The following is a 56,512-nucleotide window of genomic DNA, read 5'->3' as shown; positions in this document are numbered from 1 at the left end:
AAAGTCGCGGTTGGCCATGTAGTAGGACGAGGAGGCCAGGCTCGGCTGGGTGATGGTGTCCACCAGCGCCCGTGCGCCATAGCGCTGCTGGGCAATCGCAAAGTACGGATCCCAGACCACCCAGGCATCGACATTGCCGCCAGCCTGATGGCCGACCACGCGGCCAATCTGCTGCAAAAAGCCTGGCTCAAGGGTGAGGCACTCACCGCCGAAGACCGTGCCGAAGTGGCGATTGCCGTGTTTGAGGCCAAAGTCATCGCCCACCGCACCAGCCTGTTCACGACCCAGGAAATCTTTGACGTGGTCGGCGCACGCGGCACCCATGCCGATCTGGGCTTTGACCGTTTCTGGCGCAATGCACGCACGCACACGCTGCACGATCCGCTGGACTACAAGCTGCAGGTGCTGGGCCAGTGGGCCGTGTATGGACAGGTACCTTCCGGCGCGAACTACAACTGATGGCCGCAGAGTTTCTGGCCTGATTCATATCAGAAATGAATAACAAATAGAAAAACAAGCATTGGACTGCATGCATCAAAACCGTGAAGATCCGGGCAGTGATTCACCATAACTGCTGCCAGCGCTTGTCCATCCTGCGCTGGCAGCTATGAGATTTGTAAAGCCATGTCCTGCTCCTTCTCCCCTGAACAACTGTGGAACCTGGCCGACGAGTTCGGCACCCCGCTGTGGGTCTATGACGCTGCTGTCATCCGCGAGCGCATCGCCCAGCTCAAGGCTTTTGACACCATCCGCTTTGCACAGAAGGCCTGCTCCAACATCCACATCCTCAAGCTCATGCGTGAGCAGGGCGTGAAAGTGGACGCGGTCTCGCGCGGTGAAATCCTGCGTGCCGTGGCAGCAGGCTATGTGGCCGGTGGCGAGCCTTCGGACATCGTCTTCACCGCCGATGTGATGGACGAAGCCACCCTGGCTACCGTGGTGGAGCACAAGGTGCCCGTGAACGCTGGTTCCATCGACATGCTGCACCAGCTGGGTGCTGTGTCCAAGGGCCACAGCGTGTGGCTGCGTATCAACCCCGGATTCGGTCACGGCCATAGCAACAAGACCAACACCGGCGGCGAGCACAGCAAGCACGGCATCTGGCACACCGACCTGAACGCCGCACTGGACGCCATTGCCCAGCACGGCCTGCACCTGGCGGGCCTGCACATGCACATTGGCTCTGGCGTGGACTACGCCCACCTGCAGGAGGTGTGCGGTGCCATGGTGTCTTTGGTCAAGCGCACCAAGGACCATGGCCACGATCTGCTGGCTATCTCTGCGGGTGGCGGTCTGTCCATTCCTTATAAGGAAGGTGACGCCCGCATCGACACCGAGCACTACTTCGGCCTGTGGAACGAGGCACGCAAGCAGGCCGAGGCCATTGTGGGCCACAAGCTGGGCCTGGAGCTGGAGCCCGGCCGTTTCCTGGTGGCAGAGTCCGGCGTGCTGCTGGGCACCGTGCGCGCCACCAAGAGCGCGGGCAGCAACCACTTCATCCTGGTCGACACGGGCTTTAACGAACTGATGCGCCCCAGCATGTACGGCAGCTACCACGGCATGCACATCCAGCGCCGTGGCGTGGGCGTGCTGCCAGCCGCCAAGGACAGCGTGGTCGCTGGCCCGCTGTGCGAATCCGGCGACGTGTTCACGCAGGGTGACGGCGGCGTGGTACTGCCCCGCGCGCTGGGCGATGCACAGGTGGGTGACCTGCTGGTGATCCACAACACCGGCGCCTATGGCTCGTCCATGTCCAGCAACTACAACACACGCCCACTGGCCGCGGAAGTGCTGGTCGATGGCGACAAGGTGCAGCTGATCCGCCGCCGCCAGACCGTGGAAGAGCTGCTGGCACTGGAGCTGAGCCTGTAAAGCCCATCCGTGCTGTGCATGCAACAAGGGAGCCGAAAGGCTCCCTTTTGTTTTGATAGCTGCTAGCGCTTGCTTCATAAGGACTTCAGAATGATTTTTATCTGAAACCCTTGTTTATCCAGCGCTGGCAGCTTTGCTTTTTATAGCTTTTCGTTTTTGGGGTCGCGCCCCATCAGGCGCTGCACCGCGTCCTGGGGTGTGAGTTTGCCGTCCAGCAGATCGACCACGGTCGCGGCAATCGGCATCTCCACGCCCACGGCCTGCGCGCGCTGCACCACGGTGCGGGCGCTGTAGACGCCTTCAGCCACATGGCCCAGCGAATCTACGGCCTGCGCCAGCGTCATGCCCTGCGCCAGCAGCAGGCCCACTTTGCGGTTGCGCGAGAGATCGCCCGTGGCAGTGAGCATCAAGTCGCCCAGTCCGGACAGGCCCATAAAGGTTTCCGCCTTGGCCCCCAGTGCCACACCCAGCCGCGTCATCTCCGCCAGACCGCGCGTGAGCAGCGCGGCACGGGCGTTCAGGCCCAGCTCCAGACCATCGCACAGACCTGCGGCAATTGCCATCACGTTCTTGACCGCGCCGCCCACTTCCACGCCCACGATGTCCTCATTGGCATAGACGCGCAATGCGCCGTGATGAAAACCATCCAGCAAGGCCTGGCGCACCACCGCATGTGCGCTCGCTGCGACCAGACAGGTGGGCTGCGCACGCGCCACTTCCTGCGCAAAGCTGGGGCCACTCAAGGCACCGGCCAGCAAACCAGGCGCTACCTGGGCACAGACTTCATGCGGCATCAGGCCCACGCCGCTGCTGCCTGCTGCCACCGCTTCAAAGCCCTTGCACAGCCAGGCCACGGGTGCGCTGACCTGTGCCTCGGCCAGCGTCTGCAGCGTGCTGCGCAGCGCAGACATGGGCGTGGCAACAATGATGAGATCCATGCCCTGCACCGCCTCGGCCAGCGGTGCGGCGCTGACCTGCAGCCGCTCGGGAAAGGGCATGTGCGGCAGATAGCGGGCATTGTTGCGCGCTGCCTGCATCTCCTGCACCTGCTGCGCATTGCGTGCCCATAGGCTCACTTGATGGCCTGCAGCATGGCGTGCCGCCGCAATGGCCAGGGCCGTGCCCCAGGCACCGGCACCAATCACAATCAAATTCATAGCTACTAGCGCTTATCTATCAAGCCTTAGAGGCTAAAAAGGCATAAAAAAAGGCCCCTGCAAAGGGACCTCTTTTGTAGCATGCACCGGGCACCGCCAGATAACAGCTTACTGCACCGAACCTTCAGCCTGTGCAGCGGCAGCGGCGTTCTGCTGCTCGTACATGGCCTGGAAGTTGATTTCGGCCAAGTGCACAGGAGGAAAACCAGCGCGGGTCACGATGTCAGCCACGTTGCCACGCAGGTAGGGATAGATGATCTGGGGGCAAGCCACGCCAATCACGCCACCCATCTGCTCTTCGGGGATGTTGCGGATTTCGAAGATGCCAGCCTGCTTGGCTTCCACCAGGAACAGGGTCTTGTCCTGAATCTTGGTCTGCACGGTGGCAGTCACAGCCACTTCAAAAATGCCTTCGGCCACGGGAGTGGCTTCCACGCCCAGTTGAATGTCCACATTGGGCTGCTCCTGCTGCAGCAGGATGGCGGGCGAATTGGGCTGCTCCAGCGATACGTCCTTCAGGTACACACGTTGGATTTGGAAAACAGGGGTTGCTTGTTCGGACATGGTCTCGGTCTTTCTTTCGCTTGGATGCAAAGCGTGCATTCATAAAAAGGCCCACTGTGCAAAGCTGCAGCAGCGGGCACTTCAGCAAACATTATGCAGGCTAAAGACCTGCACCAACAGATCAGGCGTTGAGCAGGGGCAGCAGCTCGCCCTTGGCATCCAGTGCGATCAGATCATCGCAGCCACCCACGTGGGTGTCGCCAATAAAGATCTGGGGCACGGTGCGGCGGCCTGTGATCTCCATCATGTGTGCACGTGCTGCGGGATCGCTGTCGATGCGGATTTCTTCAATCTGCTCCACACCCTTGGACTTGAGCACCTGCTTGGCGCGCACGCAGTAGGGGCAGACGGCGGTGGTGTACATCTTCACGGCTTGCATGGAAGTCATCCTTTTCTTTTGCAAAAACAGCGCCCACAAAAAAGGGGCCTCTTAGACCCCTTAATGGTAGGACAGTTGGAGCAACCCAGCTGTCTTAAGCCTTTGTCACAGGCAGGCTGGCTGCGCGCCAGGCCTTCATGCCACCGGCCAGTGCTTCGGCCTTTTCATAGCCCAGCTTGCGCACCTGCTGCTGCGCACGCACGGCACGCGCACCGCTTTCGCACACCAGAATCACAGGCAGTGCCTTGTTCTTGGCCACCTGCGGCAGACGCTCATCGAGCTGCGACAGCGGAATGTTCTTGGCATTGGTGATGTGGCCCTTGACGTACTCTTCAGGCTCGCGTACGTCCACCACCACGGCTTTTTCACGATTGATCTTGATGACCGCATCGTTGGGTTGCAAAGAGCCACTGGCAGCGCCCTTCAGCGCAGGCACCAGCAACAGGCCGCCCGACACCACGGCCAGCAAAATCAGATACCAGTTTTGAACAATGAAACTCACGACAGTCCTTGGGTAAGCAAAGCATGCAATTCTAGAGGCACAGGCATCGCCCCTTGCAATACCCTTAACAGCACGAAAAGCCACAGCCTAAAATAGCGAGCTTTAGCCTTTTCCCATTTGTGTTTTTGCTCAGAAAGAAGCCATGTACAAGCTCGTGCTGATCCGCCACGGTGAGTCCACCTGGAACCTTGAAAACCGCTTTACCGGCTGGACCGATGTGGACCTGACCGACACCGGCATCGCCCAGGCCAAGAAGGCAGGCCAGCTGCTCAAGGCCGAAGGTTACGAGTTTGACGTAGCCTACACCTCGGTGCTCAAGCGCGCCATCCGTACCCTGTGGCTGGCACTGGACGAGATGGACAGCACCTGGCTGCCCGTCAACAAGAGCTGGCGCCTGAATGAGCGCCACTACGGCGGCCTGCAGGGCCTGAACAAGGCCGACATGGCCAAGCAGTACGGTGACGAGCAGGTGCTGGTCTGGCGCCGCAGCTATGACGTTCCTCCTCCAGCACTGGAAGCCACCGACCCACGCAGCGAACGCGGTGACCGCCGCTACGCCGATCTGCAGCCCGAGCAGATTCCACTGACCGAATGCCTGAAGGACACCGTGGCCCGCGTCGTGCCTTTCTGGACCGAAACCCTGGCCCCCCAGATCCAGTCCGGCAAGCGCATTGTGATCGCCGCCCACGGCAATTCCATCCGTGCGCTGGTCAAGTATCTGGACAACATCGCAGATGACGCTATCGTGGGCGTGAACATCCCCAACGGTATTCCACTGGTGTATGAGCTGGACGAAAACCTCAAGCCCATCCGCCACTACTACCTGGGTGATGCCGAAGCTGCCGCCAAGGCTGCCGCTGCCGTAGCGGCCCAGGGCAAAGCCTGATTTTGTAACACCCTACATGCCTGCGGGTGGTTGGGGCGACGTCCCATCCCCGCAGCAACTGCCACGTGTATATTTGTGACGCTGGTATAAAAGTAAAGTCTCTATGAGCCAAAAACTCAAAATCGCTGGATGGGTCTCGCTGGGCGTGCTCGCAGGGGCATTAACCACGGTGTCACTGCAAACCGTCGCACGCGGCGGCATGACGCCTCTGCCGCTGGAAGAGATTCAGCAGCTGTCCGCCGTCTTCAACATCATCAAGTCTGATTATGTGGAGCCTGTGGACGACAAGAAGCTGATCACCGATGCCATCTCCGGCATGGTGTCCAGCCTCGACCCCCACTCTCAATACTTCGACAAGAAGGCCTTCAAGGAATTCCGTGAAGGCACCACCGGCCGCTTCGTCGGCGTGGGCATTGAAATTACTCAGGAAGATGGTCTGATCAAGATCGTCTCCCCCATCGAAGGCTCGCCTGCCGACAAGGCTGGCCTCAAGAGCGGCGACCTGATCACCAAGATCGACACCACGGCCGTCAAGGGTCTGTCCCTGAACGAAGCCGTCAAGCGCATGCGTGGCGAGCCCAACACCAAGGTGGAGCTGACCATCTTCCGCAAGGACGAAAGCCGCACCTTCCCCGTCACCATCACGCGTGAAGAAATCAAGACCCAGTCCGTCAAGGGCAAGCTGGTCGAGCCTGGCTACGCCTGGGTGCGCCTGAGCCAGTTCCAGGAACGCACCGTGGATGACTTCGTGCGCAAGATCGAAGACATCTACAAGGAAGACCCCCATATCAAGGGTATTGTGCTGGACCTGCGTAATGACCCCGGTGGACTGCTGGACGCTGCCGTGGCCATCTCTGCGGCTTTCCTGCCTTCCGACGTCACTGTGGTGAGCACCGATGGCCAGCTGGAAGAAAGCAAGGCCGTATTCAAGGCTTCGCCGGAGTACTACGCACGCCGTGGCAGTGACCCGCTCAAGCGCCTGCCCACAGCCCTCAAGGATGTGCCCGTGGTCGTGCTGGTCAATGAAGGCTCGGCCTCTGCCAGCGAAATCGTGGCGGGCGCTCTGCAGGACCACAAACGCGCCACTATCATGGGCAGTCAGTCGTTTGGCAAGGGCTCGGTGCAGACCGTGCGTCCGCTGGGCCCAGATACCGGCCTGAAGCTGACCACAGCCCTGTACTACACCCCTAGCGGCAAGTCCATCCAGGCCAAAGGCATCGTGCCCGACATCATGGTGGATGAAACCGCGGAAGGCGATGTCTACGCCGCCCTGCGCATGCGCGAGTCCGATCTGGACAAGCACATCGGCAATGGCGACCCCAAGGCCGAAGCGGAAGCCGTAGCGGCCCGCGAAAAGCTGCGCGAAGAAGCACGCAAGCGTCTGGAAGAAGATGCGAAGAAGCCGGTTTCCGAGCGCCGTCTGCCCGAGTTTGGCTCGGACAAGGACTTCCAGCTGCAACAGGCACTGAACCATCTCAAGGGCCTGCCCGTGAAGGTCAGCAAGACACTGAGCGAGCGTCCTGAAGAGAAAAAGGACGAAGACTAAATATTGATAGCAGCTAGCGCTTGCATGGATTGACCTTCAAGATAAAAGCATTCTGAAATCAAGCAAATACAAGCGCTAAAAGCTATTTATCTAATAGCAGCCGGGCCCTGGATGCCCGGCTTTTTGCTTTGGAGAACACCGTGAACGACGATCAACTCCTGCGCTATTCGCGTCACATCCTGCTCGATGAAGTCGGCATCGAAGGCCAGCAGGCTATCCTCGATGCACATGTACTCATCATCGGCGCTGGCGGCCTGGGCTCGCCTGCCGCGCTGTATCTGGCGGCCTCTGGAGTGGGGCAAATCACCATCGTGGACCACGACCAGGTGGACATGACCAACCTGCAGCGCCAGATTGCCCACACCACGGATCGTGTCGGCCAGCCCAAGGTGCAGTCAGCTGCGCAGGCCATGCACGCCATCAATCCTGATGTGCAGGTGCGCTGCATCCAGGAACGCGCCACGCCCGAGCTGCTGGACCAGCTGGTCGCCCAGGCCACGGTGGTGCTGGACTGCTGCGACAACTACCAGACCCGTCAGGCGGTCAATGCTACCTGCGTCAGGCACCGCGTACCGCTGGTGGCCGGTGCGATCATTCGTTTTGATGGCCAGATTACGGTGTTTGACCCCCGTCAAACCACCTCTCCGTGCTACGCCTGTCTGTTTTCCCCGGACGAAAGCTTTGAAGAAGTGCAATGCTCCACCATGGGCGTTTTTGCACCGCTGGTCGGCATCATTGGCTGCATGCAAGCTGCTGAATCTTTAAAGATTATTGCCAACATCGGTAATTCGCTTGCAGGAAAGTTGCTTATGCTGGATGGTAAAAGCATGGAATGGTCAGTCATGAAAACCAGCCGGAATTCTGACTGTCTGGTATGCAATACCCATTCAATGCATTTACACAAGTAGGAGTAGGACTACATTACCCACCCTCTGATCTATGCACAATGACTTTCTGCCCAAAAATACTCCACTCTCTGCTGGCCTTTGCTAAACCGTGAAACTTAAAACTTTCTTTGTGGAAGACAACCCCACAATTCGCGAAAACCTCATCGACACCCTGCTTGAGCTGGCCGATATCGAACCAGTGGGTTTCGCAGAAACCGAAGCAGAGGGCACGGCCTGGCTGACCAATCCTCACAATCAATGGGATCTGGCCGTGGTTGACCTGTTTCTGCGCCAGGGCAGTGGTCTGGGTGTCGTGGCAGCCTGCCAGGGCCGTAGCACCGAGCAGAAAGTCATCGTGCTGAGCAACTATGCAACGGTTGACGTGCGCCATCGATGCCGTGAACTGGGCGTTGATGCCGTCTTTGACAAGTCGAACGAGATTGATGCCCTGCTCGATTTCTGCATGGAAATGACATAAAAAAAAGCTGACCACTGGGTCAGCTTTTTTTTATGTGGCAAGGCCGGGCGGCACATCAGTCAATCAAACGATTTTTCAAGGCGTAGTAGGTCAGATCGCTGTTGGAGGAAAGGCCCATCTTCTCCATCAGACGGGTGCGGTATGTGCTCACCGTCTTGACGCTCAGCGACAGGGACTTGGCAATCTCTCCCGCTGTCTCACCCTTGGCCAGCTTCAGGAACACCTGGAACTCACGCTCAGACAGCTGCTCGTGCGGCGGCACATCGTCCTTGCGGTTGAGCTGCTGGGCCAGCAAGTCAGCCACTGTAGGCGTCAGATAGCGGCGACCCAGTGCGATGGTGCGGATCGCTTCAGCGATTTCCTTGGGCTCGCATTCCTTGTTCAGATAGCCGCTGGCACCCTGGCGAATCAGGTTGATGGCGTAATGCTCTTCGGGATATCCACTCAGAATCAGAATGCCCATGTCCGGGGCCTTGGCCCGCAGCATGGCCAAGGCATCCAGACCACTTTGACCGGGCATGGACAGATCCATCACCAGCACGTCAATATCCTGCTGTCGAACCAGATCGATGGCTTCCCGCCCGTTACTGGCTTCACCAACCACGCGCAGATCCACGTGTTCCGACAAATACTGGCGCAGACCTGAACGCACAATAGCGTGGTCATCCACAATACCTACTTTGATCATCGATGCCTCTTTTAGTTAAAGGAGTGGATACTCGCTTGCCATATTTCACCGAAATCATTCAGTGCACCATAGAAGCAAATCCCGATTCATCTTGATTATGAGCAATATCTGGCCCACACTGGCGCGCAATTGGAGGATTTGAAGTGAACTGGAGAAAATTCCGACACCTGGCAATTGGCATGCCACTGGCCATATTAGCGGCAGGCCTCATGATTGGCACCAGTCAGTATGGGTATCAGCAGACCAGCAAATCGCTGTCGGAGTTGACGTATACATACGACACTCGCACTGAGACCAGCACGCTGCTGCGGGACATGCTGGATGCCGAGACAGGCTTGCGCGGCTATCTACTCACGCATGATGCCCAGTACCTGCAGCCTTACAGCAATGCCATCTCGCATATTCACCAGTCACTGGAAGTCATCCGTCAGCAGGTGGACAACACCCCCCAGAAGCTGGCGCTGTTCATTCCTCTGGCCCAGACCATTCAGCGCAAAACGGCCGAGATGGATCTGAGCCTCAAGCTCTTTGAAGAAGGCAATGCAGATGCACTGAAGTTCGTCATGTTCACCGATATGGGCAACAAGGACATGAACGGCATCCGCTCCCTGGCACGCCAGCTCGATGCCATGATGGCCAGCGATGTGCAGCAGTACGAGCAAAGCATCAAGACTTCCCTGCTCTGGGCGCATATTGGCGTGACAAGTATCACCCTGATCGGCTTGTTTGCCTTCTACCTGTACCTGCGCCAGAACAAGCTGGTGGCACGTCTGCACCGCCGTGAGCAGGCGCTGCAGTCCGAAGAGCGTTCACGCCTGGAGCAGCTGGTGCGTGAGCGCACAGCTACGCTGACCGAGCTGGCGACTCACTTGCAGCAGGTGCGAGAAGATGAACGCGGCCACCTCGCACGGGAGCTGCATGACGAACTGGGTGCACTGCTGACTGCTGCCAAGCTCGATGTGGCACGCCTGAAGTCCAAGATCGACATGAACAACCCGGAAGCGGCCGACCGCGTCAAGCACCTGACGGAAACGCTCAACAGCGGTATTGCACTCAAGCGCCGGATCGTGGAAGACCTGCGCCCCTCGTCCCTGGCGAATCTGGGGCTGTCCACTGCACTGGAAATTCTGACCAGCGAGTTTTCCACGCGCAGCGGTCTGACGCTGGAAGCCCATCTGGAGCCCGTGGAACTGGGCGAAGCCACAGAGCTGACCATCTACCGCCTGGTACAGGAAGCGCTGACCAATATCGGCAAATATGCCAAAGCCACAACCGTCCACGTCTCCGTACACAACTACCCCACCTATGTCGCAGTACAGATTGCAGACAATGGGCGCGGTTTCGACACCTCCAGCATCCGCCCCAATTCGCATGGACTGGCTGGCATGCGCCACCGCGTAGAGGCTGCAGGCGGCCGCCTGACCATTCAATCTACGGTTGGCGAAGGCACGACGGTCTCGGCCATCATCCCGACGGCAGCACAGCACAGCGACAACCAGCCAAGCACCCAGGACAAGGCCGTACAGCCTTCCTGACGGGCCTTAACCGCAAGAACAGCGCAATAGCGCCAAAGCCCTTTGCAGCCATTCTGCATAGGGCTTTTTTATTTTCAAACCAGCATTTGTCGACATGACACATGCATGCGCTGCGCCTGCCTGCGCCACCAGCAAAAGCGGCACATGTAGTCCTGCTAGCACATGGCCGCCCAGTCATATGCTGACACCAGCCCCTAGCCACATCTGGCATTCACAGTTTTTCTGCCGCACTACATTGAGCACATCGAACTTCGATTGCTTATGTATAAAAGCTTAAAAACAAAGTGAGTACAAACTGAAACAAATACCAAGGAGACAACATGCTGCATTACGCCCTCGTATTTCTCGTGATTGCATTGATTGCTGCCGTATTCGGGTTTGGTGGCATTGCCTCTGGTGCCATGGGTATTGCGAAGATTCTGTTTTTCGTCTTCGTGGTCATGGCGATCGTCACCTTTGTTCTGGGCCTGCTCAAGAAAAAAGGCTAGGTCCGAGCTCATAGCTCACCGCGACGCATTGTTGACACATTGAAAGATGAAAACTATGAGCAGCACCTCCAAACACAGCAAGAAAACCATTGCAGAAGCCGTCGATGACATACAGGACAGCCTGCAGGATGCTGCGCAAGACGCCGCATCCCAAGCCAAAGCGATGGCGGATGACGCCGAAGACATGGCACAGGAAGCCATCAAGAGCACACGAAAAGCGGCCAGCAGTGCACGGAACAAAGCCCAGGAAGACCTGCAGGCTGTGGAAAAAGAGCTGGCCCCTGCGATTGAACAGCTGGCAACCCGGGCACAGGACTTCTGCAGCCGCAGCATTGCCTTCTGTGCAGACAGTTCTGACAAGGCCCGCCGCCGCATGCTGGAAGCAGCCGAGACCACCACGCATTACATGGTCGAGCGGCCCGGCAAAGCGCTGATCATGGCTGCCGCCGTAGGGGCTGCCGTCACGGCAGCGGCCTTGATGATGCTTGGCCGCCGCCGCTGAACGAGCTTCTCTCCATTTTTTCAGCCCGTGGCACTCATGGTGCGCATGCCAAGGGACCCATCATTGCGCACCCAACCTTCCTCTGAATTCAAAGGACGTCTATGAAGAAAACTACACGTGCCATCGCATTTGCCACTCTGGTGGGTGCCACCATCATCGGTGCCACTGGCTGCTCCGTGTTCCGTGATCAGCAGTCCGTAGGCTCTTATGTAGACGATGCTGGCATCACTGCTGCTGTCAAGGCCAAGTTCGCCGAAGACAAGACGGTTGCGGCCACCGCCATCTCTGTAGAAACCATGAAGGGCACCGTGCAGCTGTCTGGCTTTGCCAAGAGCCAGGCTGAAAAAGACCGTGCTGGTGCCATTGCACGCAGCGTCAATGGCGTAACTTCGGTGCGCAACAATATTGTGGTTCGCCCCTGAGGTCAGGCGGATCACGGGAATGCTGTCTGGCAACAGACAGCCGTCCCGTGGTCTGGCCTTCACCGCTCCATCGCCACCCACAATTTTCCACCGCTGTGGGTGGTAATGTTCATCTGGGGATCAGGCCACTGCATCATGCCGTCAGCTTCCCCATCAAGGCCTGCAGCACCGTGGGTGACACAAACTTGCGCACTTCCTCGCCCCCCAGCGTGGCAATTTCACGCACCAGCGTACTGCTGATGAACATGGTCTCGGCACTGGGCGTCAGAAACACTGTCTCGGCCTGCGGCAGCAAATGCTTGTTCATGCCAGCAAGCTGAAATTCATAGTCAAAGTCCGTGCCTGAACGCAGACCGCGCACCATCACCTTGGCGCCCTGCTGCTTCACAAAGTCACGCACCAGACCGTCAAAGCTCTCCACGCGCACATTGGGCACATCGCTGAATACGGCGCGCGCCATGGCCATGCGCTCTTCGAGCGTGAACATGGTCTTCTTGTGGTGCGCCATGGCCACCCCGACCACCACCTCACCAAACAGCTGACTCGCCCGGCGAATCATGTCTTCATGCCCCAGCGTGATAGGGTCAAACGTGCCGGGATACACGGCAATTACGTGCTCAGCCATAGCGATCTCCATGTGGTGTGCATTGCAATGCGCGCGATTATGCCTGCCCTGGATTTGGGGCAAAAAAATAGCTTCCAGCGCGCATGCAGCAAGCGCTGGAAGCTATCAATTCCGAGATTTAGTCCTCAGTCTGCGCGTTTTTTCAGCAAGTGTGCGTGCACATTGCCTGCCTTCAGATAGCGGTACTGCTGCAGGCCCAATGCCGCCAGCGCCTCATCATCCCAGACCTTGGGTGCTTCCAGATAGACAAAGCCGTCGTCGGCCACCGCATGGGCCGCGGCCTTGAGCGCAGGGGCAAACAATGCCTCCATGGCGAACGGAGGATCAATAAATACGGCATGCCAGTGGCCTGCCACGCTGTGGTTCAGTGCACCAACACCATCGCCACGCTGCACCTGTACGGCGTCTGCCTTGAGCTGCTGGGTCAGTCGCTCCAGCTGCTGCGCCAGCGCAGCATCCTGCTCGATCAGGCGCACCTGCGCGGCACCGCGTGAAGCGGCTTCAAAACCCAGCGCACCGGTGCCCGCAAAGGCATCCAGGCAGCGCCAGCCGCCCAGATCCTGCCCCAACCAGTTAAACAGGGTTTCGCGCACACGGTCTGGTGTGGGGCGCAAGCCAGGGCGTTGCGCCACCGCCAGACGGGTGCGACGCCATTGCCCACCGATGATGCGCACTTCACCCGCACCACCTGCACCGGGCCTGGCAGACTTACCCTGGGCTTTGCTGCCAGGCTTTTTGCCTGCGGCAACGGCGGCGGCCTCTGCCTCCGCCTGCTTGTAGGCTTCGCGGCGTTTCAGGCGCGCTTCCAGCGCCAATGCTTCTTCAATATTGCGATAACTGTTGCGGCCCATTATTTCTTTTCCCCTAACACGACGGTCACCATGCGATCAGGCTGGATCGCACGCTGCATGGCACTGCGTACCTCGTCCACCGTCAGGGCTTCGATCCGGTCAGTCCAGTGATCCAGATAGTCCAGGGGCAAATCATTCCACGCGATATTGGCCACATTGGCCAACAGCTTGCGGTTGCTGTCGATACGCAGCGCAAAGCTGCCGACCAGATTGTCCTTGGCATCGCGCAGTTCTTGCTCTGTAGGGCCTTCAGCAATGAATTTTTTCAGCGTCTCGTGGGCCACCTGGCGGGCCTGCTCGGCCTGATCGGGGCGCGTCTGCAGGCCCACGGTAAAGGCGCCTGCATGCAGGCCGGGCGAGAAGCTGCTCGAGACCCCATAGGTCAGACCGCGCTTTTCACGCACTTCCTCCATGAGGCGGGACACCAGTCCGCCGCCGCCCAGAATGTGGTTGCCCACCAGCAGGGCGAAGAAATCCGGGTCATTGCGCTTGATGCCGGGCTGGCCAATCAACACCTGCGCCTGAGCGGATGCAAAGGGAATGCGGATGTCCTTGGCAGCTTCCAGCACTGGCACTTCCTGCACGGCAGGCAGTGGTGCACAGCCCTTGCCATCGTCCTTGGGCAGGCGTGAGAGCAGCTGCTGCACCAGCGTATCGGCCTGCGCTCTGTCTACCGCCCCCACCACGCTGACCTTGGCGCGGCAGGCCTGGAACATGTCGCGGTAGAAGTTCTGCATGGCCTTAGTGTCAACGCGTTGCAGTGACTCCGCTGTCGCACGCTGACCATAGGGGTGAGCGCCATACACAGCCTGCGCATAGGCCTTGCCTGCCACGGTGCCGGGGCGGGTGTTGGACTCCGCAATCGCAGCCGTCCAGCGTGCACGCTCACGCTGCCAGATCTGCTCAGGCCAGCTGGGGTTGGCCATCTGGCGCGAAGCCAGCTCGACCGAGCGCTGCAGCAGCTCAGGCTCTGTCAGGCTGCGCAGTGAAAACTCAAAGCTATCCCTGTCCACACTGGCACCAAAGGAAGCTCCCAGGTCCGCCCAGGCCTCGCCCAGCGCGTTTTCATCCAGCGCTGGCAGCTTGCCCTCGGCCTTCACCCCTTTGTCCAGCATCATGCTGACAGCGGTAGACAGCCCGGCCTGCTCTTGAGGATCGCGGCGTGCACCGGCATCAAACATCACCTGCACATCCACCATGGGGATGTTCGGGCTTTCTACCAGCCAGACCTGGGCACCAGAGGGCTGTGTCCAGTGCTGAATTGGCAAAATCGCCCACGCGGAATTCATGCCAAAACCGGCCAAAGCGCCTACCAGCCAAGCGCTGGCAGCTATGTTTTTTACTTTTCTCATGTTCGCTCTCAATGCTTGTGGGGAACGGCAACTGCAGCACGGGGGGCATCACCCAGCGCACGTGGCTGTGGCACCAGCGTGCCTACGGTCAGCTGGTCATCGCCAAAGTATTGGTCGGCTACACGCTGCACATCGGCAGGCGTGACCTGCATCAGCGCATCCAGCAGCAACTCTTCCGCATTCACAGGCATGCCCATCACCCAGTAGCTGCCCAGGCTCTGTGCCTGGCCCATGACAGAGTCGCGCTCATACACCTGCGAGGCTCGCCACTGGGTCTTGACGCGCTGCAGCTCGGCATCGGTCACCCCTTCCCTGGCAATGCGCTGCACCTGGGCGCGCAGGGCCTGCTCCAGCTCGGTCGTGCTCTTGCCCTGCGCAGGAACGCCCGAGAGGATGAACAGCGCGGGGCCGCGCCCCATCACGCCTGCGGAGCTGCTTGCGCCATCAGCCACACGGTCTTTGCCCTGCACCAGCGCACGCTCCAGGCGTGCACCGTCATAGCCGTCCAGCACGGCAGAGAGCACCAGCAGCGCCAGCGCATCCTTGTCTTCAGCCGTCAGGTTCTGCACATTACGGATGGAAGGCACGCGGTAGGCCATGGCCACATAGGCCTGCTCCGCGGGTTGCTTCACTTCAATGCGGCGCATGCCCAGCTGGCGCGGCTCCTCGCGCGGCTTACTCACCGGCACGGGGCGGGCAGGAATCTTGCCGTAGGTTTCCTCTGCCCACTGCCTGACCTGGTCCACGTCCACATCACCGGCAATCACCACGGTGGCGTTCTCGGGCACATACCACTTCTGGTGGAATTCGCGCACGTCATCGGGTGTCATGGCTTCCAGATCGCTCATCCAGCCCACCACCGGGCGGCCATAGGGATTGGCATGGAAGACCGCGGCCGAGAGCTGCTCAAACAGCATGGCGCGCGGATTGTCTTCCGTGCGCATGCGGCGCTCTTCCTTGACCACCTCGATTTCCTTGGTGAACTCTTCGTCTGGCCACTGGTTGTGGGCAAAGCGGTCTGCTTCCAGCGCCATCACCTCACGCAGGCGATTGGCAGGAATCTGCTGGTAGTAGCCCGTGTAGTCACGATTGGTAAAAGCGTTTTCCTGCCCGCCCAGCGCAGCCACGCGGCGCGAGAACTCACCCGGCGCCAGCTCTTTGGAGCCCTTGAACATCATGTGCTCCAGTACGTGGGCCACGCCGGTTGTACCATCGACTTCATCCATGGCACCCACGCGCAGCCACACCATATTGATGGCAGTGGGTGCACGGTGATCTGGCTGAACGATCAGCTGCATGCCGTTGCTCAAAGTAAACTGCTGCGCAGCTGTCGCTGGGCTGGCCGCCGTCGTCGTGCTGGCAGCCTGGGACGCAGGCATGGATGACGCGCCCACGGGCTGCGAATTCTCGGCCATCGCACTCAGGCTGGCCACAAGCGCTAGGAGGGATAAAGTTCGTTTCATAGAATGAAGGATTCTAAGAACCCGCCAATGTTCAGTTTTTTCAAGAAAAAAGCCCCATCTGCCGACACCACGCCTGCGCTTGAGCAGGCTGAGAACGTCGCATCTACGACCTCTGCCCCCCAGGCCGAGGACAGTTCCACCCCTGCAGCCAAGACAGCTTCTGTCGGCGGCTGGCTTCGCAATACCTTCGGAATAAGCGGCAAGGAAGAAGTTCCTTCCAGCCCTGCGCCCGAAGCCTTTGAGGCAGCACCAGAACCCCAGGCCAAGCCCACACTGCCTGCCGACCGCGGCAGCTGGATGGACCGCCTCAAAGCGGGGCTGCGCAAGACCGGCACCAGCATTACCTCCGTATTCACGGGCACCAAGATTGATGATGCCCTGTACGAAGAGCTGGAAGACGCACTGCTCATGGCCGATACCGGTGTCAAAGCCACCATGTATCTGCTCGAAGACCTCAAGCGCCGCGTCAAGGAAACCAAGACCACCGATCCAGCTGCCGTCAAGGCACTGCTGGCCGATGCCCTGGCTGACCTGCTGCAGCCGCTGGAAAAGCCGCTGACCATCGGCGAGCACACGCCCACCGTCATCATGGTGGCCGGCGTGAACGGCGCAGGTAAGACAACATCGATTGGCAAGCTCACCAAGCACCTGGCGGACAACAACCAGTCTGTGCTGCTGGCCGCAGCCGACACCTTCCGCGCAGCTGCCCGCGAACAGCTGGGCGTGTGGGCCACCCGCAATACCGTGGAAATCATCAGCCAGACCGGGGGCGACCCCGCTGCCGTGAGCTTTGACGCCGTGAGCGCAGGCAAGGCACGCAAGAAGGACGTCGTGCTGGTCGACACTGCAGGCCGCCTGCCTACGCAGCTGCACCTGATGGAAGAGCTCAAGAAGATCAAGCGCGTGGTCACCAAGGCCGATGACTCTGCTCCTCACGAAGTGCTGCTGGTCATCGACGGCAACACCGGCCAGAACGCGCTGCACCAGGTCAAGGCCTTTGATGATGCCCTGGGCCTGACAGGCCTGATCGTGACCAAGCTGGACGGCACCGCCAAGGGCGGCGTGCTGGCCGCGATTGCGCAGGAGCACGCCATTCCCGTGTACTTCATCGGCGTGGGCGAAAAGCTGGAAGATCTGGAAACCTTCAACGCCAAGGAGTTTGCCCAGGCGCTGCTGGCCTAAGGCTCTAGAATTTTCATAGCGCCTTGCGCTTGCATAACAAGGACTTCAGATACAAAAGTATCTGAAGTCCTTTTTTTATCAGCGTTAGCAGCTCACTTTTTTGATGTCCACTTGTGCCGCCACCCAGCCTGCATAGTCCGGATGCGCAGCCTCCATGCGCAGCAACAGCTGCGGCACCTCATACGGGTGTTCGGCCTTCAGCCAGGCCAGCAGCTCATCCACGGCCTCGGGCAAGGTCTTGAAAACCAGCCGCCACTCGGCGCTGCGCTCCAGGCTGCCTTGCCATTCGTAGTGGGAATGGATGGCTTCTATCTGCACACAGGCCGCCACACGCGCCTGCACAGAGGTCTGTGCCAGACGCTCGGCATCGGCCGCACTGCCTACGGTACTGGTCAGCACCGCCACGTTGTTCCAGTTTGCAATCTCCATGGGCTGCATTGTCCTGCGTCTAGGGCGTGTTCACATAAACATTGGGTTCGCGCAGCCACGACAAGGCTGGCAATGCGCGACGCACGGCGCAGCGCGGGTGCGCACCCGCGCAAGGTGGGCAACAATGCAGTGGCGGCCTTGTCGTGGCTGCCCCTGATTATGGAGATCACAAATGGGGTTGAAGGCTTGGGGCGGTCTGCGTTGTTGCGGCGGCTTGCAAGGCGCTCGGCATTGCTGCGCCACCGCGCCTAGCATCCCATCCCCAAGCCTTCAACGCGAATCTCAAGCTTTATGTGAACACGCCCTAGCGCCTGCTGGGCCAGGTCGCCACCAGCACACCCAGCAACGCAATGCCCAGAGCCAGCAGCTGCAGGCCGGTGATAGGTTCACCCAGCGCCACCACGCCCACCACGGCAGCGCTCACCGGCAGCATGACGGTAAACACCCCCGCTTGTGCGGCAGGCACCACGCGCAGACCCGTCATCCACAGCCAGACGGTCCACACACAGGCGGCCAGCGCATAGAACAGCAGCAACGTCCAGTTCGGCAGGCTGATGCTGGCAAAGTCAAACTGCCAGGCCAGATACAGGCCAAACGGCGTGGTCAGCGCAAAACCCCAGAGGTTGACGATGGCGCTGATGCGCTTGGGCGATACCGAGGCCGTGAGCTGCTTGCCCAGCACAGCATAGGTGGCCTCACACAGCACGGCCCCCAGCAGCAGCAACTGCCCCAGCCAGGCGTAAGGACTGCGACTGTCTGCAGCTTCTTCGGGCTTGACCCAGGCGTACAGCGCAATCCCGGCCACCGCCAGCGCCACGGCCACCCAGGTGCGCGGTGCAATGCGCTCGCGCAGAATCACCCAGCTGAGCACGGCCACGGCCACGGGAATGGCAGCCATGGTCACGCCCGCAGCGACGGCGCTGGTCAGGCTCACGCCCGTGACCATGCACAGCGTGAACAGAAAGTTGCCGAAGAAAGACTCCAGAAACAGCAGCCAGCGCGTGCGCACCTGCAAAGGCGCTTCACCCGGCGCACGGCGCAGCCAGCGCAGCATGGCGACGCCGCCAATGCCAAAGCGCAGCCATGCCAGCAGCAGGATGGGAAACAGTGCAGCCAGAGGTTTGGACAGCGCCACATAGCTGCCTACCAGCGCCATGCTCAGCGCCAGACAGCCATACGCGCCCCAGCGGGAAGGTGTGTACATGGGAGCAATGTCTGAAAGGCCCTACTGTAACGCTGGCTCAGGTCGCAGCAGCTGCAGTCGGTGCCACCGCTTTCTCGTACAGCCGCTCGCGGGTGTGGGTTTCCTTGCGGATGCTGGCAATCAGCTGCGACTCGGGGCTGTGCCCATCCAGCAACTGCGCAGGTAGCTCAGGCAGAGACTGGAGCCCCGCAATCGCCTGCGGCATCTGCTGCAGCCAGGCCCACTCCTGCTCGTCAGGTTGCGCACTGGCACTGGCTGAGTACACCGTAATGGCATCGCACAGCCGCGCTGCGCAGGCCACCAGCGGGAACCAGGCTGCCGCCTCATAACCGGCAGGCGGTGGCTCAGCCATGGACTTTTGCAGCGCTGCCCGCATGTCCACCAGCTTGCCGTAGGCAGCGCGGCGTGCCTCGCTGACATCGGCACTTTCCGGCTGCAGCCGGTGGTCCAGCACCAGCTGCAGATAGTGGGCAATGGCCTGGCGCGCTTGCGCCATGGACTCCTGCAGCTCACTCGCATGGCGGCGCGGCCACAGCAGATAACCAAACAGCAGCACGATGGCGCAGCCCATCAAGGTATCCAGCAGCCGCAGATCGGCGTATTGCATGCCGCTGCGCGCAGGGGAGAGAAAGTCGATCAGCACCAGCACCAGCGGCGTGATGGCAAAGGCCGTGAGCGCATAATTGCGTGGTGCCAGCCAGGGCAGCACAAAGGCGATGGCTGCGATGATCAGAATGAACAGCGGCCCCACAGGCACCAGCGCCAGCAGCAGCCCCCCCAGTACAACCCCGGCCGCCGTGCCCACGGTGCGCTGCACGGCCCGCACAAAGATGGAGCCCAGCTCTGGCTTCATCACAATGGAGACGGTCATCGGCACCCAGTACCAATGCGAGACATCATCCACCCAGCGGATGGCATAGCCAATCGCCGTACACAGCGCCAGCGCCAGTGCAGAGCGCACCGTCGCACGGCCCGGAGAAAGTTTTTGCAGCGTCAGCCGCAGATTCAGTGCGCGCTGCGGCAGATTCTGGGGGGTAGCAGACACCGGTGCTCGGCCCCACAGGGCCAGCGTCAGATCATTGAGCGCCTGCCACTGCGCCAAGCCATCGGGGTGCCCCGGTTCCAGGCGCTGATCCTGCACCAGCGCCTGCACCATTTGCTGCAGACAGGTCTGAATCTGCGCAATCTCATCCCGGTTCTGCGTAGCCATAATGATGGCAAACAGGTTGTCCATATTCTGAACCACCTCTGCGGTCTGGTCCCACACAATATTGTGGCCAAGCGCCTGATAACGCTTTTGCAGCATCAATGTATATAGCGCTTCATATTTCATATTGAACTGCAGACGTGCAGATTCCACATCAGCCTGTTCTATTTTTTTCTGGCACAGCGCAATCAAGGCATGCAATACCTGCTCAATCGCATCCCGGCGAATATGGTGTGGGCAAATCCATTTCTCCAGATAAAGCAGCAGCAGATAAAACGAGGCACCACCCAGCAATAGCAGCGAGGACATCCAGAAATGACCAATTTCCGGATTACCCAGCGACACTGCGGCCATCACCATGAACTGCAGACAGCCAATCGAGATCGTGGCGCTGTAGCTGCTGGCAATGGCCATGGCAAAGCCCACAGCGCTCATGATGAGCACGATCCAGCCCCAATCCAGCCCCCAGGTGTTCAGATAGCCCATCAGAAAGCCTGACACCCCTATGGGTGCAGAAATCAGAATTTTTCGCACAGTGAACCCATAAGGCGCATCCCGCTCGCCAATGGAGGGGAACATGGCGCCCATGGAAATCCACATGGTGTACATGAGGGTGTGGGTGTAATAGCCCACCAGCATGGGTAATGCAATCGCCAGCGAGGCGCGGCAGGAGCGGCTCATATTCCATTTGGATGGATTCAGGCGCGCCATTTCCTTCAGCCAGGAATTAGGGTGCAGCGTGACATCACCCATTTTGTTCACCATCGATTGCCTCTCCCCATAAGATCTTTTGCATGAGCACCAATATGCCAGCAGCTAATTATTTATGACACATACAAATACTTGACCATAGCGCAAGCCATATGCACCAAGATAATCCAATACCTTCCACCCCAAGGGCTTATTGCTCAAACAACTTGCATTGGCATTGCCCTACAACAGCCTGCCGATTCCCGCAGCTACACTGCTAGCACAGCCCCTATAAACCTTTGGGGAACTTTTGGTTTAGCACTCTCTCAAACACAGTGCTAATATGAAGCAATGGATGAAAGGATGACTGCAATGACAAACCTAACTGGCACCCATGCTGCTTCGGCCTTGGCACCTGCAAATCCTTGGTCTCTGGTTCCTCCGCTGGGCAACCTGGATGCATACATTGCGGCTGTCAACCGTCTGCCCATGCTGACCCAGGAAGAGGAGCGTGACTACGCACGCAAGCTCAAAGAACACAACGATCTGGACGCCGCCGGGCGTCTGATCATGTCCCACCTGCGCCTGGTGGTGTCGATTTCCCGCCAGTACCTGGGCTACGGTCTGCCCCACGGCGACCTGATTCAGGAAGGCAATGTCGGGCTGATGAAAGCCGTCAAGCGCTTTGACCCAGAGCAGAACGTGCGTCTGGTCAGCTATGCCATTCACTGGATCAAGGCCGAGATTCACGAATACATTCTGAAGAACTGGCGCATGGTGAAGGTGGCTACCACCAAGGCCCAGCGCAAGCTGTTCTTCAATCTGCGCTCGCTCAAGCAGGGCATGCAGGCTGATGCTGCCATGGACGATGATCTGTCCCTGCGCGAAACCCTGACTGCACAGCAGGTGGACGCCATGGCTGCCAAGCTCAACGTCAAGCCTGAAGAAGTGATGGAAATGGAAACCCGTCTCTCGGGTGGCGACGTGATGCTGGACCCCACGCCTGGTGACGATGGTGAGCAGGCCTACGGTCCTATCGCCTATCTGTCGGACGCCTCGCATGAGCCCACGCAGATGATCGAAAGCCGTCAGCGTGATGTGCTGGCCACCGACGGTATTGCCCAGGCGCTGGAGCAGCTGGACGCGCGTAGCCGCCGCATCGTGGAAGAACGCTGGCTCAAGGTGAACGACGATGGCTCCGGCGGCATGACGCTGCATGAGCTGGCTGCTGAATACGGCGTGAGCGCTGAGCGCATTCGCCAGATTGAAGTGGCCGCTATGAAAAAGATGAAAAAAGCGCTGGCAGAATTTGCCTGAGAACGTTCCTGCACACGCTGGCTGAAAAATGCCAGATTCATGTTTGAGCAAGCCCGGATAATCTCCGGGCTTTCTTTTTTCCTGCAAGAAATCATCGCCTTCTGCAGATTTCACGCTTTACAAGCCATGACATCCATCTCTTCTCTTGCCCGTCGCTGCGTTCTGGCTTCCGGCGTTGCCTTGCTGGCCAGCGCGGCTGCCCCTGCTGTTTTTGCCGCATCCTCTACGGAACACTGGCCCAGCAAGCCGGTGCGCATTGTGGTGGGCTTTCCCGGTGGTTCTTCGCCCGATCTGACAGCGCGTACCTTTGCCGATCCGCTGTCCAAGATGCTGGGCCAGCCCGTCATTGTGGAAAACAAGGTGGGTGCAGGCGGCAACATCGGCGCAGCAGAAGTCGCGCGTGCGCAGGATGACCACACCATCGGTCTGATGATCAACGGCAATATGACGATTGCCAAGATCCTCAACCCCGCCACGCCCTACGACCCACTCACCGACCTGGCTCCGCTGACGCTGATCGGCGTCTCGCCCTTGGTGCTGACTGCTCCGGTGGAGCAGCCCGGCGTACCCAGGGATGCCGATGGCAAGGCCTTCTTTGCCGCCGCCAAGGCCGCTGGCGACCAGTGGAACTACGGCACCCCCGGCGTAGGCACGATTGGCCATCTGGGCACGGAACTGCTCAAGGCACGCAGCGGCATCAACCCCGTACACGTGCCCTACAACGGCTACCCACAGGTGGCTACCGCCATGCTGGGCAAGCAACTGCAGATGGCACTGCTGCCTCCCGCACTGGCACAAAGCCAGGCACAGGCGGGCAAGCTGCGTCTGATTGGCGTGACCTCCGGCGGCCGCAGCCCTCTGGCGCCTGATGTGCCCAGCCTGGCCGAAGTAGGTGTGCCAGACTTTGACTTGCAGATCTGGAACGCCTTTGCAGCCCCTTACTCCATGCCCGAGGCCACCCGCGCCAAGCTGGCCAACATGCTGATCGAGATTGCACGCACCCCTGAAGTGCGCGAAAAGCTGTACCAGCAAGGCTGGCAAACCGTGGCCACATCGCCTGAAGGGCTGGCCAACCGCGTGAAGAAAGACACGGAAGCACTGAGCCGTCTGATCAAAGAGCAACACATCAGCGCCCAGTAAGACGCACCCATCTACTGGCCCTCAAAAGCAAAAGATCCACCCTGCGGTGGATCTTTTTTTGTTGCATCACGAGGTGGATTCGTTCAGCAGTGCCTGCACATCCTTGGCCAGCGCCTGTGCGCCCTGCCCGTAGCGGTGGTAAACGCGCAGCTGGCCCTTGGGGTCGTACACATACAGACCAGCAGAGTGATCTACGGTATAGCTGCCGGGTTGCTTGCCTTCCACCTTTTTGTAGAACACCTTGAAATCCTTGGCCACAGCGGCAATCTGCTCAGGCGTGCCGGTCAGCGCCACCATGCCGGGGTCAAAGGCCTGCGTATAGGCCTGCAGAATTTCCGGTGTATCGCGCTCGGGGTCGACAGAGATAAACACGCCCTGCACCCGGTCGCCCTGTGCACCCAGCAGTTCCTTGACTTCGGCCAGCTCCTGCAGCGTCGTGGGGCACACATCGGGGCACTGCGTATAGCCAAAAAAGACCACCACGACCTTGCCTGCAAAGTCCTGAATGGAGCGATGTTTGCCCTGCGCATCGGGCAAGGGGAAGTCCTTGCCATAGGCAGCGCCAGAGATATCCACCCCTTCCAGGCTGGTGGACTTGGGCTTGCAACCCATGAGCAAGGCCGTTGCAGCCAGTGCCGAGGCACTGAGCACCAGATTTTTCAGTACACGTCTTCTTTGCATAGCAGTCTCAGTCAAAAGCATCGCGGTTCCAGCCACAACCATAACGGCAAAAACAAAGACTGAGTCAGCCTGCCAGTTCTATGACCTGCCAAGCCGGCGCATGGACTGCGCCAGATCAAGCGCGTTCAAGGCGCTGGCGTACGGCCTTGCTTCAGCATCGTGCGCATCTGGTCCAGCGAGACCGCGCTTTCGCTTTGCACCTTCAGGCGCGGCGCTGGCTTGAGCGCATGGCCATAGACCACCTCAAAGGTCAGTGCCAGCTGGCCTTCGTTGCTGTCAAGGCGCAGATGCTCGCCCATGGCCGCATGCAGCTGCTCCAGCCACTGCCTGCCACGCAGGCCAGCAAAGCGCTGGGGGTGGAGATTGCGCCCCAGCTCACGCAGCTCCTGCAGCAGGCGCTGCGGTGTGGGGAAAGTCAGCGTGATGGTTTCCATGTCCATCACCGGCTCGGCAAAACCGGCATGCACCAGCATGTCACCCCAGTCGTGCATGTCCGTAAAGCTCTGCCCGGCCACGGGCCAGCCCATGCGCTCGTAGAGTGCACGCATTTCACGGGCAGTGTCCGGCCCCAGGCAGGAGAACATCACAAAGCCATCCACGGCCAGCGCGTCATGCCAGGCCTGGAGCATCTGCATAGGCTGCGCCTCCTGATGCAACAGCATATTGGCCCACAGCATGTCTACGCTGCCTGCAGGGGGCATGCCCACCACGGTGTGTTTGCCACGCAAACGTGCTGGGCTCCACCATGGCTTGGCCCAGTTGGCAGCCGCCACCGCCTGCATGCGTGGCGCCGTTTCCACCACATAGGCCTGGGCCTGGGGATAGCGCTCGGCAATCAACGCATGCGTCTGCATGCCGCCGCGCACGGGCTGCCAGTCGCACCAGGTTTTGGGGGTATGGCACATCCATTGCAGGCGCTCCTGCATGCGCCGCCCGATTTCCTCATGCAGCCAGGGCGACTGCGCAGGGGCTGATTGCTGCCAGCGGGCAGCGGCGACGGGATCAATGGTGGGAGGTTGATGTTCAGACATGAGGCACTAGCAAAACCGCCCGTCCGTCATACGGCATGACAGAGACAGGGGCCGCCGCAGTATATTGATTTCATGCTGCAACGCTGGCCAGTGTGGTTCTTCCACTTTGTGAAATCTTTCCCGTCGCTGCCCAACCAGTGTCTGGTCTGCCGCTCATGGCCCAGTACCGATGTGGTGTGCCCAGACTGCCTGCAGCGCTTTGCACCTGCAGTATTTCGCTGCACCGGCTGCGCACTGCCCCTGCCCGGGCTCAGCCCTGAGCAGCCACGCTGCGGTGCCTGTCTGCGCAAGCCACCGGTGTGGCACAGCGCCCATGCCTGGGTGGACTATGGCTACCCATGGAGCCAGCTCATCCCACGCTGGAAGTTTGCAGGCCAGCCTGCACTGGCCGCCCATCTGGCCCGCTGGATGCGGGCACATGCCGCCATTGCGCAGCGCATTGCCGCTGCCGATGTGCTGATTCCCGTGCCGCTATCACCCACCCGCATGCGCGAGCGCGGCTATAACCAGGCCGCGCTACTGGCGCGGCATCTGGACGCCACCAAATGCCAGTTGCACAGCCTGCAACGTGTGCAGCACACCACCGCGCAAAGCAGCTCGACACGCGCGCAGCGGCTGCGCAATCTGCGGCATGCTTTTGCCGTGGCAGAGGCGCACCGGGCGCAGATCACCGGTCAGCGCATTGTGCTGGTGGACGATGTCATGACCACTGGCGCCACCTTGCACGCTGCCACGCGGGCGCTGCTGCAGGCCGGTGCAGCACAGGTCGATGTGCTGTGCGTGGCGCGCACACCATGAGCGCAGGGAAAAGCGCAAAAGCGGACAATACGCCGCCATGTTTCATATCGTCCTCGTAGAGCCTGAGATTCCACCGAATACAGGCAACATCATTCGCCTTGCCGCCAACACCGGCTGCCAGCTGCACCTGATCGAGCCCCTGGGCTTTTCCATGGAAGACCGCCACATGCGCCGCGCCGGTCTGGACTACCACGAGTACGCGCGTGTGCAGCGCCACGCCAACTGGCAGGCGTTTCTGGATGCCATGCAGCCTGAGCGCAGCCGCATGTTTGCCATGACCACGCACGGCAGCCAGCCTGCGCATGCACTGCAATTCCAGCCCGGCGACTGGTTTGTGTTCGGTTGCGAAACCCGCGGCCTGGCGCCCGAGTTGCGTGAATCCTTCCCCACCACCCAGCGCCTGCGACTGCCCATGGTCGAAGGCCAGCGCAGCCTGAACCTGTCTAACGCGGTAGCGGTGACGGTGTTCGAAGCCTGGAGGCAAAACGGTTTTCTCACCCCCTCCGGCGAAACTACCCGCTGAAGGCCCTTGCATCAAAGCCTGAAACCCGGGCTTTGATGAGTCGGGATTTAATTAGCACCATTTATAGAACAGTGCGTATTGCGATATACAGCAATAAAAGCTGAACTCTGCAAGCATTTTTCCTCTCTATCAATTACGGCGAGCACGTTGCACGCTACTTTTAAAAAGATTGAAAGGAAAACACATGCTTACAATTCGCACCATTGGTGTAGCTATTGCCTTCTCTGCTGCCGCCACTGCTTTTGCCGGTGAACAAGTCCAGTGGCGTGCTGACGAACTCAGCACCGACAGCCAGCTGACCCGTACTCAAGTCATTGCCGAATACCAGGCAGCCCGTGATGCAGGCCGCATCATGGATGGTGAACTCAGCGTGCCTGCGCCTGCTGTGACCACACAGCCACCTGTTGACCGCGCCAAGGTGCTGGCTGAAGCCACCGCAGCACGCGATGCGGGCTGGCACACCATGGGTGATCGCTACTTCGACCAATTCTGATGCCCCGTGCCATCTGCGGCACAGTCCCGACGCTTGCAGCAACCGCCGTGCCCTGCCGGGTTCGGCGGTTGTCTGACTTCTCGCTCACCAAGTCACAAAGGCGCGCCGTAGCTGCGCGAAAGCGATTCCGCCACGCACACCGGCTTGTCGCCGCCCTCACGCTCGACCGTGACCTGCCAGGTGATCTGTACGCCACCGCCTTCCACGGTCTGCACCTCCTGCAGCGCCACCCTGGCACGTACACGGCTGTTCACAGGCACAGGCGCAGGAAAGCGCACTTTGTTCAGACCATAGTTGATAGCCATGGTCTCCCCTTCTATACGCACAGCCTGGCTGAAGAACCATGGCAGCAGCGACAGCGAGAGAAAACCGTGCGCAATCGGCACGCCAAACGGCCCTTGCGCCGCACGCTCGACGTCCACATGGATCCACTGGTGATCGCCCGTGGCCTCGGCAAACAGGTTGATCTGCTCCTGCGTGATGGTGCGCCAGCCGGTCACCGCCACTTCCTGGCCCACACAGGCACGCAGCGCTTCATAGGAATGGAAGATATGCATGCCGCCCAATCTAGGCGGCATGGCGGTCATGCGTCTGTCTGTCCTGCGACAGGGGTTCTCCCGAAGTTTTGAGATAAAAATGAGGCTCCAGCGCTTATGCAGCAAGCGCTGACAGCTATATTTTTATCAAGCATGGCGCTGCACAAAGAACAGCCCCACCCCCACCAGCATCAGCACACCACCAAAGATACGGTTCTGCCAGCGTACGGCTTCGGGGCTGCGCATCCAGCGGCGCAGGGCACTGGCGCTCGCTGCATAGCCATGCATGACCACGGTATCTACGCCAAGGCAGGTGACCGACATGATGAGCAGCTGCAGCCACAAAGGCCGCTGCGGGGCGAGGAACTGCGGCAGCACCGCCACCATGAAGATGATGCCCTTGGGGTTGGTGGCATTGGTCAGAAAACCCGCCAGCGTGCGTTGCTGCCAGGAAATGGGCTTGGCCTGCAGATAGCCCACATCAATGCCATTGCCCACGCTGCGCCACTGGCTCCAGCCCAGATAAATCAGGTAACACGCCCCCAGCACTTTGACCAGCGTAAAGGCCAGGTCTGAGGCAATCAGCACCGCCCCCACGCCGCCGCCGGCAATCAGCAGCACCAGCAGCAGTCCCAGCTGCAGCCCGCCAATCGTGGCCGAAGTCTGGCGCACGCCGTAGGCCAGCCCATGGCTCATGGACAGCACGGCGCCCGAGCCCGGCGAAATCGCGATAAAGACACATGCCGAAAAAAAGGCCAACCACGTATGAAAATCCATCTTGCTGTCTGATGCTGCGCTGCAAAGCGCCGCATCTTACGCCCTGATCCCCGCTGGTTCGCAGGCCTGCACCCAGCATGCTACGCTGAGAGACATCATGCTTTTCAACCCGACCCAAGCCGACGTGCGCCGCTTTTTCTGTGGCGTGCGCAGCAAGATGAAGAACAACGCGCCCATGGAGGCGATCGAGACACTGGCCAGCCTCTGGATTGCCGAACACCCCGAGTACTTTGCGGAGCTGGACGACGTGGAAGCCGCTGTCCAGCGCAACTACGACCTGGAGCCCGAGCGCACCAACCCCTTCCTGCACCTGTCCATGCACCTGTCCATCAGCGAGCAATGCAGCATTGACCAGCCACGCGGCATCCGCCAGGCCGTGGAGCTGCTGGCCAAGCGCCGGGGGGATCTGCACCAGGCGCACCACGAAACCATGGAATGCCTGGGCCAGATGCTGGCCGACAGCCAGCGCAACGGCCATCCACCCGATGGCAACCAGTACGTGGCCGCCGTGCAGCGCCGCGCCACACGCGACTGAGTTCCAAGCCTGCCAAGCGCCCGGGGCAGCGCAGCCACTGAGACAGCGGCTGCCCCTGACGCCGTCACCCACGTGACAGCTGCCGCACCGCAGCCCATGCATGGTGCTCCCACAATTTGCCAGACATTGCATCCACTCACGTTCTCTGCACGCTCATGAAATTTCAAGGTTCTGACAATTACGTTGCCACCCAAGATTTGATGCTGGCCGTCAATGCGGCCATACAGCTGCAGCGTCCGCTGCTGATCAAGGGCGAGCCCGGCACGGGCAAGACCATGCTGGCCGAGGAAGTGGCTGCCGCACTGGGCATGCCGCTGCTGCAGTGGCACATCAAGTCCACCACCAAGGCCCAGCAGGGCCTGTACGAATACGACGCCGTCTCGCGCCTGCGCGACAGCCAGCTGGGCGATGAGCGCACCCGCGACATCCGCAACTACATCGTCAAGGGCGTGCTGTGGCAGGCCTTTACGGCCGATCAGCCCGTGGTGCTGCTGATCGACGAAATCGACAAGGCCGACATCGAGTTTCCCAATGACCTGCTGCGCGAACTCGACCGTATGGAGTTCTACTGCTACGAAACCCGCGAGATGATTCGCGCCAAGCACCGTCCGCTGGTGTTCATCACTTCGAACAACGAAAAAGAACTGCCAGACGCCTTCCTGCGCCGGTGCTTCTTCCACTACATCAAGTTCCCGGACGCAGACACCATGCGCCAGATCGTGGACGTGCACTTCCCCGGCCTCAAGGGTGAGCTGCTGACCACGGCGCTGCAGACCTTCTACGAAGTGCGCAATCTGCCGGGCCTGAAGAAAAAGCCTTCCACCAGCGAGCTGATCGACTGGCTCAAACTGCTGGTGGCTGAAGACATTCCACTGGATGCCCTGCGCTCGCAGGACCAGAAAATCTCTGTCCCGCCGCTGGTGGGCGCGCTGCTCAAGAACGAGCAGGACATCAGCCTGTTTGAAAAGCTGGTGTTCATGAACCAGCGCAACCGCTGATACGGCCCCGGCCATGCTGACTTGCCCCAATGTGCAGACCCGGCATTTGCCCTAGCGTTACAGCCTGAACCACCACCTACTCTGGGAGATATGGAACATGGCTTCTGCACAAAAACTGCTGCTCGAAGGTGTATCGGATGCGGTGTGCTTCATGCTGGGCGCACTCGCAGGCTACGGCCTGACGCTGGCGCTGGGCATGGACATTTTTGCCGATGGCTACAGCGGCTCCAGCATTGTGGGCATTGTCATCGTCGGTCTGGCAGGCGGCGCGGGGCTACACCTGGCACGTATCTGGCGTGAGCGCACGCAGGCCAGAAACGCCGCTTCACGCGAAGCTGACTAAGCCATGCTGCAAGCACACACACCACCGCAGCCCTCGCACGCCACCACGTCATTTGCCACGCCCGTACAGCTACACGGCTGGGGTGTGCAACTGGCCCCGCTGCGCATGGCGCACATGGCCGGGCTGCAGGAAGCCGCCGCCGATGGTGAACTCTGGAAGCTGCGCGTGACCTGGGTGCCAGAGCCTGAGGAAACCCGGGCCTATATCCAGAAAGCGCTGGACATGCAGGCCCAGGGCACGCGCTGCCCATTCGTGGTGCTGCAAGCGGACACAGGCAAGGTGCTGGGCACAACCAGCTACCACGACATCGTGCCCGGGGCGCGGCGCGTAGAGATTGGCTACACCTGGTACGCCGCCAGCGCCCAGCGCAGCCACGTGAACACCGCCTGCAAGCTGCTGCTGATGCAGCATGCGTTCGAGACCCTGCAGTACGGCGTGATCGGCTGGCGCACCGATATTCTGAACACCCGCAGCCAGCAGGCCATTGAACGCCTGGGCGCACGCAAAGACGGCGTGCTGCGCCACCACACCACACGCTGGGACGGCAGCGTGCGCGACACCGTGATGTACAGCATGCTGGCCGCAGAGTGGCCCGCTGCACGCCAGCGTTTGCTGCAAAAATTACAGCTACTTGCGCCCGCCAATGCTTGGTTTTCAATATAAATTGCTTTAAAAACCAATATTCACCAGCGCTAGCAGCTTCTTTTTTGATATTGACCCATGCTGATTGACTTTTTCTACACCTTGCGTGCCGCCAAACTGCCAGTCTCGGTCAAGGAATACCTGATGCTGCTGGAAGCGCTGCAGGCCGGTGTGGTGGGCCCGCGCAGCAGCGATGGCTGGAGCCTGGACGACTTCTACTTCCTCGCCCGCACCACGCTGGTCAAGGACGAAAAGCACTACGACAAGTTCGACCGCGCCTTTGCCGCCTACTTCAAGGGCGTAGAAATGGTGACCGACTTCCAGAAAGCGCTGCCCGAGGAATGGCTGCGCAAGCTGCTGGAGCGCGAACTCACCCCCGAGCAGAAAGCCGCCATCGAGAAGATGGACTGGGACACGCTCATGGAGACGCTCAAGAAGCGCTTTGAAGAGCAGAAGGAGCGCCACGAAGGCGGCAACAAATGGATTGGCACGGGCGGCACCAGCCCCTTTGGCCACGGTGGCTACAACCCGCAGGGCGTGCGCATTGGCGGGCCAGGGCGCAACCGCAGCGCCGTCAAAGTCTGGGAGCAACGCGCCTACCGCGACTATGACGACACACAGGAGCTGGGCACGCGCAACATCAAGATGGCCATGCGCCGCCTGCGCAAGTTTGCGCGCCAGGGCGGCGAGCTGGAGCTGGACCTGCCGGACACCATCCGCAGCACGGCGGCCAACGCGGGCTGGCTGGACATCAAGCTCGTGCCAGAGCGCCACAACAACGTCAAAGTGCTGCTGCTCATGGATGTGGGTGGCACCATGGACGACCACATCCAGCGCGTGGAAGAGCTGTTTTCCGCCGCCAAGAGCGAGTTCAAGCACCTGGAGTTCTATTACTTCCACAACTGCGTCTACGACTTCATGTGGAAGAACAACCAACGCCGCTTTTCCGAGAAGTTCGACACCTGGGACATCATTCGCAAATACAACAAGGATTACAAGTTGATATTTGTGGGCGATGCCACCATGAGCCCTTACGAAATTTTGCAATCCGGCGGCAGCGTGGAATATCACAATGAGGAACCCGGCGCGGAGTGGCTGCAACGCCTGACCCACGCCTTCCCGCACCACGCCTGGATCAACCCTGAGCCTCAGGGTGTGTGGCAATACCGTCAAAGCATTGAGATCATTCGCCAGCTCATGGGCGGGCGCATGTACCCCCTGACTTTGAAGGGTTTGGAAGAAACCATGAGGCTGCTGTCAAAATAAATCCATGTCCAAGCCATCTCGCACAAAAACGCCGGTTCTTGTCCCGGCTTTTTTGTTGACCACCGCCTTGCTGCTGAGCGGGTGCTCTCTGCTGTCCAAAAACAAGGCAGGGGACATATTCCAGGAGCCGGAGAGCTTCACCATCGAGGTCGATGCCCCCAAGGACGTACGCGAACTGCTGGAAAAGTACCTGGAACTGGAACGCTACCGCCACTTTGCCGGGCTGCGCCCCAGTGAGCTGCGCCGACTGCTGGGCGCTTCCGACGGCAATATCCGTAACCTGCTCGGCAGCATCGGCTATTTCTCGCCCACCATTGAACTGGAGCTGCGTGAACAGCCGCGCGACTCTGGCATTCCCCCCACAGTGATCGTCAAGGTCGACCCCGGCCCTGCAACCAAGATCTCCCGTGTGGACATCAGCTTCAGCGGCACAAATGCCGATGACCCCAAAGGCAGCTTCATACGCCGCAGCATTGAGCGCAACTGGGACCTGCCTGTGGGAGAAACCTTCAGCCAGTCTGAGTGGAGCAGCGCCAAAAACGAAGGGCTGCGCAGCCTGCAAAATCGCCGCTACCCCACGGCCCAGCTGCTCAGCAGCAGTGCCAACATTGATACCGACACCAACGAAGCCGAGCTCAAGGTGAATTACGAGCCTGGCTCGGCCTATTATTTCGGCCCTCTGGTAATTGAGGGCGTAGAGCGCTACAACCCCGCAGGTCTGATTCGCCTGGCGCGCCTGCCCGTCGGGCAGGTCTACAGCCAAAGCAGCCTGCTCGATGCACAACAGCGCCTGGCATCCAGTGGCTACTACGACTCCGTCTTCCTGACACTGGCTACTGAAGTGGCAAAGCCCGGCGAGGCCGAAGTGCACGCCCCCGTGATTGCCGAAGTGCGTGAAGCCAAGCTGCAAAAATGGGTCTATGGTCTGGGCTTCAGCACCGACACGGGCACGCGTTTTTCGATTGACCACACGCACAACAAAGACCCATTCCTGAACTGGCGTGCGGTCAGCAAACTGCAGCTGGACAAGAAGTACCCCGAGATTTCTACCCGTCTGACTTCTCTGCCCGACTACAGCGGCTGGAACTACTTCATTGGCGGCAAGGCTGCGCGCGAAAAGCTGGCAGACTACTCCGTCAACAATATTTCGCTGCTGGCAGGCCGCGGCAAGAGCGAAGACAAGATCGACCGCAACTACTACCTGCAGTACGACATGGCCAAGCCACAGGGCAACGATGACTTGCCCTCCAGCTCGGCGCTCACAGGTAACTACAGCTGGACGGGGCGCTACTTCAACAGCACGCTTAACCCCACGCGCGGCTATGGCTTCGGCATTGAGCTGGGCGCTGGCTCCACGCTCACCCCGGACAACGAACCCTTTGGCCGCATCAGCGCACGCTGGCTGTACTTCCTGCCGCTGTCCCGTGACGAAGAAACGGGCCGCCGCAGCCGTCTGGCGCTGCGCGCCAATGGCGGTGCCGTGCTGGCTCGCCAGGATGCCACCATCCCCGTCACCCTGCTGTTTCTGGCAGGTGGTGACAACTCCATCCGGGGCTATCGCTACCAGAGCATCGGTGCACGTACGGACAATGGCGCCCTGGTCGGTGGCCGCTACATGCTCACCGGCAGTGTGGCCTGGATACGCCCCATCACCGTGGCCGGCAACCACTCGGACTGGGAGCAGTCCTACTTCATTGATACCGGTACGGTGACCGACAACATGAGTGACACCAAGATCTACACCGGCATTGGCACTGGTGTGCTCTGGAAAAGTCCCGTAGGCCCCATGCAAATCGACGTGGCCTATGGTGTGCAAACCCAAAAAATCCGTCTGCACCTGCGTTTAGGTTTTAACTTCTGATTTCATGCCTGCAGCCCGCACTCCCCGTTCTCCATCCACCTCCTCGGGCCGCCGCTGGCTGCGGCGCATGCTGCTCGGCGTCTTCATCCTGCTGCTGGGCGTGGTCGTACTGCTGGGCACTGCCTGGTGGTGGTCAGGTCAGAGCCAGTCGCTGCAGCGCACCCTCGAATATGTAGAGCGCTGGCTGCCCGCAGACCAGAAGCTGGAAGCACGCGGTGTGCAGGGCACGCTGCGCAACGGCGGGCAGATTGACTGGCTGCGCTGGAGCAGCCCCACCATGCAGGTGGAAGTCACCAAGGCAGACATCGGCTGGCAGCTGCCGCCCCTGCTGTCGCGCACCGTGCATTTTGGTCAGGTGAACATGGAGCAGCTACGCATCCAGAGCACGCCAGGCCCCAAGGATGAAACACCCACCGAGCCCCTGCAGTCGCTGGAGCTGCCCGTGCGCATTGATCTGCCCGTACATATCGAGCAGCTCATCTGGGAAGGCCCTCCACAGATAGAAATCCATGCACTGGATGCCCTGTACCGCTACACCGGCAAGGAACACCAGCTGGACGTGCGCAGCCTGCGCTATGCCGATGGCAGCTATGAGGCACAGCTGCGCCTGCAAGGTGCAGCCCCCATGCAGCTGCAAGCCTCTTTGCAAGGCCATCTGCAGACCAGCCTGCCCGGCAATGCCGAACAGACCCTCAAGGTACAAGCCCAGGCCAAGGTGCAGGGTACACTGGCTACCGAGGCTGCGCGCTTGCAGATCACGGCGCAGGCTGACACCACCACAGCGGCAGCTTCAGAAGACAAGCCTGCAGCAGATGCGGCACAGACAGCCGCCAAGGCAGACATCAGTGCCACCATTGCCCCCTGGAGCACCCAGGTGCTGGAGCAGGCAGATGCCACGCTGCAGCACATCAACATCGCCTGGTTTTTGCTTGATGGCCCACAGACCGACCTGAGCGGCAGCCTGCAGGCTGGCCCCCGGGACAATGGCTGGGCACTGCAAGCCAGCGTGGATAACCCGCTGGCCGGCCCCTGGGACCAGCAGGCCCTGCCCGTGCGCAATCTGACCGCACAGGCACAGTTTGACGGCCAGCAGCAATGGACACTGGAGCAGGCACGTATCGACCTGGGCCCCAAAGGCCCGGCCCACGTACAGGCGCAGGGACAGTTCAATACCAGCAGCCAGGTGTTTGAAGGCCAGGTGCAGTTTGCGGAGATCAACCCCGCACTGCTCTACAGCACACTGGACAGCGCCCCCCTGTCTGGCAGCCTGCAGGCCCACAGCGACACCAGCCAGCAGGTGCAGTTCAAGCTGGACCTGAAGGCCCCTGACGCCCGCCAGCGCGGCGCTCTGCATCTGGGTGCTGCGCGTGCGGAAGGCAGCTGGCAGGCACCAGAGCTGCAGGTGCGCCAGCTGTATCTGCAAGCCCTGCAGACCACGCTGCAAAGCCCCAGCGTCCGCTTTAACACCGACACCCAGCACATCGAAGGCAAGCTGCAGGCCCTGCTGCCCGGCGCACAGGCAGATCTGGCACTGAACACCAGCCCCACCGAAGGCCAGGGCCAGCTGCAGCTGAACATCCAGGCCGTGCAGACGCTGACGCAGTGGCTGGAGCAACTGACCGGCATGCACGACCTGCTCGGTGGTGCCAGCCTGCAAGGCCATGCCCAGGCCAAACTGCAATGGAAAGGCGGCTGGGGCAAGCTGCAGCAACGGCTGCAGAACCCTGCTGCTGCCCGCGAAGCCAGCCAGATGCACCTGAACGCACAGCTGCAGGTGCCACAGCTGAGCTACCAGAGCGCTGATGGCTCAACCTCCAGCCTGGCAGATTTCAAGCTCACACTGGATGGCAGCCCTGAATCCCTGCAGACCGAGCTGAGCGCACAGGCCAAGGTCGGCAATGAAAGCCTGCGCCTGCAGACCGCTGCCGTGCTGGGCCTGCAGCAAGCTGCCAAAGCCCATCCCCTGGACTGGTATGCCCGCATCAACCAGCTGCAGGCACAGTGGCAGACACCCAGCGACGCCACGCCCTGGAAAGCGCAGCTGGCAGAGCCACTGAGCATCCAGCAGCGCACCACCGGCAACCCTACGCAGACCACCAGCATCGAAACCAGCGCGGGCAAGCTCACCGTACAGCCCCCAGCACATGCCGGTGAAGCTGCGGCCTATGCCGTCTGGGAACCCGTCCTCCTGCGCCAGAGTGCGCAGGGCAACTGGGCCATCCGCAGCAAGGGCAGCCTGCACGATCTGCCCATGATGTGGGCCGATGTGCTGAACCCCGACCACCCACCGCTGGCCGCCATCGGCATCAGCGGCGATCTGCTGTTCAAGGGCGAATGGGATGTAGACACCACTGGCGGCAAGCTGCGCGCCCATGCCCTGGTCGAACGCGCCAGCGGCGACATCCGCTTCACCGCCGAAGACAGCAATGCAGCCAACGTCACCGTCATTCGCAGTTCGGGCGCCAGTGAGCAGCGCAGCCCCAACTCCACCCAGGTACAGTCACGCGCCTTCACGGCTGGCCGTGGCGTTCGCGCACGCGTGCAGGAGATGCGCGTGCTGTTCGATGCGAATGACAAAGACGTGCGCGCCCAGCTGCACTGGAGTACCGAGCGCGCCGGACAGATTCATGCAGACATCCGCAGCAAGGTGCAAACCACATCTGCTGGCATTGTCTGGCCGGACAGTGCACCACTGTCAGGCACCATCGATGCCGCGCTGCCCAACCTGGGTGTCTGGGCCTTTTTTGCACCACCCGGCTGGCGTGTCTCTGGCAGCCTCATGGCAGACCTTGACCTGTTCGGCACCCGCAAGGCCCCCGACTGGCGCGGCAAGATCGAGGCAGACAAGCTCAGCGTGCAGTCCCTGCTCGATGGCGTTGACCTCAAAGATGGCTACCTGCGCGCCACGCTGCAGGGCTCACGCATCAACATCACCGACATCTATCTGCAAGGCGGAGAAGGCAGCAGCACCCGCATCACCGGGCAAAGCGGCAACCTGACGAAAGCGCCCAAGAGCGGCGGCACACTCAAAGGCTCTGGCGTCATTGAATATGACCCACTGGCTCCGGAAGGCAGCTCTGGCCTGCGCATGGACCTGCGCGCCGTAGCTGACCACCTGCAGGTACTGGTGCGTGCAGACCGCCAGCTCAGCGTCAGTGGCGACCTGAAGGCCCTGCTGGAGCAAGGTCAGTTCACACTGGATGGCAAGCTCACCATTGATCGCGCAGCCATCATTCTGGCCAGCGACTCAGCCCCCAGCCTGGGGGATGACGTGCACATCACCTCGGCCGCTACCCGCAAGGCCGCAGCAGAAAAAGCCGCCCGCGAAGCCGCCCAGGCCAGAGGCTCCGTGCAAGTCAGCAAGCCACCGATCCTGCATGTGCAGCTGAATCTGGGTGATGACTTCGCGCTGCAGGGCTACGGCATCACCACACGCCTGAAGGGCGAACTCAGTATTTCCGGTGGGCCTCGCATCACCGGGGAAATTCACACCGTCAATGGCCGCTACCGCGCATGGGGACAGCTGATGGACGTGGAAAAAGGCACGATCCGCTTCAACGGCCCCTATGACAACCCGGCGCTGGACATCGTGGCCATTCGCCCCAACATCGACGTGCGTGCCGGCGTCAAGGTCACAGGCAGCGCCAACAACCCGCGCATCACCCTGTTCTCTGACCCAGAGATGTCCGATGCGGAAAAGCTCTCCTGGATTGTCATGGGCCGCGGTGCCTCGGGCGGTGGTGCGGAATCGGCGCTGCTGCAACAGGCCGCACTGGCCATGCTCAGCGGTGGTGGCAGCGGCGGCAACTTTGCCTCCCAGCTGGGCTTTGACGAAATTGGCTTCAGCGGCCCCAGCGAAGACGGCGAACGCGGCGCAGCACTGACTGTGGGCAAGCGCCTGTCCAAGGACCTGTATGTGGCCTATGAACAAAGCCTGAACGGCGCCATGGGCACGCTGTTTATCTTCTACGACCTCTCACGCCGCCTGACGCTGCGCGCCCAGACTGGCGAAAACAGCGCGGTCGATCTGATCTACACCCGGGTCAAGGATTGATCGCTGACGCACAAACTTGGCTGGCAGCAGGCCCACGGCATTTACAATACCGCCCTGATCCTGCTGCAGCCAAGCTGCTGCACAGCTATCAACTGCGCCGATGTCCCGGTAGTTCAATGGATAGAACAATTTCCTCCTAAGAAATAGATACAGGTTCGATTCCTGTCCGGGATACCAGTCAATGGTCTCAAAAAGGCCAACAAACACTCAAAACCCGCATGCTTCAAAGGCTTGCGGTTTTTTTTGCTCCAGGGGTTTGGTGGGCATGACAGATACACCGCAGCAATTCCGGCCCCTGGTGGCTACTACTGCAACGCCTTCTGTCGGCCTCGCCAGCGGTACTGCAGCACATACGCCCATGTGTATGCACTGATGGATCTTTCCCATGGGATGCCCACTCCCTCGTGGTCGGTCCAGACCACAAGCCAGTCTCAGCTACGCTACAGCCCACATCCACGCCGGGGGCCGGCTCATCTGCCAGTCTGGGGAAGGTTGCCGATTCACATACGAACCACCTCCATATTTGACATCAGGCAACAAACGGTTGCAGACCTGCTACACCGAGAGCTGTAGCCGTCACAGACTGCTGAAGGCTGACGATATATTCTCTGGATGCGAGTTTTTCCGTGGGGCAAATTACAACGCACTGCAGATGGCGCTGTTCAAGCACACAGCTTGGTCGACCACATGACGGATGTAGCAGCCGTCATGTATCGGTTGCTGCAGCTGCCTGGCATACAGCGCGCGGCGCAGCAAGCCGCTGGCCGCAAACTCTCTGAAATTGACATTGCACGCTTGGCCGTTCTGGCCTTTCTGCACGATCTTGGTAAGGCCAATACAGGCTTTCAAGGCAAATACTGGCGCCATGCCAACCAGCCACCACCGCCTGAGTGGTACAGCCAACCCTGTGGGCATGGTGCCGAAGGCTGGGGATTGATTGCCGCTACATGCGCCGGAGCATCTTGGGCACACCGGCTCCTGGCAGCCTGGCCACTGGAAGCCATGAATGCATGGGGCGAGGACTGGATTCGCCTGCTGCATGCGAGCATCAGCCACCATGGCAGCCCTGTTGGCGATGAAATGCATCCATTCCAATGGGAACCGGTCAAGCAGGGCCATCACGTGCTCTATGACCCGGCGCAAGCCATCAATGAAATGGGCTTGGCCATGCAGCAGCAATATCCCCAGGCCTTTGCGAGCGATGCGCCAGAGCTGCCCAACACAGCGGCATTTGTTCATCTATTTGCCGGTCTCGTGCAACTGGCAGACTGGCTGGGTTCAGACACCCGTCCCGGTTTCTTCCCATACACCCAGCCCGGGGAAGACCGAGCAACCACGGCCCAAGCCAGCGCACGGCATGCGCTGCGTGCCATTGGGCTGGATGCTGGAGACACTGCCACGCGCCAGCAATCCACCCATGACGAGTTCGCGCAAGCCTTTGGTGTCCCCACGCCGCGTCCCATGCAACAAGCCATGGCGAGCAGCGAGCTGGGGCCAGTGGTGATTCTGGAGGCTGAAACCGGCAGCGGCAAAACGGAGGCCGCACTGTGGCGCTTCTTGCACCTGTGGCGTGCCGGGCGAGTGGATGCGCTGTACTTTGCGCTGCCTACACGGGTGGCCGCCACACAGCTCTACGACCGCGTCAGAGACTTTGTACAACGCACCTGGAAAAGCGAAGCGCCTGTGGTAGTGCGCGCCCTGCCGGGCTACTCCGCTGCAGACAGCCAGACCTACCAGCCGCTGCCGGGCTTTCAGGTGCTCTGGCATGACCAGCCGCACGAGCAGGAAGCCGAACGCCGCTGGGCCGCTGAATCCCCCAAGCGTTATCTGGCAGCGCCCATTGCGGTAGGCACCATTGACCAGGCCTTGCTGGCAGCCTTGCAACTCAAACACGCACACATGCGCCATGCCATGCTCTCGCGCAGCCTGCTGGTGATTGACGAAGTGCATGCGTCAGACGCCTATATGACGCGCCTGACCGAGCACCTGCTGCGCGCACATGCCGCCTGTGGCGGACAGGCGCTGTTGTTGTCGGCCACACTGGGCGCCGTGGCACGTTCACGCTACCAGTCCATCGGCACGGTACGTACAGCACCACCACCTTCATTGGAAGAGGCGCAAAGCCTGGCCTATCCCGCCATCAGCCATCGCACCGCCCATGGCCCGCAGCTGCTGCCCGTGGAAGGCAACCCGCGCAGCAAAACCATTCACTGGCAAACGCTGGACAGCATCGATGACCCAGCACGCATTGCCGCCCTGGCCGTGGAGGCTGCGGCGCAGGGCGCTCGCGTGCTGGTCGTGCGCAATACCGTGCCTGCAGCCATCGCCACTTTGCAGGCCGTGGAAGCACTGGCAGCCAAGCGCGATCTGAACTGCCTCTTTCAAGTCAACGGCGTCAGCACCTTGCACCACAGCCGCTTCAGCCGCGCAGACCGCCCCTTGCTCGATGCCCAGGTGCAGGCTCAGATGGGCAAAGCACGCACAGCACGCCCCGGCAATGTGGGGTTGGTCATTGTGGGCACGCAGACCCTTGAACAAAGCCTGGACATTGATGCCGACCTGCTCATCACCGACCTGTGCCCCATGGATGTGCTGCTGCAGCGGCTGGGCCGCCTGCATCGGCATGCGCGCGATCAGCGCCCCCATGGCTATGAACGGGCGCAAGCCTGGGTGCTGACCCCGGCAGGCCACGATTTGACGCCGTTGCTGCAACGCCAACGGCACGGCCTGGGCCCTATCCGCCACAAAGGCGGCAAAGAGCCTTTGAGCGGTGTGTATGTCGATCTGCGCATGCTGGAAGCCACACGTCGCCTGATTGATGCACAGCCCACACGTAGCATTCCCGCAGACAACCGGCTGCTGGTGGAACAAGCCACCCACCAGGAAGCGCTGGATGCCATTGCACAAGACATGGGTAGTGCTTGGGAGCGCTTTGGCCAGGAAGTCGATGGTAAGTGCTCGGCCACAGCCACGATCGCCAACCTGCAAGCCATTGCTTTTGAGCGTGAATTTGGTGAACCAAAGTTCCCGAAAGATGCCACTGGCATTGGCACCCGCCTGGGTGCGGCAGACCGGCTGGTGGTGTTTGAGCACGCCCCTCCCGGGCCTTTCGGCGATGTGACCACGCAGCTGGCCCTGCGCCACCACATGGTCGAGCCAGACCTGGCTGAAGACGCGCAGCCCCACAGCATAGACATCCACCCCGATCAACGAGGTTTTGACTTCAGTCTGGGCCAGCGGCGATACCGCTACAGCCGCCTGGGCCTGGAAAGACTGGCTTCTGCACAAACGTAAGCCCAGCGGCCGTCTGAATGAAGCCATCGATAGAGAACAACGCAATACAAGGAGACACGTTCTATGCCAGCCACACCTTGCGAGACACAAGACGCATCCGCGCTGCGCTGGAATCTGCTGGATGAAGCACTGATCCGCTGGCGCAGCATCGAAGATGGCAGCCTGCACCACAGCAGCCTGCCACAGCTGCTGGCCGCCATGGCCAATTTGCAGGTGTACGACTTTCCCGCACTGCGTCCTCACCAGCGCCACCCCTGGCATGCCTTTCTGGTGCAGCTGGGCGCAATAGCCCTGCACCATGCCGGGCAATCAGAGCCGTGGCAACAGGCGGATGCCTGGCGCGCCGCCTTGCTGGCCCTCACACCAGACGATCCCGATGGTGCCGCCTGGTGCCTGGTCACCCCTGCAGACCGGCCGGCCCTGCTGCAAGCGCCCGTGCCCGGAGAAACCCCTCAGCGCTGGAGCAATGTGATCCATGCCGCTGATGCCCTGGACATGCTGGTGACCTCCAAAAACCACGACCTGAAAGCTGCACGCGCCAGACAGGCACAAGCGGACGACTGGTTGTTTGCCTTGGTCAGCCTGCAGACACAGGAAGGGGTGATGGGCAGGGGGAATTACGGTATCTCTCGTATGTATACCGGCTTTGGCAATCGTCCTGGTTTCGGTGTTGCACCCATCGGCTCCTGGAGCCAGCGCTGGCAATCCGACATCGCCAGCCTGCTCCTGCAACGCGAGCACATCGCCAGCACCTATGGGCTAGCCCATGCAGGCGGTCATGCCCTGTTGTGGCTGCTGCCGTGGTCTGGCACCGATGCGCTGACATTGCAATCTCTGGATCCCTTCTACATTGAGATTTGCCGCCGTGTGCGGCTGGCCGCCCCGCATGGGCAGCTCATGGCCCATGTCACCGGCAGCAAGGTGGCGCGCATTGATGCCAAACAGAGTAACGGCGTCACAGGTGATGCCTGGACCCCGGTGGAAACGGCCAAAGCCAAAGCACTGACCGTATCGCGCAACGGCTTTGACTACCAGCTGATGAGTGAGCTGCTCACTGGTGACACCTACACCATGGGAGCCGCATGGCGGCTTAATCCATGGCCACAAGGCACCTCTTTGCAAGCCATTGCCCAGGCGACAGTGCGCGGACAAGGCAAAACCGAGGGCTACCACGAGCGTCGAGTCCCCATTCCACCAAGGATGCGTCTCATGCTCATCAGCGGACAGCGCCCCCAACTCGCAGCCATAGCCCAAAAACGCGTCAAGGCCATTGCAGAAATGCGCAAGCTGTTATGGAGCGCGCTGACCGTGCTGTTTGCCAATGGCGAAAGCAGCGGTGGCAATGACGCTGTCAGCGACCGCGCCTCCCGCTATGCACAGCCCTTTGAGCAACGCGAAGATCGCCTTTTCTTTGCAGACCTGCAACAGGAAATCGATGCCGAGGAAACACAGCGTGAAGAGGTGTATCTGCAATGGCTGCTCGCACTGGCCGCACGCGCAGAACAGGTGCTGCGCCATGCCTTTATCGCAGGCCCACGCAGCAATATGCAGCGCTACAAGGCACAGTCAGCCGCGCTGTCACGCTTTGATGCAGGTCTGAGAAGCAGTAAATCTTTCCCCGAGCTGGCCAACCACTTTGCCCGGCAACGCGCCAGCCGTACTGCCCACGCAGCGTCCGATTCTGAAGGAGCCCACCATGCTTGACGCCACCGAACCGCTTGCCGCTACCACCACGCCCCTACACACACCGCGCAGCCCCTACCCAGCGCTGGCTGCCTACATTGAAAACGCCAGCCTGGGCGAACGCGCCGCACTGGCCCGCATGAGCCCCGACCAGCCCCTGCGGTCCCATGCAATGGCGGCGCTCTCGCGGGCCTTGCTCAGTGCGCATGTCGAAATCGAGCACCTGACGCTCTCCGCCTGGCAGCGTTGGGCGCTGATCGCACATGGCATGGCCCTTGCCGGGCATGACGGCAAAGGCAGATTGGGAGAACAGCTGGCCCGTGCAGAGGTTGCCGAGTCGCGCGTCAACAAGCTGCTGACGGCCCGTGCAGATGCCTTTACCCAGCTGCTGCCTCGCGTGCTGCGCCTGCTGGTCAGCAAGGGCGTGCGCCCCAACTGGCTGGAGCTGGGGCCTCTGGTACTCCAGGAAAACAGCAGCAATTCCGCTGCCATCACTAGGGCTGAACACATCCGGCTGGGCATCGCAGGTGCCTACTTCGCCCAGCAATCGCGCGACAAAAAATAGCCTCTAAAGCACATAAAACCAGCCAAAGACGCTATCAAAACCAGATCAACCGCCTGATTCATCACACCATCCAACACAAGGGGAGACGCCATGACACTGCCACGTTTTTTGCAAATCCACACCCTGCACAACTACCCCGCAGCCCTGCTCAATCGTGACGATGCAGGACTGGCCAAACGCCTGCCCTATGGCGATGCCATTCGCACCCGCATCTCGTCCCAGTGCCTCAAGCGCCACTGGCGTGTGGCAGAGGATGCCTTTGCCCTGAAAAATCTGGACGTACCCATGGCAGTACGCTCCCGCGAAACACCACGCCTGATCAAAGAGCGCCTGATGGCCGCTGGCGTTACTGAGCCACTGGCGCAACTGTCAGTAGAGGGACTGCGTGCTGCGGGGCTTTTGGACAAGGCCAAAGAGCTCAAAGGCCAGGATGCACTGGCGACAGGTCAGGCTGTCTTGCTGGGTTACGCAGAGATTGAATACCTGGTGCAGCGATGCGCTGCCCTGGCCAGCGAGCACACCGAAGAAAAAGCCCTCAAAACGGCAATTGCCAACTTCCTGAAAGAGGAAAAGAAAAACATTGAGGCCATGCGTTTAGGCTGCGGCCTGGAATCGGCACTCTTTGGCCGCATGGTCACCTCGGATGTGCTGGCCAGCCGTGATGCCGCCATTTATGTGGCCCATGCCTTCACGGTGCATGAAGCCCAGGTGGAAAACGACTACTTCACCGTGGTGGACGATCTGCTGCAAGAGGCAGGCGAGACGGGCTCGGCTGGCATTTTTGACACCGAACTAGCCAGCGGCCTGTACTACGGCTATCTGGTCGTGGATGTGCCGCAGTTGGTGGCTAATTTGGAAGGCATTGAAATCAAGGACTGGGCCAGCGCCACACCCGAGCAGCGCAGCCTGGCAGGCCGCGTGGTGCAACACCTGCTGCATCTGGTGGCCACCGTCAGCCCCGGCGCCAAGCGCGGCTCCACCGCCCCCTTTGAGTGGGCCAAGTTCATGCTGGTGGAGGCCGGTGACTGGCAACCCCGCAGCCTGGCCGGAGCCTTCCAGAATGCGCTGTCCACACGCCAGCCGGGACTGCGCCAGGCAGCGGTACAGCGCCTGAGCGACGAAATAGCACGTCTGGATGCGGCCTACGGCGCCCCACTGGCACGCCGCTATCTGAGCGTGGATGAGGTCAGCGTGCCCGGCGCACAGCGGCTGCCGCTGAATGCGCTGGCGCAATGGGCCCGTGCTGCGGTGGAACAAGCCAGCGCGGAGGTGTGAGGTGCGAAGCCATCTGGTGTTGCGGCTCCATGCGCCGCTGATTGCCTTTGGCGGTGAGGCCATCGACAACCTGGGCGTTATCCGCGACTTTCCGGCACTGTCCATGGTGACCGGTCTGATCGCCAACGCCCTGGGCTGGGACCGCAGCCAAGGCGCAGAACACAACCGGCTGCAGGAGCGCCTGCGCATGGGCTGTGTATTAGAGCCAGGCACAACTCGGCTCCAAGACTATCAAACAGCAATTCTGTATCAGAAGGATGCAGCCTGGACAACTTGGGGAGAGAAAGACGTGAGAGAACCAAGTCCGAGCTACCAAGTTGATTCATCCGGACGTCAAACTCTAACTCAGCAACGATACCGCGACTACCACACCAATCTTTGTGCTTGGGTAGCTCTGGCACTGCAACCTGCCGAAGAAATGCCCACACTGCAAGAGATTGCCACGGCCCTGGACCAGCCTGCACGCCCCCTGTTCATCGGACGCAAACCCTGCCTGCCCACAGGACGGCTCGTTGCAGGCTGGCAGGTTGCTGCCGACATTCACAGCGCTTTGCAAGCCCTGGTGGCAGCACACGGCACTTCTGCCCACCAAGCACCTTGGCATGCCCAATGGCCGGATGGAGAAGGCAGCCAGCCCGGCGACCGGCTTCTGGATATCTGCGACGAACGCAACTGGATCAGCGGCGTTCATGGTGGCTGGCGACCTGTGCGCGAAGCCGCACTGCAACCCCTCACAACCACGTCATGACAACCACACCCACGCTGTATTTGCTGCACACCCAACCCGACACACGCCTGCTTGCGGCCTGGGTGGCGCGTCACCACCGCCGCTACCCGCATGCAGGCAATGATCTGGGTGATGCCTTGCACGGCCTGCTGCGCGCAGCCTTTGGCGAGCATGCACCCCAGCCCTTTCGCTACCTGGATGAGCGCCAGGGCCTGCTGGCATACACCACGCTGGACGCACAGGCCATGGCAGCACAGGTGGCGCTGGCCGCCCCTCTGGCCGCACAGACGCTGGGGCTGGGAGCATCGGGCATCCACGACGGCTATCGCCTGCGCCCGTTCCCAACGCAATGGCCTCGCGATCATGTCCTGGGCTTTGAAGTACGTGTACGGCCCACCGTGCGCGGTGCCCGTGGTGAGCAAGATGCCTTTCTCCACGCAGTCGCCCAAGCTGGCGGCAAAAACGGCGCCACCGTGAACCGCGCAGCCGTCTACGCCCAGTGGCTGCGTGAACACTTGGCCGTGCAGGAAGGCAGGCCACAGCAGCCCTGGCAGGGCGCAGTGGAACTGCTGGATGTGCAGCTACAGTCATTTCACCGCAGCCAAACCGTGCGCCGCACCCAGGGCCAGACGGATCAGCGCCGCCAGGGCCATGCCAGCGAAGGCCCTGACGCCGTGCTGACCGGGCATCTGCGTGTTACCGACCCCGCCGCCTTTGCACATTTGCTGGCACGCGGTGTGGGCCGCCACCGAGCCTTTGGCTTTGGCATGCTGCTGCTACGCAGACCGCATTGAGGCCATCGCCATGCTCAAAGGACGGCTGGGCCTGGAAAAGGCGCGTATACCCCACGCCGACCGCCACGGCCTGCTGTGGCTATCCCGTGGCGAGCTCTGCGTGATCGATGGCTGCCTGCACTTTGCACGCGGCAAGGACAGCCTGACGCCCAGCCTCGACCAGATCCCCCACCAGGCCGTCTCCATGATCCTGCTGGGGCCGGGCAGCAGCGTGACCCACGATGCCCTGCGCCTGCTGGCGCGCCATGGCACCTTGCTCGCAGCCGTAGGGGAAGACGGCGTGCGACTCTACACTGCGCCGCCCCTGCTGCCCGACCGCTCGGATGTGGCCCGGCGTCAGGCAGAACTATGGGGCAACCCGCGCAGACGCATCAGCGTGGCGCGCCACATGTATGCCTTGCGGCTGGGCGAGGTACTTCCCCACCGTGACCTGGACACCCTGCGAGGCATCGAAGGCGCCAGAGTCAAAGCCACCTACCAGCTGATGGCCCAAAAGTACGGTATCGCCTGGAAAGGCCGCCACTACGACCGCCACAACCCCAATGCCACGGACATCCCCAACCAGGCCATCAACCACGCCGCCACGGCGGTGCAGGCTGCCGCTGCAATTGCCGTCCAGGCGGTGGCCGCTTTACCGCCCCTGGGTTTTATTCATGAAGACTCAGGCCAATCCTTTGTGCTGGACATTGCGGATCTGTACCGTGAGACAGTCACCCTGCACATTGCCTTCACCGCCGCCAAGCGTGCAGAAACCACCGATGACAGCATTGACCGACTGGTGCGCCGCGAAGCCGCCACCGTGTTTCGCAAGCAGCAGGTCATCGCATCCATGATCGAGAGCATTCAGCGCGTTTTGCGCATGGAGGAAATTGCCAGTGGCGCTAGTGCTGACAGTGATTCGTGACATGCCCAGCCGTTTTCACGGCGTTCTGTCATCCACCATGCTGGAAATTGCACCCAACATCTTCGTCTCACCACGCATGAATCCAGGTGTACGCCAGCGTATCTGGCAAGTGATGACAGACTGGTACAGCGCCCAGCCCCAGGGCAGCGCTGTCATGGTCTGGCGAGATTTGAATGCCGTGGGCGGCATTGGCATCGCACATCTGGGCCAACCAAGCCGTGAACTGGTAGAGTCCGACGGTATGTGGCTGGTACGCTATTGTTCTTTAAAAACCGAGACATAGATTTCCAGCTTTTCTCTTGTAACTCAATGAGTTAGGTACAAGAGGTTGCCCCGCACACGCGGGGATAGGCCCCGCCGAAAATTGGCGGATTTACTTTTGACGCAGGTTGCCCCGCACACGCGGGGATAGGCCCCTTTCCCTTGGCGTTAATCTTCTTTCCAGATCGGTTGCCCCGCACACGCGGGGATAGGCCCCGCGAAAAGCGGGGCAATGATGGCCGCGCTCTGGTTGCCCCGCACACGCGGGGATAGGCCCACTAGAAGTACGGCCCGGCTACCAGTTCAATGGGTTGCCCCGCACACGCGGGGATAGGCCCCCACCAGTCGCCGGCGTGCTGCCGCCGCCTCCGGTTGCCCCGCACACGCGGGGATAGGCCCCGTCAAAGTCCCCGGCGTCTTGCTGCAGCTCTGGTTGCCCCGCACACGCGGGGATAGGCCGTAGGCAAAGTGATAACGCGTTCAGCTTGTTCAGGTTGCCCCGCACACGCGGGGATAGGCCCCTGGCAACGTTGCAGCAGGCATACCCGCAGCTGGTTGCCCCGCACACGCGGGGATAGGCCCACCTTGATAAAGGCCAGGAATGAGTTTGCAGCGGTTGCCCCGCACACGCGGGGATAGGCCCTTCGCCAGTCTCTTTGTCTGTAGCGCGGAAAGGGTTGCCCCGCACACGCGGGGATAGGCCCTGAATTTGGCAAGAACTACCCTGGCAACAGCCGGTTGCCCCGCACACGCGGGGATAGGCCCTATCTGGAAAACGAAGCATCTTGTTTCCATTAGGTTGCCCCGCACACGCGGGGATAGGCCCCCGAAGCGCAGCATGTTGGTGTCCGTGGCCTTGGTTGCCCCGCACACGCGGGGATAGGCCCTCACGGCAAGACTGCTCATTCCATACAAAGAAGGTTGCCCCGCACACGCGGGGATAGGCCGCATTCAAAGCGGAAACGCGATCATAGTAAACAGGTTGCCCCGCACACGCGGGGATAGGCCCCTCTGAAGGCCCTGAAAACACTGAAGCTTCAGGGTTGCCCCGCACACGCGGGGATAGGCCCGACTGCTCAGAGAAGGAAAACAAGCCATGGACGGTTGCCCCGCACACGCGGGGATAGGCCCGAAAAACTGCTACGTCCATGATGTTGCGTGTAGGTTGCCCCGCACACGCGGGGATAGGCCCGAGCGACGCGCCAACGCGGCAGACGCGGTGCAGGTTGCCCCGCACACGCGGGGATAGGCCCTGCTCTTCGTAGTCGGGCAATACGTTTTGGCCGGTTGCCCCGCACACGCGGGGATAGGCCCCCCTGGGATTCTCTCGGCCCTGGCCGAACTGCGGTTGCCCCGCACACGCGGGGATAGGCCCTCGGCGCGATCTTCGCCGTGATCTCTTGTTCTGGTTGCCCCGCACACGCGGGGATAGGCCCGTGATAGCGGATAAGCTCATAAGATTTACCGCGGTTGCCCCGCACACGCGGGGATAGGCCCCCCTGGGATTCTCTCGGCCCTGGCCGAACTGCGGTTGCCCCGCACACGCGGGGATAGGCCCTCGGCGCGATCTTCGCCGTGATCTCTTGTTCTGGTTGCCCCGCACACGCGGGGATAGGCCCAGCTCTACCTACTGCCTTACTCGCTTTCCAGTGGTTGCCCCGCACACGCGGGGATAGGCCCGTGATAGCGGATAAGCTCATAAGATTTACCGCGGTTGCCCCGCACACGCGGGGATAGGCCGTAGACGCGGACAAAACAAATTTCGCAAAGCTTGGTTGCCCCGCACACGCGGGGATAGGCCCAGAGCGCCAGTAAGCAAGGTGTTTGCAAACACGGTTGCCCCGCACACGCGGGGATAGGCCCACATGCGCAGTGCATACGGCAAGGCTCTGCATGGTTGCCCCGCACACGCGGGGATAGGCCCCCCAAAAAATTGGGGGCAGCCTGTTGCTGCACGGTTGCCCCGCACACGCGGGGATAGGCCCCCTCGATGCCAGCAAGACACGCCGACATCCAAGGTTGCCCCGCACACGCGGGGATAGGCCCTCTCTGAATCTGGCTCGCAAGTATGGCGCGAAGGTTGCCCCGCACACGCGGGGATAGGCCCCACGGGGGCTTTTCTAGCGCCCTCGCTGGACGGGTTGCCCCGCACACGCGGGGATAGGCCCCAGTCTGACCAGCGATCAAGCCTGGAAACACAGGTTGCCCCGCACACGCGGGGATAGGCCCATGAAGGTATGGCCCAGGTCACGCACGTGCAGGGTTGCCCCGCACACGCGGGGATAGGCCCGTAATCCGCCAGCGCACGCACCTCTTGGGTGGGGTTGCCCCGCACACGCGGGGATAGGCCCAGACCATCGACATAGCGCGCGGCGTTCTAGTCGGTTGCCCCGCACACGCGGGGATAGGCCCGCCGGCCAGTTTCATCAGTGAAGACTTCACGCGGTTGCCCCGCACACGCGGGGATAGGCCCTTTTACGCCGGCCGCTACGGTGCCGGAGCTGTGGTTGCCCCGCACACGCGGGGATAGGCCCTGGCCACTCCATCAACTCTGTAAGCATTGTTAGGTTGCCCCGCACACGCGGGGATAGGCCCATGATAGACCCGTTGGACGCAAAAGCGCCAACGGTTGCCCCGCACACGCGGGGATAGGCCCGAGGCGAAGGCGCTGGGAGCCAAGTGGGACAAGGTTGCCCCGCACACGCGGGGATAGGCCCTTGTCGGACTTACTGCCTTTGGCAAGCGTCTGGGTTGCCCCGCACACGCGGGGATAGGCCCTCGGCACCTGCCGGGTTAATTCGCATGGAACAGGTTGCCCCGCACACGCGGGGATAGGCCGTGATTGCGTGGCCATCACAACCGCGCAGTTTTGGTTGCCCCGCACACGCGGGGATAGGCCCGGGACGCTGCGCCATCAACATCGACAACATGGGGTTGCCCCGCACACGCGGGGATAGGCCCGCCACCGGCCCAGTGCCAAATGAAGTCATACGGGTTGCCCCGCACACGCGGGGATAGGCCCCCACGGCGGCCATCGTGGGCCTGGGTGCCGCCGGTTGCCCCGCACACGCGGGGATAGGCCCCAGTTACCGCATGCACAACATTGGCGGTTTGCGGTTGCCCCGCACACGCGGGGATAGGCCCCCACCGAGGCGGCCAAGGTCGCCATTCACGCGGGTTGCCCCGCACACGCGGGGATAGGCCCCGCGATCAAGGCCGCGACGGCACAACTGCTTAGGTTGCCCCGCACACGCGGGGATAGGCCCAACCCCGGCCGGGAGAAAGCCGAGGCAGCGGCGGTTGCCCCGCACACGCGGGGATAGGCCCGGAAGTCACGCGGAGACTCGCGTAGCAAGTCCGGTTGCCCCGCACACGCGGGGATAGGCCCTCGGCACCTGCCGGGTTAATTCGCATGGAACAGGTTGCCCCGCACACGCGGGGATAGGCCGTGATTGCGTGGCCATCACAACCGCGCAGTTTTGGTTGCCCCGCACACGCGGGGATAGGCCCGGGACGCTGCGCCATCAACATCGACAACATGGGGTTGCCCCGCACACGCGGGGATAGGCCCTTGCCCAAATGGTTTTAAAGGCACAGTAAACGGGTTGCCCCGCACACGCGGGGATAGGCCCGCCACCGGCCCAGTGCCAAATGAAGTCATACGGGTTGCCCCGCACACGCGGGGATAGGCCCTGGGACGGCGTGACCTGGGCAGACAGCGTGCAGGTTGCCCCGCACACGCGGGGATAGGCCCTAGGGCAGTAGTACCTGCAAAGATGGTTGAGCGGTTGCCCCGCACACGCGGGGATAGGCCCCCAAGTCATGAAAACACTGGTCACGGCAATTCGGTTGCCCCGCACACGCGGGGATAGGCCCAAGTGGCCCAAGTGGCCCAAGTGGCCCAAGTGGCCCAAGAAGCATTACACAGAGGCCCAGGTTGCCCCGCACACGCGGGGATAGGCCCGACCCGACATCCAGAAGCGCTACTGGAAAGGCGGTTGCCCCGCACACGCGGGGATAGGCCGCTCGCCGGGCACTTGACCGCATCATTGGCTACGGTTGCCCCGCACACGCGGGGATAGGCCCTGCTCGGGCACCATCACGGCGTACTTCGAGAAGGTTGCCCCGCACACGCGGGGATAGGCCTGCAAGATGATGATTTTAAAAGTGTTTTTTGCGGGTTGCCCCGCACACGCGGGGATAGGCCCCGACCGCTGGAAAGACCGCAACACCGGCGAAAGGTTGCCCCGCACACGCGGGGATAGCCAGCCTCCCCCTCACTAGGCCCACATGCCCTGGGGGATGTAGTTTTTTGTTGTCTGCCGCTGGTTGCTCCCTCACGGTGCAGGAGAAGCAGCATCACGCGATCAAAGCGCCCCGAACAAAGAACGCTCCATCCCTGCACAATACCCGCTCAATAGCGACACTTACCGTCTTTTCAAGAGCTTTTAGCGAAAAATTTTCTTCGAAAAAAGTGCTTGAAATGCCCTGCGAGGTACACATCTGGGAAGCATGACAGCGCGGATAGCGCCACACAGACAAAGGAGTTTTCACATGTTTCTCGCAACCCCCATCATCCGTCACGTATCCCGTCCTGACGCTGCCCTGCAGCGCTTCATGCAGGCAGCCACCAATGCAGCGGTGCAGCAGCTCAATGGTGACTTCAGCTTTTCCAGCAATGAAGAGGCCACCATCCTGTCCGTAGACGTGCCCGGGCTGCGCCGCGATCAGCTGCAGCTGCGTCTGGAGGACAACATGGTGTATCTGCAAAGCGTGGAAGATGCTCCCCGCCAGGTGCGCCGCAGCTGGGAGTTGCCCCACGAGATTGATGTGGCGGCCTCCAGCGCCAAGCTGGACCTGGGCGTGCTGACGCTGACCCTGGCGCGCAAGAAGCCCGTGGACAAGGCGGTGACGCTGAACATCGAGTAATGCCGCCGCGCAGCTTTTGATAGGCAGGCCGCCAGCCCTCTGGCGGCTTTTTGCTGCTTGTCTGTGATAGCCAGCTGTGTTTGAATCCGCGCCATGCTCTGGCACGTTAAAAAGGAATCACACATGGTCTGGAAGGCCCCCTCCTCCCTGCTGCGCTGGGCAGGCTTGCTGCTCACTGCGCTGTTCATCCAAGGCTGCGCCAACACCACCAGCGGTGGTGCGATTGGCCTGAACCGCAGCCAGTTGCTGATCGTCTCCAGCGACACCGTCAATGCCCAGGCAGCCAAAGGTTTTCAGCAGCTGACGGCTGATGCACGCAGCAAGCAAAAGCTCAACAACGATGCTGCCCTAACGCAGCGCGTGCGCAATATCGGCAAGGATCTGATTGCGCAGGTCGGCGTCTTCCGCCCCGATGCGCTGAAGTGGGACTGGGAAATCAATGTGTTTGACTCTGACGAGATCAATGCTTTCTGCGCCCCAGGCGGAAAGATTGGCGTCTACACCGGCATCGTGCGCAAGCTCAAGCTCACAGACGATGAGCTGGCCGCCGTCATGGGGCACGAGATTGCCCACGCGCTGCGCGAACATTCCCGCGAACAGGTATCCCAGAAGGCGCTGACTGGGCTGGTGACCAGCGCCATTTCCGCGGCCACCGGTGTGCCCGGTGAGCTGATGGATGCCAGCTCCAGCATGCTGATTCACCTGCCCAATTCGCGCTCCATGGAACTGGAGTCCGACGTGATTGGTCTGGAGCTGATGGCCCGCGCAGGCTATGACCCGCGCAATGCCTCTTCGCTGTGGAAGAAAATGCTGCAGGCCAGTGGCGGCAGCAATGGCCCCGCCTTTCTGAGCACCCACCCGGCAGGTCAAGAGCGCATCCGGGAACTGGAAGCCCATGTACCCAAGGTGCTTCCCCTGTATGAAGCAGCGCGCGCGCAAAGGCGCCGCTGACCATCAGCAGCCCGGTGCCACTGGCTCCGGGCTTTTTTGTTGTCCTATGGAGACCTGCGCCGTGCACCCAGCCATTTATGTTTTTGCCTCCAGCACCCTACTGCTCAGCGCCTGTGCATCAGGCGGCAACCCATCACCTGCGCAGACACCGGCGGCCCCCCAGCCCGTCAAGATTGCCAACCCGGCTTCGGTGTTCTGCATCCAGCAAGGTGGCAAGCTGCGTATGGAAAAGACACCGCAAGGCGAGCGCATGCTGTGCATCCTGCCCGACGGGCGTGAAGTGGATGAGTGGAACTTCTTTCGCCAGCACCACCCTGCGCCCAAGCCTTGAAACCGCTGACACAATCAAATTAATAGCTTTCAGCGCTTGTGTTTATTGATTTTCAGAATGGAATACCTCTGAAAACCAGTATTTCCAAGCGCTAACCGCTTCATTTTTCAAAGCAGCATTAGCCTGCGGCCTCAGGTTGGCGGGCCCGGTTCCAGCTCAGCCAGTCGCTGGCATCAATTGTGGGCCAATGGGCTGCGCCCTCAGCCTGCGCTTCATAGACCAGTACCTGCAGGCGCTGCACACCACCTGCCAGCAGCTGTACATCGGTCGTTACCAGGCGCTTGATGTATTCACCGGTATCCATGGGCCATACGCCTTCATAGGCATCCAGCACACGCTCCAGCACCGGGTCCAGCGGATAGACCTCGGCCAGCACTGGCTGCTGGCCCTGCAGCTGCAGCCCCGGATACCAGCCAAAGTCATACAACGTACCTTGCAGGATGGTGTGTCCGGCCATGGCAATGCCGGGCCGCAGGCTGGCAATGTCATTGGTCGCGCCTGCACGCAGCGTGCCATACACCGCCACGTAACTGGCGCCGCAGGGCTGCCACGCTGCCGCCATCTTCGAAGCAAGTGCAGAAGGTATGGACATGGTCATGATGCTGTCAAACGAGGAAACAGCGTACCTGAAGCACGAATCACACCAGTGAGCGCACGCTCCAATGTCTTTCCAGACACAGGGTTTTGGTGCAGTTTCCCGGCGCACACGCACGCGGCCATGCTTGGCTACACTGCCTGCTATGCCTTCCTGGACCTCTCGCCTGCTTGTCTGCTGCGCCCTGCTCTTTGTGGGCTGGTGCGGCGTTTTTGCCATTGCCATGATCAGCCAGCTGGCCGATGCTGCGGACCGCCTGCACGCAGGCGCTGGCATCGGGCTGTTCTGGGTGCTGCTGGCCCTGCTGGTGGCCACGGTGCTGCTGCCCAGCATCTGGCTGCTGCGCCTGCCAGCGGCCCTGCGCTACCCCGACGATGGCGATCTGGCTGCGGCACAGGAGTACCAGCAACGCCTGCGCGCCCACCTGGCCCGGTTGCCGCGGCTGTCTGGCGTGGCACTGGATTCTGAAGAGGCCGTGCACCAGGCGCTGCAGCTGCTGCGTGCGGATGCGGAAGCGCAGACCCGCCGCGCGGCAGCCAGCGTGCTGGTCAGCACCGCCTTGCTGCAAAACGGCAAGCTTGATGCGCTGGTGGTGCTATGCAGCCAGGTGCAGCTGGTGTGGCGCATTGCGCGCATTTATGGGCTGCGCCCCTCGCTGCGGCAGATCAGCTATCTGTACGGCAATGTGGGCGCATGCATGCTGATTGCCAGCAGCCTGGAAGATGTGGACTTTGCAGAGCTGACCGCACCCATCGTGCAGTCCGCCACGCCAGCGGCGCTGGGCAGCATTCCCGGCCTGGGCACCATGGGCAATCTGCTGACCAACAGCCTGGCCAGCGGCGCAGCCAATGCGTTTCTGACGCTGCGCGTAGGCCTGATTGCCGATGCCTACTGCGCCCCCGAGCACACGCCGCAGCGCGCACAGATTCGCCAGAGCAGCACACGCCGTGCGGCGCAGCTGCTGGGCGCTATCGTCAAGGAATCGGGCTCGCAGGTGACACAGGCCGTCTATGGCCGCATCAAGCAGGGCGTGCTGAGCACGGCGCAGGCTGCGGCAGACAGCGTCAAGAACGCGGCCTCGCAGGTACGCAGCTCTACCACCTCCGGTCTGCAGCGCCTGCGCGGCAAGGAAGATGGGCAGGACGCCTAGACGCCAGCACTGCTACGTTTATTTGTCTTTTTTGTTTTCCACCGGATTGGCCAGCATCCAGTTGGACGGATAGGCACGCATGAATTCACGCGCTTTTTCCTGGCGTGCGGTGAGCCATGCGTCATACGTGCCTTCCCCCAGAATGGCGGGCATGCGGCGCTCTGCCCCTTGCGGGCCATAGCGGCGCATCAGCGCATGGCTGTTGGCGTTGATGGTCAGCACGGCATAGCTCATCAGTTCAGCCCCGGTTTCGGGGTCTACCCAGCGGTCCCACACCCCGGCAACACCCATGGGCTGCCCATCCACACGCGCAATGCGCGTGGGAATGGCTTTGCCGGTGCGCATGTCATCCACATAGAAAGCCTGCATGGGAATGATGCAGCGCTGCCCGGCCAGCCAGGCCTCACGGAAGGCCTGCGCCGTGCTCACGGTTTCATTGAGCGCCACCAGCAGCTTGGGGGCACGCAGCTTGGCATCCTTGGCAGATTTGACCCAGCTGGGCACAAAGCCCCATTGCGCGGGCACCCACTCGCGCGCTACACGCACCGTTTTTTTGCTGCTGCCTGCCGTGGCATCACTGGCTGGCACTTCTGCTGCTGCGGGCTCTGGCAGCACATGGCCACGGATAAAGCCCGACATGCGCCGCGCGCGCATCAGGGGCTCTGCGGGCAGGTCTGCAGGAGCAACTTTGAAAAAGTCGTTCCACGTATCCAGCGTGGCCAGGTTTTCGTATTGAGTGGTCATGCCGCTTTCCTATAAAAAATCCCCGCACCCAGAAGGTCACGGGGATCTTGGCTCAGTGCCGTCCGCACATCTGCGGTGTCAGCACGGATTGACTTGGCTTACTTGCGCTGCCACACAGCGGCAAAGAAACCATCGGTTTCATGCGCATGGGGCCACAGGCGTACATATTGCGTACCGGTTTCGCCACCGGCGCACAGAGCGGCGGCGTTTTCCACCTTGAGCTTGTCCAGCACTTCACCCGCATCCAGCGGCACAAAGTCAAAGTGCGCTTTCTGGAAGGCTTCGGCAATCAGTTCATTTTCTTCAGGCAGCACGGAGCAGGTGGCATAGACCAGACGGCCGCCAGACTTCACCATGCGCGCTGCGCTAGTCAGGATGGACAGCTGCTTTTCCGTCAGCTCGGCC

General features: G+C 61.1%; 55 protein-coding genes, 1 tRNA gene and 1 CRISPR repeat array (2 of these 57 cut by a window edge). Of the genes, 36 read left to right on the top strand and 20 right to left on the bottom strand.

Annotated features, from left to right (window positions below):
• Positions 1-159: the 5' portion of a type 2 periplasmic-binding domain-containing protein gene (locus B5M06_RS17440; RefSeq protein ID WP_240183901.1), read on the bottom strand. Its footprint begins 285 nt before the window's first position; the window shows 159 of its 444 coding nt (coding positions 1-159); its start codon is at positions 157-159; the stop codon falls past the left edge of the window.
• Between B5M06_RS17440 and B5M06_RS17435 the strand changes: the two genes are divergently transcribed.
• Positions 148-459 (top strand): acyl-CoA dehydrogenase family protein, encoded by a 312-nt coding sequence (locus tag B5M06_RS17435; RefSeq protein WP_054065601.1) that lies wholly within the window; start codon positions 148-150, stop codon positions 457-459. The genes B5M06_RS17440 and B5M06_RS17435 overlap by 12 nt on opposite strands.
• 165 nt (positions 460-624) lie before the next feature.
• Complete coding sequence (gene lysA / locus B5M06_RS09160) at positions 625-1,872, top strand: diaminopimelate decarboxylase (RefSeq protein ID WP_054065600.1); 1,248 nt, start codon at positions 625-627, stop codon at positions 1,870-1,872.
• 140 nt (positions 1,873-2,012) lie between these two features.
• Here the strand turns inward: lysA and B5M06_RS09155 are convergent, their stop codons facing one another.
• From B5M06_RS09155 to B5M06_RS09140, 4 genes are all read right to left on the bottom strand, one after another.
• A complete protein-coding gene (locus tag B5M06_RS09155; RefSeq protein WP_054065599.1) occupies positions 2,013-3,029 on the bottom strand; it encodes an NAD(P)H-dependent glycerol-3-phosphate dehydrogenase in 1,017 nt (338 codons plus the stop codon).
• Between the two features lie 108 nt (positions 3,030-3,137).
• Positions 3,138-3,593 (bottom strand): protein-export chaperone SecB, encoded by a 456-nt coding sequence (secB, locus tag B5M06_RS09150; RefSeq protein ID WP_054065598.1) that lies wholly within the window; start codon positions 3,591-3,593, stop codon positions 3,138-3,140.
• A 121-nt stretch (positions 3,594-3,714) separates the two neighbouring features.
• A complete protein-coding gene (gene grxC, locus B5M06_RS09145) occupies positions 3,715-3,972 on the bottom strand; it encodes a glutaredoxin 3 (RefSeq protein ID WP_054065644.1) in 258 nt (85 codons plus the stop codon).
• Between the two features lie 94 nt (positions 3,973-4,066).
• On the bottom strand, positions 4,067-4,474 hold the full coding sequence (locus tag B5M06_RS09140; protein WP_054065597.1) for a rhodanese-like domain-containing protein: 408 nt from the start codon (positions 4,472-4,474) through the stop codon (positions 4,067-4,069).
• Between the two features lie 142 nt (positions 4,475-4,616).
• Between B5M06_RS09140 and gpmA the strand changes: the two genes are divergently transcribed.
• From gpmA to B5M06_RS09120, 4 genes are all read left to right on the top strand, one after another.
• Positions 4,617-5,360: a 2,3-diphosphoglycerate-dependent phosphoglycerate mutase gene (gene gpmA / locus B5M06_RS09135; protein ID WP_054065596.1), complete on the top strand. Its 744-nt coding sequence runs from the start codon at positions 4,617-4,619 to the stop codon at positions 5,358-5,360.
• Between the two features lie 103 nt (positions 5,361-5,463).
• Entirely contained in the window at positions 5,464-6,906 is a 1,443-nt protein-coding gene (locus B5M06_RS09130; protein ID WP_054065595.1) for a S41 family peptidase, read from the top strand.
• A gap of 140 nt (positions 6,907-7,046) precedes the next feature.
• On the top strand, positions 7,047-7,814 hold the full coding sequence (locus B5M06_RS09125; RefSeq protein ID WP_054065643.1) for a HesA/MoeB/ThiF family protein: 768 nt from the start codon (positions 7,047-7,049) through the stop codon (positions 7,812-7,814).
• Positions 7,815-7,902: 88 nt separating this feature from the next.
• Entirely contained in the window at positions 7,903-8,271 is a 369-nt protein-coding gene (locus B5M06_RS09120) for a response regulator (protein WP_054065594.1), read from the top strand.
• A gap of 55 nt (positions 8,272-8,326) precedes the next feature.
• Here B5M06_RS09120 and B5M06_RS09115 read toward each other — a convergent pair whose 3' ends face one another.
• Positions 8,327-8,959: a response regulator gene (locus B5M06_RS09115; protein WP_054065593.1), complete on the bottom strand. Its 633-nt coding sequence runs from the start codon at positions 8,957-8,959 to the stop codon at positions 8,327-8,329.
• Positions 8,960-9,102: 143 nt separating this feature from the next.
• On the opposite strand from B5M06_RS09115, the gene B5M06_RS09110 reads away from it, so the two are divergent.
• The 4 genes from B5M06_RS09110 to B5M06_RS09095 all read left to right on the top strand — a co-directional run bounded on the left by B5M06_RS09110 (position 9,103) and on the right by B5M06_RS09095 (position 11,906).
• Positions 9,103-10,494, top strand: a complete 1,392-nt coding sequence (locus tag B5M06_RS09110; protein WP_054065592.1) for a CHASE3 domain-containing protein — start codon at positions 9,103-9,105, stop codon at positions 10,492-10,494.
• 320 nt (positions 10,495-10,814) lie between these two features.
• Entirely contained in the window at positions 10,815-10,982 is a 168-nt protein-coding gene (locus tag B5M06_RS09105) for a DUF1328 domain-containing protein (protein ID WP_077344400.1), read from the top strand.
• A 55-nt stretch (positions 10,983-11,037) separates the two neighbouring features.
• Positions 11,038-11,484, top strand: coding sequence for a hypothetical protein (locus tag B5M06_RS09100; RefSeq protein ID WP_240183900.1), 447 nt, complete (start codon positions 11,038-11,040; stop codon positions 11,482-11,484).
• Positions 11,485-11,585: 101 nt separating this feature from the next.
• A complete protein-coding gene (locus B5M06_RS09095) occupies positions 11,586-11,906 on the top strand; it encodes a BON domain-containing protein (protein WP_054065591.1) in 321 nt (106 codons plus the stop codon).
• 133 nt (positions 11,907-12,039) lie between these two features.
• On the opposite strand, the gene coaD is transcribed toward B5M06_RS09095, so the two are convergent.
• The 4 genes from coaD to B5M06_RS09075 form a co-directional block, all read right to left on the bottom strand.
• A complete protein-coding gene (gene coaD / locus B5M06_RS09090) occupies positions 12,040-12,531 on the bottom strand; it encodes a pantetheine-phosphate adenylyltransferase (protein ID WP_054065641.1) in 492 nt (163 codons plus the stop codon).
• Between the two features lie 125 nt (positions 12,532-12,656).
• On the bottom strand, positions 12,657-13,382 hold the full coding sequence (rsmD, locus tag B5M06_RS09085) for a 16S rRNA (guanine(966)-N(2))-methyltransferase RsmD (protein ID WP_080025208.1): 726 nt from the start codon (positions 13,380-13,382) through the stop codon (positions 12,657-12,659).
• Positions 13,382-14,734 (bottom strand): M16 family metallopeptidase, encoded by a 1,353-nt coding sequence (locus B5M06_RS09080; RefSeq protein ID WP_054065590.1) that lies wholly within the window; start codon positions 14,732-14,734, stop codon positions 13,382-13,384. Before B5M06_RS09080 ends, rsmD begins: the two co-directional genes overlap by 1 nt.
• Positions 14,735-14,742: 8 nt before the next feature.
• Positions 14,743-16,197: a M16 family metallopeptidase gene (locus B5M06_RS09075; protein WP_054065589.1), complete on the bottom strand. Its 1,455-nt coding sequence runs from the start codon at positions 16,195-16,197 to the stop codon at positions 14,743-14,745.
• Between the two features lie 27 nt (positions 16,198-16,224).
• Between B5M06_RS09075 and ftsY the strand changes: the two genes are divergently transcribed.
• A complete protein-coding gene (gene ftsY, locus B5M06_RS09070) occupies positions 16,225-17,379 on the top strand; it encodes a signal recognition particle-docking protein FtsY (RefSeq protein WP_054065588.1) in 1,155 nt (384 codons plus the stop codon).
• Positions 17,380-17,463: 84 nt separating this feature from the next.
• Here ftsY and cutA read toward each other — a convergent pair whose 3' ends face one another.
• The 3 genes from cutA to B5M06_RS09055 form a co-directional block, all read right to left on the bottom strand.
• Positions 17,464-17,808 carry a divalent-cation tolerance protein CutA gene (gene cutA / locus B5M06_RS09065; protein ID WP_054065639.1) on the bottom strand — a complete coding sequence of 115 codons (345 nt, stop codon included), beginning with the start codon at positions 17,806-17,808 and terminating at the stop codon, positions 17,464-17,466.
• Between the two features lie 304 nt (positions 17,809-18,112).
• Complete coding sequence (locus B5M06_RS09060; RefSeq protein WP_054065736.1) at positions 18,113-19,012, bottom strand: DMT family transporter; 900 nt, start codon at positions 19,010-19,012, stop codon at positions 18,113-18,115.
• A 37-nt stretch (positions 19,013-19,049) separates the two neighbouring features.
• Entirely contained in the window at positions 19,050-20,984 is a 1,935-nt protein-coding gene (locus B5M06_RS09055; protein WP_054065737.1) for an FUSC family protein, read from the bottom strand.
• Between the two features lie 297 nt (positions 20,985-21,281).
• On the opposite strand from B5M06_RS09055, the gene rpoH reads away from it, so the two are divergent.
• Both rpoH and B5M06_RS09045 read left to right on the top strand, forming a co-directional pair.
• Entirely contained in the window at positions 21,282-22,226 is a 945-nt protein-coding gene (gene rpoH, locus B5M06_RS09050; RefSeq protein WP_054065738.1) for an RNA polymerase sigma factor RpoH, read from the top strand.
• 126 nt (positions 22,227-22,352) lie between these two features.
• Positions 22,353-23,366 carry a Bug family tripartite tricarboxylate transporter substrate binding protein gene (locus B5M06_RS09045; RefSeq protein WP_054065739.1) on the top strand — a complete coding sequence of 338 codons (1,014 nt, stop codon included), beginning with the start codon at positions 22,353-22,355 and terminating at the stop codon, positions 23,364-23,366.
• Positions 23,367-23,432: 66 nt separating this feature from the next.
• Here the strand turns inward: B5M06_RS09045 and B5M06_RS09040 are convergent, their stop codons facing one another.
• On the bottom strand, positions 23,433-24,047 hold the full coding sequence (locus tag B5M06_RS09040) for an SCO family protein (protein WP_054065740.1): 615 nt from the start codon (positions 24,045-24,047) through the stop codon (positions 23,433-23,435).
• A gap of 125 nt (positions 24,048-24,172) precedes the next feature.
• A complete protein-coding gene (locus B5M06_RS09035; RefSeq protein ID WP_054065741.1) occupies positions 24,173-25,078 on the bottom strand; it encodes a class I SAM-dependent methyltransferase in 906 nt (301 codons plus the stop codon).
• A gap of 72 nt (positions 25,079-25,150) precedes the next feature.
• Between B5M06_RS09035 and B5M06_RS09030 the strand changes: the two genes are divergently transcribed.
• The 3 genes from B5M06_RS09030 to B5M06_RS09020 all read left to right on the top strand — a co-directional run bounded on the left by B5M06_RS09030 (position 25,151) and on the right by B5M06_RS09020 (position 26,892).
• Positions 25,151-25,876: a ComF family protein gene (locus tag B5M06_RS09030; protein WP_054065742.1), complete on the top strand. Its 726-nt coding sequence runs from the start codon at positions 25,151-25,153 to the stop codon at positions 25,874-25,876.
• Between the two features lie 37 nt (positions 25,877-25,913).
• On the top strand, positions 25,914-26,399 hold the full coding sequence (gene trmL, locus B5M06_RS09025) for a tRNA (uridine(34)/cytosine(34)/5-carboxymethylaminomethyluridine(34)-2'-O)-methyltransferase TrmL (protein ID WP_054065744.1): 486 nt from the start codon (positions 25,914-25,916) through the stop codon (positions 26,397-26,399).
• A gap of 184 nt (positions 26,400-26,583) precedes the next feature.
• On the top strand, positions 26,584-26,892 hold the full coding sequence (locus B5M06_RS09020; protein WP_054065743.1) for a DUF4148 domain-containing protein: 309 nt from the start codon (positions 26,584-26,586) through the stop codon (positions 26,890-26,892).
• 92 nt (positions 26,893-26,984) lie between these two features.
• Here B5M06_RS09020 and B5M06_RS09015 read toward each other — a convergent pair whose 3' ends face one another.
• On the bottom strand, positions 26,985-27,449 hold the full coding sequence (locus B5M06_RS09015) for a MaoC family dehydratase (protein WP_054065758.1): 465 nt from the start codon (positions 27,447-27,449) through the stop codon (positions 26,985-26,987).
• Positions 27,450-27,575: 126 nt separating this feature from the next.
• Entirely contained in the window at positions 27,576-28,205 is a 630-nt protein-coding gene (locus tag B5M06_RS09010; RefSeq protein WP_054065745.1) for a LysE family translocator, read from the bottom strand.
• Positions 28,206-28,302: 97 nt separating this feature from the next.
• Here B5M06_RS09010 and B5M06_RS09005 point away from each other — a divergent pair, with 97 nt between their 5' ends.
• The 19 genes from B5M06_RS09005 (at position 28,303) to B5M06_RS08915 (ending at position 53,618) form a co-directional block, all read left to right on the top strand.
• Positions 28,303-28,740, top strand: coding sequence for a DUF1841 family protein (locus B5M06_RS09005; protein WP_054065759.1), 438 nt, complete (start codon positions 28,303-28,305; stop codon positions 28,738-28,740).
• A 155-nt stretch (positions 28,741-28,895) separates the two neighbouring features.
• On the top strand, positions 28,896-29,738 hold the full coding sequence (locus tag B5M06_RS09000) for an AAA family ATPase (RefSeq protein WP_054065746.1): 843 nt from the start codon (positions 28,896-28,898) through the stop codon (positions 29,736-29,738).
• 97 nt (positions 29,739-29,835) lie between these two features.
• Entirely contained in the window at positions 29,836-30,081 is a 246-nt protein-coding gene (locus B5M06_RS08995) for a hypothetical protein (protein WP_054065747.1), read from the top strand.
• A 3-nt stretch (positions 30,082-30,084) separates the two neighbouring features.
• Positions 30,085-30,744: a GNAT family N-acetyltransferase gene (locus tag B5M06_RS08990; protein WP_054065748.1), complete on the top strand. Its 660-nt coding sequence runs from the start codon at positions 30,085-30,087 to the stop codon at positions 30,742-30,744.
• 57 nt (positions 30,745-30,801) lie between these two features.
• Positions 30,802-31,989, top strand: a complete 1,188-nt coding sequence (locus B5M06_RS08985) for a vWA domain-containing protein (RefSeq protein ID WP_054065749.1) — start codon at positions 30,802-30,804, stop codon at positions 31,987-31,989.
• A gap of 55 nt (positions 31,990-32,044) precedes the next feature.
• Positions 32,045-33,850 (top strand): autotransporter assembly complex protein TamA, encoded by a 1,806-nt coding sequence (locus tag B5M06_RS08980; protein WP_436796619.1) that lies wholly within the window; start codon positions 32,045-32,047, stop codon positions 33,848-33,850.
• A 4-nt stretch (positions 33,851-33,854) separates the two neighbouring features.
• Positions 33,855-37,904, top strand: coding sequence for a translocation/assembly module TamB domain-containing protein (locus B5M06_RS08975; RefSeq protein WP_054065750.1), 4,050 nt, complete (start codon positions 33,855-33,857; stop codon positions 37,902-37,904).
• Positions 37,905-38,006: 102 nt separating this feature from the next.
• Positions 38,007-38,081 (top strand) — tRNA-Arg (locus B5M06_RS08970).
• 435 nt (positions 38,082-38,516) lie between these two features.
• A complete protein-coding gene (locus B5M06_RS08965; RefSeq protein ID WP_054065751.1) occupies positions 38,517-41,198 on the top strand; it encodes a CRISPR-associated helicase/endonuclease Cas3 in 2,682 nt (893 codons plus the stop codon).
• Between the two features lie 63 nt (positions 41,199-41,261).
• Positions 41,262-42,902: a type I-E CRISPR-associated protein Cse1/CasA gene (casA, locus tag B5M06_RS08960; RefSeq protein ID WP_054065752.1), complete on the top strand. Its 1,641-nt coding sequence runs from the start codon at positions 41,262-41,264 to the stop codon at positions 42,900-42,902.
• Positions 42,895-43,446 carry a type I-E CRISPR-associated protein Cse2/CasB gene (locus tag B5M06_RS08955; protein ID WP_080025355.1) on the top strand — a complete coding sequence of 184 codons (552 nt, stop codon included), beginning with the start codon at positions 42,895-42,897 and terminating at the stop codon, positions 43,444-43,446. Before casA ends, B5M06_RS08955 begins: the two co-directional genes overlap by 8 nt.
• Positions 43,447-43,536: 90 nt before the next feature.
• Positions 43,537-44,721, top strand: coding sequence for a type I-E CRISPR-associated protein Cas7/Cse4/CasC (cas7e, locus tag B5M06_RS08950; protein WP_054065754.1), 1,185 nt, complete (start codon positions 43,537-43,539; stop codon positions 44,719-44,721).
• Position 44,722: 1 nt separating this feature from the next.
• On the top strand, positions 44,723-45,469 hold the full coding sequence (cas5e, locus tag B5M06_RS08945; RefSeq protein ID WP_054065755.1) for a type I-E CRISPR-associated protein Cas5/CasD: 747 nt from the start codon (positions 44,723-44,725) through the stop codon (positions 45,467-45,469).
• Entirely contained in the window at positions 45,466-46,242 is a 777-nt protein-coding gene (locus B5M06_RS08940) for a type I-E CRISPR-associated protein Cas6/Cse3/CasE (RefSeq protein ID WP_054065756.1), read from the top strand. Before cas5e ends, B5M06_RS08940 begins: the two co-directional genes overlap by 4 nt.
• Positions 46,243-46,252: 10 nt before the next feature.
• Positions 46,253-47,146, top strand: coding sequence for a type I-E CRISPR-associated endonuclease Cas1e (gene cas1e / locus B5M06_RS08935; RefSeq protein WP_054065761.1), 894 nt, complete (start codon positions 46,253-46,255; stop codon positions 47,144-47,146).
• 1 nt (position 47,147) lies between these two features.
• Complete coding sequence (gene cas2e, locus B5M06_RS08930) at positions 47,148-47,429, top strand: type I-E CRISPR-associated endoribonuclease Cas2e (RefSeq protein WP_240183898.1); 282 nt, start codon at positions 47,148-47,150, stop codon at positions 47,427-47,429.
• A 43-nt stretch (positions 47,430-47,472) separates the two neighbouring features.
• Positions 47,473-51,676: direct repeats of the CRISPR family, unit length 29 nt; unit sequence GGTTGCCCCGCACACGCGGGGATAGGCCC.
• A 285-nt stretch (positions 51,677-51,961) separates the two neighbouring features.
• Positions 51,962-52,336 (top strand): Hsp20/alpha crystallin family protein, encoded by a 375-nt coding sequence (locus tag B5M06_RS08925; protein ID WP_054065112.1) that lies wholly within the window; start codon positions 51,962-51,964, stop codon positions 52,334-52,336.
• 123 nt (positions 52,337-52,459) lie between these two features.
• Positions 52,460-53,287 carry a M48 family metallopeptidase gene (locus B5M06_RS08920; RefSeq protein ID WP_054065126.1) on the top strand — a complete coding sequence of 276 codons (828 nt, stop codon included), beginning with the start codon at positions 52,460-52,462 and terminating at the stop codon, positions 53,285-53,287.
• A gap of 61 nt (positions 53,288-53,348) precedes the next feature.
• On the top strand, positions 53,349-53,618 hold the full coding sequence (locus tag B5M06_RS08915) for a putative hemolysin (RefSeq protein WP_240183897.1): 270 nt from the start codon (positions 53,349-53,351) through the stop codon (positions 53,616-53,618).
• Between the two features lie 118 nt (positions 53,619-53,736).
• On the opposite strand, the gene B5M06_RS08910 is transcribed toward B5M06_RS08915, so the two are convergent.
• Entirely contained in the window at positions 53,737-54,210 is a 474-nt protein-coding gene (locus tag B5M06_RS08910; RefSeq protein ID WP_114070866.1) for a gamma-glutamylcyclotransferase family protein, read from the bottom strand.
• 148 nt (positions 54,211-54,358) lie between these two features.
• Between B5M06_RS08910 and B5M06_RS08905 the strand changes: the two genes are divergently transcribed.
• Complete coding sequence (locus B5M06_RS08905; protein WP_054065110.1) at positions 54,359-55,363, top strand: DUF697 domain-containing protein; 1,005 nt, start codon at positions 54,359-54,361, stop codon at positions 55,361-55,363.
• Positions 55,364-55,381: 18 nt separating this feature from the next.
• On the opposite strand, the gene B5M06_RS08900 is transcribed toward B5M06_RS08905, so the two are convergent.
• Together B5M06_RS08900 and B5M06_RS08895 are read right to left on the bottom strand one after the other, a co-directional pair.
• Positions 55,382-56,107: an SOS response-associated peptidase gene (locus B5M06_RS08900; protein WP_054065109.1), complete on the bottom strand. Its 726-nt coding sequence runs from the start codon at positions 56,105-56,107 to the stop codon at positions 55,382-55,384.
• A 98-nt stretch (positions 56,108-56,205) separates the two neighbouring features.
• A protein-coding gene (locus B5M06_RS08895; protein WP_054065108.1) for an RsmB/NOP family class I SAM-dependent RNA methyltransferase crosses the window boundary here: on the bottom strand, positions 56,206-56,512 show its end. Its footprint extends 965 nt past the window's final position; only the last 307 of its 1,272 coding nucleotides appear in the window; its start codon lies beyond the right edge, outside the window; it ends in the stop codon at positions 56,206-56,208.

The organism is Comamonas kerstersii (assembly GCF_002056725.1).
GTDB classification, from domain to species: Bacteria; Pseudomonadota; Gammaproteobacteria; order Burkholderiales; family Burkholderiaceae_C; genus Comamonas; species Comamonas kerstersii.
The sequence above is the reverse complement of the archived record's forward strand: the minus strand, read 5'-3'. Positions and strand labels throughout refer to the sequence as shown.

Coding starts and splice junctions, on each gene's coding strand:
- B5M06_RS09080 (WP_054065590.1), bottom strand. CDS start 14,734: ATGAGAAAAGTAAAAAACATAGCTGCCAGCGCTTGGCTGGTAGGCGCT.
- B5M06_RS09075 (WP_054065589.1), bottom strand. CDS start 16,197: ATGAAACGAACTTTATCCCTCCTAGCGCTTGTGGCCAGCCTGAGTGCG.
- rpoH (WP_054065738.1), top strand. CDS start 21,282: ATGACAAACCTAACTGGCACCCATGCTGCTTCGGCCTTGGCACCTGCA.
- trmL (WP_054065744.1), top strand. CDS start 25,914: ATGTTTCATATCGTCCTCGTAGAGCCTGAGATTCCACCGAATACAGGC.
- B5M06_RS08940 (WP_054065756.1), top strand. CDS start 45,466: ATGACAACCACACCCACGCTGTATTTGCTGCACACCCAACCCGACACA.
- B5M06_RS09130 (WP_054065595.1), top strand. CDS start 5,464: ATGAGCCAAAAACTCAAAATCGCTGGATGGGTCTCGCTGGGCGTGCTC.
- B5M06_RS09020 (WP_054065743.1), top strand. CDS start 26,584: ATGCTTACAATTCGCACCATTGGTGTAGCTATTGCCTTCTCTGCTGCC.
- B5M06_RS08900 (WP_054065109.1), bottom strand. CDS start 56,107: ATGACCACTCAATACGAAAACCTGGCCACGCTGGATACGTGGAACGAC.
- coaD (WP_054065641.1), bottom strand. CDS start 12,531: ATGGCTGAGCACGTAATTGCCGTGTATCCCGGCACGTTTGACCCTATC.
- B5M06_RS09095 (WP_054065591.1), top strand. CDS start 11,586: ATGAAGAAAACTACACGTGCCATCGCATTTGCCACTCTGGTGGGTGCC.
- B5M06_RS09060 (WP_054065736.1), bottom strand. CDS start 19,012: ATGTACACACCTTCCCGCTGGGGCGCGTATGGCTGTCTGGCGCTGAGC.
- B5M06_RS09015 (WP_054065758.1), bottom strand. CDS start 27,449: ATGCATATCTTCCATTCCTATGAAGCGCTGCGTGCCTGTGTGGGCCAG.
- B5M06_RS09000 (WP_054065746.1), top strand. CDS start 28,896: ATGAAATTTCAAGGTTCTGACAATTACGTTGCCACCCAAGATTTGATG.
- ftsY (WP_054065588.1), top strand. CDS start 16,225: ATGTTCAGTTTTTTCAAGAAAAAAGCCCCATCTGCCGACACCACGCCT.
- secB (WP_054065598.1), bottom strand. CDS start 3,593: ATGTCCGAACAAGCAACCCCTGTTTTCCAAATCCAACGTGTGTACCTG.
- B5M06_RS09005 (WP_054065759.1), top strand. CDS start 28,303: ATGCTTTTCAACCCGACCCAAGCCGACGTGCGCCGCTTTTTCTGTGGC.
- B5M06_RS09055 (WP_054065737.1), bottom strand. CDS start 20,984: ATGGTGAACAAAATGGGTGATGTCACGCTGCACCCTAATTCCTGGCTG.
- B5M06_RS08920 (WP_054065126.1), top strand. CDS start 52,460: ATGGTCTGGAAGGCCCCCTCCTCCCTGCTGCGCTGGGCAGGCTTGCTG.
- gpmA (WP_054065596.1), top strand. CDS start 4,617: ATGTACAAGCTCGTGCTGATCCGCCACGGTGAGTCCACCTGGAACCTT.
- B5M06_RS08925 (WP_054065112.1), top strand. CDS start 51,962: ATGTTTCTCGCAACCCCCATCATCCGTCACGTATCCCGTCCTGACGCT.
- cas2e (WP_240183898.1), top strand. CDS start 47,148: ATGCCCAGCCGTTTTCACGGCGTTCTGTCATCCACCATGCTGGAAATT.
- B5M06_RS08985 (WP_054065749.1), top strand. CDS start 30,802: ATGCTGATTGACTTTTTCTACACCTTGCGTGCCGCCAAACTGCCAGTC.
- B5M06_RS09035 (WP_054065741.1), bottom strand. CDS start 25,078: ATGTCTGAACATCAACCTCCCACCATTGATCCCGTCGCCGCTGCCCGC.
- grxC (WP_054065644.1), bottom strand. CDS start 3,972: ATGCAAGCCGTGAAGATGTACACCACCGCCGTCTGCCCCTACTGCGTG.
- B5M06_RS17435 (WP_054065601.1), top strand. CDS start 148: ATGGCCGACCACGCGGCCAATCTGCTGCAAAAAGCCTGGCTCAAGGGT.
- B5M06_RS08990 (WP_054065748.1), top strand. CDS start 30,085: ATGCTGCAAGCACACACACCACCGCAGCCCTCGCACGCCACCACGTCA.
- casA (WP_054065752.1), top strand. CDS start 41,262: ATGCCAGCCACACCTTGCGAGACACAAGACGCATCCGCGCTGCGCTGG.
- B5M06_RS08955 (WP_080025355.1), top strand. CDS start 42,895: ATGCTTGACGCCACCGAACCGCTTGCCGCTACCACCACGCCCCTACAC.
- cas7e (WP_054065754.1), top strand. CDS start 43,537: ATGACACTGCCACGTTTTTTGCAAATCCACACCCTGCACAACTACCCC.
- lysA (WP_054065600.1), top strand. CDS start 625: ATGTCCTGCTCCTTCTCCCCTGAACAACTGTGGAACCTGGCCGACGAG.
- B5M06_RS09030 (WP_054065742.1), top strand. CDS start 25,151: ATGCTGCAACGCTGGCCAGTGTGGTTCTTCCACTTTGTGAAATCTTTC.
- cutA (WP_054065639.1), bottom strand. CDS start 17,808: ATGGAGATTGCAAACTGGAACAACGTGGCGGTGCTGACCAGTACCGTA.
- B5M06_RS08995 (WP_054065747.1), top strand. CDS start 29,836: ATGGCTTCTGCACAAAAACTGCTGCTCGAAGGTGTATCGGATGCGGTG.
- B5M06_RS09040 (WP_054065740.1), bottom strand. CDS start 24,047: ATGCAAAGAAGACGTGTACTGAAAAATCTGGTGCTCAGTGCCTCGGCA.
- B5M06_RS08905 (WP_054065110.1), top strand. CDS start 54,359: ATGCCTTCCTGGACCTCTCGCCTGCTTGTCTGCTGCGCCCTGCTCTTT.
- B5M06_RS09100 (WP_240183900.1), top strand. CDS start 11,038: ATGAGCAGCACCTCCAAACACAGCAAGAAAACCATTGCAGAAGCCGTC.
- rsmD (WP_080025208.1), bottom strand. CDS start 13,382: ATGGGCCGCAACAGTTATCGCAATATTGAAGAAGCATTGGCGCTGGAA.
- B5M06_RS09155 (WP_054065599.1), bottom strand. CDS start 3,029: ATGAATTTGATTGTGATTGGTGCCGGTGCCTGGGGCACGGCCCTGGCC.
- B5M06_RS09045 (WP_054065739.1), top strand. CDS start 22,353: ATGACATCCATCTCTTCTCTTGCCCGTCGCTGCGTTCTGGCTTCCGGC.
- B5M06_RS08965 (WP_054065751.1), top strand. CDS start 38,517: ATGCGAGTTTTTCCGTGGGGCAAATTACAACGCACTGCAGATGGCGCT.
- B5M06_RS08910 (WP_114070866.1), bottom strand. CDS start 54,210: ATGTCCATACCTTCTGCACTTGCTTCGAAGATGGCGGCAGCGTGGCAG.
- B5M06_RS08975 (WP_054065750.1), top strand. CDS start 33,855: ATGCCTGCAGCCCGCACTCCCCGTTCTCCATCCACCTCCTCGGGCCGC.
- B5M06_RS09115 (WP_054065593.1), bottom strand. CDS start 8,959: ATGATCAAAGTAGGTATTGTGGATGACCACGCTATTGTGCGTTCAGGT.
- cas1e (WP_054065761.1), top strand. CDS start 46,253: ATGCTCAAAGGACGGCTGGGCCTGGAAAAGGCGCGTATACCCCACGCC.
- B5M06_RS09105 (WP_077344400.1), top strand. CDS start 10,815: ATGCTGCATTACGCCCTCGTATTTCTCGTGATTGCATTGATTGCTGCC.
- B5M06_RS09010 (WP_054065745.1), bottom strand. CDS start 28,205: ATGGATTTTCATACGTGGTTGGCCTTTTTTTCGGCATGTGTCTTTATC.